This is a genomic window from Jeotgalibacillus soli, assembly GCF_000829435.1.
GTDB lineage: Bacteria > Bacillota > Bacilli > Bacillales > Jeotgalibacillaceae > Jeotgalibacillus > Jeotgalibacillus soli.
The window spans coordinates 288,357-346,027 of sequence record NZ_JXRP01000018.1; the positions used below are offsets into that span (position 1 = coordinate 288,357).

Annotated in this window: 61 protein-coding genes and 3 pseudogenes (1 of these 64 only partly in view); 52 read left to right on the forward strand and 12 right to left on the reverse strand. The window is 38.6% G+C overall.

Annotation, left to right across the window (positions count from 1 at the left end; genetic code table 11):
- The 9 genes from KP78_RS11840 to KP78_RS11880 form a co-directional block, all read left to right on the forward strand.
- Window positions 1-439 carry the 3' portion of a protein kinase family protein gene (locus KP78_RS11840; RefSeq protein ID WP_041089940.1) on the forward strand. The gene continues 188 nt to the left of window position 1, outside the view, so only the last 439 of its 627 coding nucleotides appear in the window; its start codon lies beyond the left edge, outside the window; the stop codon is at window positions 437-439.
- A 93-nt stretch (window positions 440-532) separates the two neighbouring features.
- Window positions 533-1,093, forward strand: coding sequence for a glycerol-3-phosphate responsive antiterminator (locus KP78_RS11845; RefSeq protein ID WP_200889225.1), 561 nt, complete (start codon window positions 533-535; stop codon window positions 1,091-1,093).
- A gap of 210 nt (window positions 1,094-1,303) precedes the next feature.
- Window positions 1,304-2,128 carry an MIP/aquaporin family protein gene (locus tag KP78_RS11850; protein ID WP_041089220.1) on the forward strand — a complete coding sequence of 275 codons (825 nt, stop codon included), beginning with the start codon at window positions 1,304-1,306 and terminating at the stop codon, window positions 2,126-2,128.
- A gap of 14 nt (window positions 2,129-2,142) precedes the next feature.
- Complete coding sequence (glpK, locus tag KP78_RS11855) at window positions 2,143-3,633, forward strand: glycerol kinase GlpK (protein ID WP_041089222.1); 1,491 nt, start codon at window positions 2,143-2,145, stop codon at window positions 3,631-3,633.
- 190 nt (window positions 3,634-3,823) lie between these two features.
- A complete protein-coding gene (locus KP78_RS11860) occupies window positions 3,824-5,503 on the forward strand; it encodes a glycerol-3-phosphate dehydrogenase/oxidase (RefSeq protein ID WP_041089224.1) in 1,680 nt (559 codons plus the stop codon).
- Between the two features lie 18 nt (window positions 5,504-5,521).
- A complete protein-coding gene (locus tag KP78_RS11865) occupies window positions 5,522-6,457 on the forward strand; it encodes an alpha/beta hydrolase (protein WP_041089226.1) in 936 nt (311 codons plus the stop codon).
- Between the two features lie 89 nt (window positions 6,458-6,546).
- On the forward strand, window positions 6,547-7,470 hold the full coding sequence (miaA, locus tag KP78_RS11870; RefSeq protein WP_041089228.1) for a tRNA (adenosine(37)-N6)-dimethylallyltransferase MiaA: 924 nt from the start codon (window positions 6,547-6,549) through the stop codon (window positions 7,468-7,470).
- 49 nt (window positions 7,471-7,519) lie between these two features.
- On the forward strand, window positions 7,520-7,756 hold the full coding sequence (gene hfq / locus KP78_RS11875) for an RNA chaperone Hfq (protein ID WP_041089230.1): 237 nt from the start codon (window positions 7,520-7,522) through the stop codon (window positions 7,754-7,756).
- 104 nt (window positions 7,757-7,860) lie between these two features.
- A complete protein-coding gene (locus tag KP78_RS11880) occupies window positions 7,861-8,823 on the forward strand; it encodes an AAA family ATPase (RefSeq protein ID WP_041089232.1) in 963 nt (320 codons plus the stop codon).
- 62 nt (window positions 8,824-8,885) lie between these two features.
- On the opposite strand, the pseudogene KP78_RS11885 reads toward KP78_RS11880, so the two are convergent.
- A pseudogene (locus KP78_RS11885) lies at window positions 8,886-9,466 on the reverse strand (trimeric intracellular cation channel family protein).
- A gap of 264 nt (window positions 9,467-9,730) precedes the next feature.
- On the opposite strand from KP78_RS11885, the gene hflX reads away from it, so the two are divergent.
- From hflX to glnA, 4 genes are all read left to right on the forward strand, one after another.
- Window positions 9,731-10,993, forward strand: coding sequence for a GTPase HflX (gene hflX / locus KP78_RS11890; RefSeq protein ID WP_041089234.1), 1,263 nt, complete (start codon window positions 9,731-9,733; stop codon window positions 10,991-10,993).
- 11 nt (window positions 10,994-11,004) lie between these two features.
- Window positions 11,005-12,273, forward strand: a complete 1,269-nt coding sequence (locus KP78_RS11895; RefSeq protein WP_041089236.1) for a methionine gamma-lyase family protein — start codon at window positions 11,005-11,007, stop codon at window positions 12,271-12,273.
- Between the two features lie 200 nt (window positions 12,274-12,473).
- Window positions 12,474-12,872, forward strand: coding sequence for a MerR family transcriptional regulator (locus KP78_RS11900; protein WP_041089238.1), 399 nt, complete (start codon window positions 12,474-12,476; stop codon window positions 12,870-12,872).
- A gap of 28 nt (window positions 12,873-12,900) precedes the next feature.
- Window positions 12,901-14,235: a type I glutamate--ammonia ligase gene (glnA, locus tag KP78_RS11905; protein WP_041089239.1), complete on the forward strand. Its 1,335-nt coding sequence runs from the start codon at window positions 12,901-12,903 to the stop codon at window positions 14,233-14,235.
- 156 nt (window positions 14,236-14,391) lie between these two features.
- Here the strand turns inward: glnA and KP78_RS11910 are convergent, their stop codons facing one another.
- Entirely contained in the window at window positions 14,392-15,543 is a 1,152-nt protein-coding gene (locus KP78_RS11910) for a tyrosine-type recombinase/integrase (protein ID WP_041089241.1), read from the reverse strand.
- Window positions 15,544-15,545: 2 nt separating this feature from the next.
- Window positions 15,546-16,037: a helix-turn-helix domain-containing protein gene (locus KP78_RS11915; RefSeq protein ID WP_041089243.1), complete on the reverse strand. Its 492-nt coding sequence runs from the start codon at window positions 16,035-16,037 to the stop codon at window positions 15,546-15,548.
- A 169-nt stretch (window positions 16,038-16,206) separates the two neighbouring features.
- On the opposite strand from KP78_RS11915, the gene KP78_RS11920 reads away from it, so the two are divergent.
- The 13 genes from KP78_RS11920 to KP78_RS21095 all read left to right on the forward strand — a co-directional run bounded on the left by KP78_RS11920 (window position 16,207) and on the right by KP78_RS21095 (window position 27,648).
- Window positions 16,207-16,416 carry a helix-turn-helix transcriptional regulator gene (locus KP78_RS11920; protein WP_041089246.1) on the forward strand — a complete coding sequence of 70 codons (210 nt, stop codon included), beginning with the start codon at window positions 16,207-16,209 and terminating at the stop codon, window positions 16,414-16,416.
- 31 nt (window positions 16,417-16,447) lie between these two features.
- Window positions 16,448-16,792: a helix-turn-helix transcriptional regulator gene (locus KP78_RS11925; RefSeq protein ID WP_052474775.1), complete on the forward strand. Its 345-nt coding sequence runs from the start codon at window positions 16,448-16,450 to the stop codon at window positions 16,790-16,792.
- 261 nt (window positions 16,793-17,053) lie between these two features.
- Window positions 17,054-17,419 (forward strand): hypothetical protein, encoded by a 366-nt coding sequence (locus KP78_RS11935; RefSeq protein ID WP_041089250.1) that lies wholly within the window; start codon window positions 17,054-17,056, stop codon window positions 17,417-17,419.
- A 138-nt stretch (window positions 17,420-17,557) separates the two neighbouring features.
- Window positions 17,558-19,984, forward strand: a complete 2,427-nt coding sequence (locus KP78_RS11940) for a DUF927 domain-containing protein (protein ID WP_041089253.1) — start codon at window positions 17,558-17,560, stop codon at window positions 19,982-19,984.
- 317 nt (window positions 19,985-20,301) lie between these two features.
- Window positions 20,302-20,535, forward strand: a complete 234-nt coding sequence (locus tag KP78_RS11945; RefSeq protein ID WP_041089255.1) for a hypothetical protein — start codon at window positions 20,302-20,304, stop codon at window positions 20,533-20,535.
- Between the two features lie 49 nt (window positions 20,536-20,584).
- On the forward strand, window positions 20,585-21,130 hold the full coding sequence (locus KP78_RS11950; RefSeq protein WP_131272623.1) for a hypothetical protein: 546 nt from the start codon (window positions 20,585-20,587) through the stop codon (window positions 21,128-21,130).
- The gene (locus KP78_RS11955; protein ID WP_041089259.1) at window positions 21,131-21,706 is read left to right on the forward strand and encodes a hypothetical protein; all 576 of its coding nucleotides are present in this window, start codon (window positions 21,131-21,133) and stop codon (window positions 21,704-21,706) included.
- Between the two features lie 164 nt (window positions 21,707-21,870).
- Window positions 21,871-22,434 carry a hypothetical protein gene (locus KP78_RS11960; RefSeq protein ID WP_041089261.1) on the forward strand — a complete coding sequence of 188 codons (564 nt, stop codon included), beginning with the start codon at window positions 21,871-21,873 and terminating at the stop codon, window positions 22,432-22,434.
- Window positions 22,434-23,009, forward strand: a complete 576-nt coding sequence (locus KP78_RS11965) for an HK97 family phage prohead protease (protein WP_041089263.1) — start codon at window positions 22,434-22,436, stop codon at window positions 23,007-23,009. Before KP78_RS11960 ends, KP78_RS11965 begins: the two co-directional genes overlap by 1 nt.
- Window positions 22,966-23,247, forward strand: coding sequence for a hypothetical protein (locus KP78_RS11970; protein ID WP_131272624.1), 282 nt, complete (start codon window positions 22,966-22,968; stop codon window positions 23,245-23,247). The genes KP78_RS11965 and KP78_RS11970 overlap by 44 nt, the downstream gene beginning before the upstream one ends.
- 170 nt (window positions 23,248-23,417) lie before the next feature.
- Window positions 23,418-23,786, forward strand: a complete 369-nt coding sequence (gene gpG, locus KP78_RS18665; protein WP_052474776.1) for a phage tail assembly chaperone G — start codon at window positions 23,418-23,420, stop codon at window positions 23,784-23,786.
- A 19-nt stretch (window positions 23,787-23,805) separates the two neighbouring features.
- Complete coding sequence (locus KP78_RS21220; protein WP_422723709.1) at window positions 23,806-23,880, forward strand: hypothetical protein; 75 nt, start codon at window positions 23,806-23,808, stop codon at window positions 23,878-23,880.
- Between the two features lie 132 nt (window positions 23,881-24,012).
- Complete coding sequence (locus KP78_RS21095) at window positions 24,013-27,648, forward strand: peptidoglycan DD-metalloendopeptidase family protein (protein ID WP_052474777.1); 3,636 nt, start codon at window positions 24,013-24,015, stop codon at window positions 27,646-27,648.
- On the opposite strand, the gene KP78_RS11985 is transcribed toward KP78_RS21095, so the two are convergent.
- Complete coding sequence (locus KP78_RS11985; RefSeq protein ID WP_052474778.1) at window positions 27,623-27,937, reverse strand: Rha family transcriptional regulator; 315 nt, start codon at window positions 27,935-27,937, stop codon at window positions 27,623-27,625. The genes KP78_RS21095 and KP78_RS11985 overlap by 26 nt on opposite strands.
- 14 nt (window positions 27,938-27,951) lie before the next feature.
- Window positions 27,952-28,221 carry a group-specific protein gene (locus KP78_RS11990; RefSeq protein WP_041089267.1) on the reverse strand — a complete coding sequence of 90 codons (270 nt, stop codon included), beginning with the start codon at window positions 28,219-28,221 and terminating at the stop codon, window positions 27,952-27,954.
- 667 nt (window positions 28,222-28,888) lie between these two features.
- Between KP78_RS11990 and KP78_RS19590 the strand changes: the two genes are divergently transcribed.
- The 4 genes from KP78_RS19590 (at window position 28,889) to KP78_RS12005 (ending at window position 31,386) form a co-directional block, all read left to right on the forward strand.
- Window positions 28,889-29,302 (forward strand): HTH domain-containing protein, encoded by a 414-nt coding sequence (locus KP78_RS19590; RefSeq protein ID WP_041089269.1) that lies wholly within the window; start codon window positions 28,889-28,891, stop codon window positions 29,300-29,302.
- A gap of 69 nt (window positions 29,303-29,371) precedes the next feature.
- Window positions 29,372-29,668 (forward strand): IS3 family transposase, encoded by a 297-nt coding sequence (locus KP78_RS21225; protein ID WP_052474779.1) that lies wholly within the window; start codon window positions 29,372-29,374, stop codon window positions 29,666-29,668.
- A 72-nt stretch (window positions 29,669-29,740) separates the two neighbouring features.
- Window positions 29,741-30,073 carry a DDE-type integrase/transposase/recombinase gene (locus KP78_RS18680; protein ID WP_235420943.1) on the forward strand — a complete coding sequence of 111 codons (333 nt, stop codon included), beginning with the start codon at window positions 29,741-29,743 and terminating at the stop codon, window positions 30,071-30,073.
- Window positions 30,074-30,351: 278 nt separating this feature from the next.
- Window positions 30,352-31,386 (forward strand): acyltransferase, encoded by a 1,035-nt coding sequence (locus KP78_RS12005; protein WP_041089271.1) that lies wholly within the window; start codon window positions 30,352-30,354, stop codon window positions 31,384-31,386.
- A 476-nt stretch (window positions 31,387-31,862) separates the two neighbouring features.
- On the opposite strand, the gene KP78_RS12010 is transcribed toward KP78_RS12005, so the two are convergent.
- Window positions 31,863-32,831, reverse strand: a complete 969-nt coding sequence (locus tag KP78_RS12010) for a cation diffusion facilitator family transporter (protein ID WP_041089273.1) — start codon at window positions 32,829-32,831, stop codon at window positions 31,863-31,865.
- Between the two features lie 410 nt (window positions 32,832-33,241).
- Between KP78_RS12010 and KP78_RS12015 the strand changes: the two genes are divergently transcribed.
- Window positions 33,242-33,532: a putative quinol monooxygenase gene (locus tag KP78_RS12015; protein ID WP_041089275.1), complete on the forward strand. Its 291-nt coding sequence runs from the start codon at window positions 33,242-33,244 to the stop codon at window positions 33,530-33,532.
- Between the two features lie 421 nt (window positions 33,533-33,953).
- Here KP78_RS12015 and lexA read toward each other — a convergent pair whose 3' ends face one another.
- Window positions 33,954-34,574: a transcriptional repressor LexA gene (gene lexA, locus KP78_RS12020; RefSeq protein WP_041089277.1), complete on the reverse strand. Its 621-nt coding sequence runs from the start codon at window positions 34,572-34,574 to the stop codon at window positions 33,954-33,956.
- A 165-nt stretch (window positions 34,575-34,739) separates the two neighbouring features.
- On the opposite strand from lexA, the gene yneA reads away from it, so the two are divergent.
- The 12 genes and pseudogenes from yneA to KP78_RS12075 all read left to right on the forward strand — a co-directional run bounded on the left by yneA (window position 34,740) and on the right by KP78_RS12075 (window position 43,662).
- The gene (yneA, locus tag KP78_RS12025; RefSeq protein WP_052474781.1) at window positions 34,740-35,078 is read left to right on the forward strand and encodes a cell division suppressor protein YneA; all 339 of its coding nucleotides are present in this window, start codon (window positions 34,740-34,742) and stop codon (window positions 35,076-35,078) included.
- Between the two features lie 26 nt (window positions 35,079-35,104).
- Entirely contained in the window at window positions 35,105-35,749 is a 645-nt protein-coding gene (locus KP78_RS12030) for a YneB family resolvase-like protein (RefSeq protein ID WP_041089947.1), read from the forward strand.
- Between the two features lie 89 nt (window positions 35,750-35,838).
- Entirely contained in the window at window positions 35,839-36,072 is a 234-nt protein-coding gene (locus KP78_RS12035; RefSeq protein ID WP_041089279.1) for a DUF896 domain-containing protein, read from the forward strand.
- A 334-nt stretch (window positions 36,073-36,406) separates the two neighbouring features.
- Window positions 36,407-38,404: a transketolase gene (gene tkt / locus KP78_RS12040; RefSeq protein WP_041089281.1), complete on the forward strand. Its 1,998-nt coding sequence runs from the start codon at window positions 36,407-36,409 to the stop codon at window positions 38,402-38,404.
- A gap of 153 nt (window positions 38,405-38,557) precedes the next feature.
- On the forward strand, window positions 38,558-39,028 hold the full coding sequence (locus KP78_RS12045; protein ID WP_052474782.1) for a GNAT family N-acetyltransferase: 471 nt from the start codon (window positions 38,558-38,560) through the stop codon (window positions 39,026-39,028).
- A gap of 91 nt (window positions 39,029-39,119) precedes the next feature.
- Window positions 39,120-39,338, forward strand: coding sequence for a YneF family protein (locus KP78_RS12050; protein ID WP_041089283.1), 219 nt, complete (start codon window positions 39,120-39,122; stop codon window positions 39,336-39,338).
- 182 nt (window positions 39,339-39,520) lie between these two features.
- Complete coding sequence (locus tag KP78_RS19595) at window positions 39,521-39,649, forward strand: hypothetical protein (RefSeq protein WP_235420944.1); 129 nt, start codon at window positions 39,521-39,523, stop codon at window positions 39,647-39,649.
- Window positions 39,637-40,008 (forward strand): AEC family transporter, encoded by a 372-nt coding sequence (locus tag KP78_RS12055; protein WP_041089285.1) that lies wholly within the window; start codon window positions 39,637-39,639, stop codon window positions 40,006-40,008. Before KP78_RS19595 ends, KP78_RS12055 begins: the two co-directional genes overlap by 13 nt.
- A gap of 114 nt (window positions 40,009-40,122) precedes the next feature.
- Window positions 40,123-40,526: pseudogene (locus KP78_RS20695) on the forward strand (GNAT family N-acetyltransferase).
- 181 nt (window positions 40,527-40,707) lie between these two features.
- Entirely contained in the window at window positions 40,708-41,043 is a 336-nt protein-coding gene (locus KP78_RS12065) for a hypothetical protein (protein WP_041089286.1), read from the forward strand.
- 347 nt (window positions 41,044-41,390) lie between these two features.
- Window positions 41,391-43,025: a glycoside hydrolase family 13 protein gene (locus KP78_RS12070; protein WP_041089949.1), complete on the forward strand. Its 1,635-nt coding sequence runs from the start codon at window positions 41,391-41,393 to the stop codon at window positions 43,023-43,025.
- 316 nt (window positions 43,026-43,341) lie between these two features.
- Window positions 43,342-43,662 carry a ribonuclease E inhibitor RraB gene (locus KP78_RS12075; protein ID WP_041089287.1) on the forward strand — a complete coding sequence of 107 codons (321 nt, stop codon included), beginning with the start codon at window positions 43,342-43,344 and terminating at the stop codon, window positions 43,660-43,662.
- Between the two features lie 72 nt (window positions 43,663-43,734).
- Here the strand turns inward: KP78_RS12075 and KP78_RS12080 are convergent, their stop codons facing one another.
- Complete coding sequence (locus KP78_RS12080) at window positions 43,735-44,058, reverse strand: hypothetical protein (RefSeq protein ID WP_041089289.1); 324 nt, start codon at window positions 44,056-44,058, stop codon at window positions 43,735-43,737.
- 341 nt (window positions 44,059-44,399) lie between these two features.
- On the opposite strand from KP78_RS12080, the gene KP78_RS12085 reads away from it, so the two are divergent.
- Window positions 44,400-46,157, forward strand: coding sequence for an ABC transporter transmembrane domain-containing protein (locus KP78_RS12085; RefSeq protein WP_041089291.1), 1,758 nt, complete (start codon window positions 44,400-44,402; stop codon window positions 46,155-46,157).
- Window positions 46,154-47,953: an ABC transporter ATP-binding protein gene (locus KP78_RS12090; protein ID WP_041089292.1), complete on the forward strand. Its 1,800-nt coding sequence runs from the start codon at window positions 46,154-46,156 to the stop codon at window positions 47,951-47,953. Before KP78_RS12085 ends, KP78_RS12090 begins: the two co-directional genes overlap by 4 nt.
- Before the next feature lie 181 nt (window positions 47,954-48,134).
- On the opposite strand, the gene KP78_RS12095 is transcribed toward KP78_RS12090, so the two are convergent.
- A complete protein-coding gene (locus KP78_RS12095) occupies window positions 48,135-48,323 on the reverse strand; it encodes an aspartyl-phosphate phosphatase Spo0E family protein (RefSeq protein ID WP_041089294.1) in 189 nt (62 codons plus the stop codon).
- A gap of 298 nt (window positions 48,324-48,621) precedes the next feature.
- On the opposite strand from KP78_RS12095, the gene KP78_RS12100 reads away from it, so the two are divergent.
- The 4 genes and pseudogenes from KP78_RS12100 to KP78_RS12110 all read left to right on the forward strand — a co-directional run bounded on the left by KP78_RS12100 (window position 48,622) and on the right by KP78_RS12110 (window position 50,705).
- Window positions 48,622-49,329: a cytochrome c biogenesis CcdA family protein gene (locus KP78_RS12100; RefSeq protein WP_041089296.1), complete on the forward strand. Its 708-nt coding sequence runs from the start codon at window positions 48,622-48,624 to the stop codon at window positions 49,327-49,329.
- 126 nt (window positions 49,330-49,455) lie between these two features.
- A pseudogene (locus KP78_RS19205) lies at window positions 49,456-49,771 on the forward strand (response regulator); the annotation flags it as partial.
- Entirely contained in the window at window positions 49,732-50,154 is a 423-nt protein-coding gene (locus tag KP78_RS19210) for a thioredoxin family protein (protein ID WP_340140105.1), read from the forward strand. The pseudogene KP78_RS19205 and the gene KP78_RS19210, both read left to right, overlap by 40 nt.
- A gap of 68 nt (window positions 50,155-50,222) precedes the next feature.
- Window positions 50,223-50,705, forward strand: a complete 483-nt coding sequence (locus KP78_RS12110) for a CcdC family protein (RefSeq protein ID WP_041089298.1) — start codon at window positions 50,223-50,225, stop codon at window positions 50,703-50,705.
- A gap of 531 nt (window positions 50,706-51,236) precedes the next feature.
- On the opposite strand, the gene KP78_RS20310 is transcribed toward KP78_RS12110, so the two are convergent.
- Entirely contained in the window at window positions 51,237-51,404 is a 168-nt protein-coding gene (locus tag KP78_RS20310) for a hypothetical protein (protein WP_162835594.1), read from the reverse strand.
- 331 nt (window positions 51,405-51,735) lie between these two features.
- On the opposite strand from KP78_RS20310, the gene KP78_RS12120 reads away from it, so the two are divergent.
- Entirely contained in the window at window positions 51,736-52,890 is a 1,155-nt protein-coding gene (locus tag KP78_RS12120; RefSeq protein WP_052474784.1) for a sensor domain-containing diguanylate cyclase, read from the forward strand.
- A 226-nt stretch (window positions 52,891-53,116) separates the two neighbouring features.
- Here KP78_RS12120 and KP78_RS12125 read toward each other — a convergent pair whose 3' ends face one another.
- Together KP78_RS12125 and KP78_RS12130 are read right to left on the reverse strand one after the other, a co-directional pair.
- Window positions 53,117-53,545 carry a DUF2621 domain-containing protein gene (locus KP78_RS12125; protein WP_041089302.1) on the reverse strand — a complete coding sequence of 143 codons (429 nt, stop codon included), beginning with the start codon at window positions 53,543-53,545 and terminating at the stop codon, window positions 53,117-53,119.
- 611 nt (window positions 53,546-54,156) lie between these two features.
- Window positions 54,157-54,369: an alpha/beta-type small acid-soluble spore protein gene (locus KP78_RS12130; RefSeq protein WP_041089304.1), complete on the reverse strand. Its 213-nt coding sequence runs from the start codon at window positions 54,367-54,369 to the stop codon at window positions 54,157-54,159.
- Window positions 54,370-54,630: 261 nt separating this feature from the next.
- On the opposite strand from KP78_RS12130, the gene KP78_RS12135 reads away from it, so the two are divergent.
- A complete protein-coding gene (locus tag KP78_RS12135) occupies window positions 54,631-56,364 on the forward strand; it encodes a methyl-accepting chemotaxis protein (RefSeq protein ID WP_268747523.1) in 1,734 nt (577 codons plus the stop codon).
- A gap of 264 nt (window positions 56,365-56,628) precedes the next feature.
- Window positions 56,629-57,420 (forward strand): SDR family NAD(P)-dependent oxidoreductase, encoded by a 792-nt coding sequence (locus KP78_RS12140; RefSeq protein ID WP_052474785.1) that lies wholly within the window; start codon window positions 56,629-56,631, stop codon window positions 57,418-57,420.
- Window positions 57,421-57,671 lie beyond the last annotated feature (251 nt).

Here is a 57,671-nt window from a genome sequence, read left to right on the forward strand (position 1 = left end):
GGAAGCAGAAATTTACCGGTTACTTGAAGGGATCTCTTATTATCCTCATCTTTATGAATCGGGAGCAAATTACCTGGTGATGAGCTATATAGACGGAATGACGCTGTTCGACTGTCTTGTAAACGGGGTGCACATTTCAAAAGCTTATTTAGATGAGGTAGATAAAGCTTTACAGCAGGCAAGTGATCGTGGCTTAACACCGTCAGATATTCATTTGCGTAATATTCTTATGACAAATCAGGGCAGCGTCAAGCTGATCGATGTTGCAAGATTTCGGCAAGTAAAAGAACAGGATACACAATGGGAAGATTTAAAGCGTGCCTATACAATATATGAAAAGCGGTATTTTCCTAAGAAGATATCGCCTTTTTGGTTGAATCAAATAGCAGCATTATACAAGCGCCAGCTACTTCCCAAATTTGAACGAAAAACATCATAATTAAGGGAACCGATAAATCCCATTACTAGGGGATTGCTGTCATGCAGCAAAATAGAGTAAAGTGGTGTTAAAAAATTTCTAGGAGTGAAAATAGTGCCATTTAACGGACAACAAATGCTGCCAGCCATAAGATCGATGAAGGATTTTGATAAAATGCTTAAATATCCTTTTCATTATGGGGTGTTTTTAGATTTACATGTAGGGATGTTAAAAAGTGTATTTGATTACGCTCGTAGTAAAAACAGGGAAATGTTTCTTCATCTTGATTTAATACATGGACTTTCAAGTGATGAACATGCGACAGAATATATCTGCCAAACAATCAGGCCATATGGAATTATTTCAACAAGAGGCAGCGTGATAAAAAAAGCGCGCCAGCTTGGTGTACGCGCGATTATGCGCACATTTGTCATTGACTCAAGTGCGCTTGAAAGAAGTATTCAGCTTATCCACAAAACAGATCCAGATTATATAGAAGTTTTGCCAGGCGTTGTACCAAAAGTAATTGAGCGGATTCGTATGGAAACGGGAAAACCTATTATAGCAGGTGGCCTTATTGATACGACGGAGGAAGTTGATTTAGCAATCAAAGCTGGAGCCTCTGCAATAACGTCATCATCCACCGCGCTATGGGAGATGTATACGCCAAAATAAAATTTTGCATTTCGGAATAAATTTGCAAGGAATTTGTTGACAGCGTTTTCATTCGCTGTTAAACTAGCATTAAGTTAATATTCCGTGCAGAGATGAAGAGACTCACTAGTACTTTTACACCTTACAACAGGGTAAAGTCCGTGAGTCTCTTTGTCATCCTCTAGCATGGTGCAATACATCTATTAAATAAGATATAGGGAGGTTTGAAGGATGAGTGGATTTCTTGGAGAATTGATAGGAACGGCGTTATTGATTGTATTCGGGGCAGGGGTTTGTGCGAACGTTAATTTGAAAAAATCCTTCGCGTTAAATGGCGGCTGGATTGTAATCGCTTTCGGCTGGGGATTAGGTGTTGCGATGGCGGTTTATGCTGTAGGACAATTTAGCGGAGCTCATTTAAACCCAGCAGTAACATTTGGACTAGCATTTAACGGGAACTTCCCGTGGGCGGATGTTCCTGTTTATATAGTGGCACAGATGCTTGGAGCGATGATTGGGGCAAGTTTGATATGGCTTCATTTCCTCCCTCACTGGAAGGTTACGGAAGACCCAGGAACAAAGCTTGGTGTATTTTCAACAAGTCCTGCGATTCCGCACTATTTTTCAAATTTATTGAGTGAAATCTTTGGAACGTTTATCCTTGTTGTAGGTATTTTATCAATTGGTGCAAACCAATTTACAGAAGGGTTAAATCCTTTTATCGTAGGAATGCTGATTGTAGCAATCGGTCTATCTCTTGGCGGTACGACGGGTTATGCGATTAACCCGGCACGTGATTTAGGACCCAGGATTGCTCACTTTCTATTACCGATAGCAGGGAAAGGCGGGTCAAACTGGGGCTATTCATGGGTACCGGTATTAGGACCGGTTTTAGGCGGTTCATTCGCAGGATTATTTTATCGCTCCATATTTGTTGGCGATACAACGGTTTGGCTATGGATCGTGTTAGCTGCGATTGTTGTATGCTTAGGTCTTACATTAATGCTTGATAAAAATGAATCTCAAACTGACAAAAACAGGAAATTAACTGCTTAAGGGGGATATTTATAATGGAAACGTACATTCTAGCACTAGATCAAGGGACTACAAGTTCAAGAGCGATTTTATTTGACAAAAAAGGTGAAATCGTCCAAGTTGCACAAAAGGAATTTCAGCAAATTTTTCCTAAGCCAGGCTGGGTTGAGCATAATGCAAACGAAATCTGGGGCTCTATTTTGTCTGTTATTGCTTCTGCTCTTTCAGAAGCAAATGTAAAGCCGGACCAAATTGAAGGAATCGGGATCACAAACCAGCGTGAAACAACGGTGGTGTGGGATAAAGAAACAGGCGTACCAATCTACAATGCGATCGTATGGCAATCACGCCAAACATCTGAGATTTGTGGAGAGTTAAGAGAGCAAGGACACGCTGATTTATTCCGAAACAAAACGGGACTTCTCATTGATGCGTATTTTTCCGGTACAAAAGTAAAATGGATTTTGGATAACGTAGAAGGTGCAAGACAAAAAGCGGATGAAGGCAAGCTATTATTTGGAACGATTGATACATGGCTAATTTGGAAGCTTTCTGGAGGAAAATCACATGTAACGGATTACTCAAATGCATCCAGAACACTCATGTATAACATATATGATCTGAAATGGGACGATGAGCTACTGGAGATCTTGGGGGTTCCAAAGTCCATGCTTCCTGAAGTTAAACCATCATCTGAAATCTACGGAAAAACCGTTGATTATCACTTCTTCGGACACGAGGTTCCCATTGCAGGAGCGGCGGGTGATCAGCAGGCTGCACTATTTGGTCAAGCTTGCTTTGAAGAGGGAATGGCGAAAAATACGTATGGTACAGGATGCTTTATGTTAATGAATACGGGTGAGAAGGCGGTTAAGTCTGATCATGGATTATTAACAACACTCGCTTGGGGCATTGACGGAAAAGTAGAATATGCGCTTGAAGGAAGTATTTTTGTAGCAGGCTCTGCTATTCAGTGGTTGCGTGATGGACTAAGAATGTTTAAAGATGCTCCTGCCAGTGAAAGTTATGCAGAACGTGTAGAGTCAACGGATGGTGTGTACGTAGTACCTGCATTCGTGGGTCTTGGCACACCATATTGGGACAGTGATGTACGCGGGGCGGTTTTTGGATTAACACGAGGCACTTCAAAAGAACATTTTATTCGTGCAACGCTTGAATCACTTGCTTACCAAACGAAGGATGTTCTTGATGCAATGGAAAAAGATTCGGGTATCGCATTAAATAAACTTCGTGTCGATGGCGGAGCGGTTAAAAACAATTTCCTTATGCAATTTCAAAGTGATATTTTAGACGTGCCAGTTGAACGACCAGTGATTAACGAAACTACAGCTCTTGGTGCAGCTTATCTTGCAGGTCTTGCAGTTGGTTACTGGGAAAGTAAAGAAGAGATTGCTGAACAGTGGAAAGTTGATAAGGATTATGATCCATCCATGACAGATGAAAAAAGAAATGAGCTATATGAAGGATGGCAAAAAGCAGTAAAAGCAGCTATGGCTTTTAAATAATTTATAAATATGCTATAGTGTAACTAAGTTAATAAACGGGTAGAGACTTAGAGAGGCCTGAATTCATTATGAATGTACGATCATAATGCAATTCTGCCTCTCTTTTTTCTGTTATGGAAAAACATGGATATTCATTGCGCGGTAATATGGCACGTATTTATAGGGAATGAATTCTAAGGAGGAGTATTAGATGAAAACTTTTTCAAGCATACAACGAAGTCAGCAATTAAAGGATATGAGTCAGGAAGTATACGACGTAATTGTGATCGGTGGAGGAATTACTGGAGCAGGAATTGCACTCGATGCTGTAACACGCGGAATGAAAGTAGCAGTAGTGGAAATGCAGGACTTTGCTGGAGGAACATCTAGCCGCTCAACAAAGCTTGTTCACGGTGGATTGCGTTATTTAAAGCAGTTTGAAGTCAAAATGGTTGCTGAAGTTGGAAAAGAGCGTGCGATTGTATATGAAAATGGTGCTCATGTTACCACGCCTGAATGGATGTTGCTGCCAATTCATAAAGGCGGTTCATTCGGTAAATACAGTACATCTGTTGGATTGCGAGTCTATGACTACTTGGCAGGCGTAAAACGAAAAGAACGCCGTAAAATGTTAAATGCAGATGAAACAATAAAACGTGAACCGTTAGTGAAAAAAGAAGGGCTGCGTGGAGCAGGATATTATGTTGAATATCGTACTGATGATGCAAGGCTAACCATTGAAGTGATTAAAAAAGCGGTTGAGTTCGGAGCGGACTTTATTAACTATGTAAAAGCAGAACGTTTTACGTACGACAAAAAGAAAGTTTCCGGTATTGAAGTAGTCGACCGTTTGACTGGTGAAGCACATACCCTTCTTGGACGTAAAGTAGTCAACGCTGCAGGTCCTTGGGTTGATGATGTTCGAAGCAGGGATTATTCAAAAAATACGAAGAATCTTCGATTAACGAAAGGCGTACACTTAGTTATTGATCAATCTGTTTTCCCATTGAAACAAGCCATATACTTTGACACGCAGGATAAGCGTATGATTTTTGCAATCCCTCGAAACGGAAAAGCATATGTTGGGACGACAGATACATTTTATGATAATACACAGGATCCAGCGAATCCAAAAATGACATTGGCAGACCGTGATTATATATTAGAAGCGATTCACTATATGTTTCCTGATGTAAAAGTGACGGCAGACGATGTTGAATCAAGCTGGGCTGGTGTTCGTCCGTTGATCTATGAAGAAGGAAAAGACCCTTCTGAAATCTCACGTAAAGATGAAGTGTGGGAGCACGAAAGCGGGCTCATTACCATCGCGGGAGGAAAACTTACAGGATATCGTAAAATGGCAGAGCATGTAGTTGATCTTGTTTCAAAGCGCTTAAAAACAGAGACAAAACAATCATTTGCTGAAAGCCGCACCATCAACCTGCCAATTTCAGGAGCAGATTTTGGCGGATCACGACACTTTAAATCTTTTGTGGATAAAAAGGCTGCAGAGGCTACTCAATTTGGACTCACAGAGGAAGAAGGGCGAAAGCTTGCTTCATTCTACGGTACTAATGTTGACCAGCTCTTTAAACTTGCCCATGCTGCTAAAGGAATTGAGCTTGAAGCACCGATGACGCCAGTCGTTCATGCAGAAGTTGTCTATGCTGTGCAAGAGGAAATGACGGTAAAACCTGTTGACTTCTTTATTAGACGAACAGGAAGACTCTTCTTTGATATCGAATGGGTACAGCGTCATAAAGAGCCTGTCATGAAGTTGATGAAAAATCTTCTTCAATGGGATGATGAAACTTACCAAACATACCAAGCTGAGCTTGAAAAAGAAATTGAAGATGCTGTAGTTCCTATTGACTTACCTGTTCACAACTAATTGTTGAGGGGATAATTTATGAAAATAACATCCTTCTTTCCTGTTTCTGACGGGCTGGAAATCTTTCACTGTGAATGGCGTTCAGAACAGCATGTAATTAAAGGGATAGTACAGCTTACGCATGGCATGGTCGAACATATTAGTCGCTATGAAGAGCTTGCAAGCTCTTTAATTCAACAGGGCTATCATGTAGTCGGGCATGATCATCGCGGTCATGGCCATACGGCTGAGCGAAACGGCAAGCAGGGCCACTTTGCAGATCAAAATGGTTTTTCCAGAGTGGTAGAGGATTTGAAGGAAATTAATGATGATATAAGATCCAGATTTCCTTCTTTACCCGTCTATCTGATTGGTCACAGCATGGGTTCTTATGTGTCGAGGCGTTTTATCCAGCTTTATTCAAATCAAATAGACGGGATCATTATTTCAGGAACAGGCGGACCATTAGGAATGGCTGGCGGATTTGGCAAAACAGTTGCCAGTGGAATAACGTTCATTCAAAGTCCTCTTGCCTCGGCCTATATGATAAGTGAATTAATTTTTATTCCTTATAATAAAGCATTTCGACCTAGCCGGACAAAAGTGGATTGGCTATCCCGTGATGATCACGAGGTTGATGGGTATGTGCAGGATCCACTCTGCGGATTTCTTTGCACCAATCAGTTTTATAAGGACTTGTTTGGAGGAATTAAATTAATTAACGAAAAGCGTGAAATCGAGAGAATTCGTAAAGATTTGCCGATCCTGTTTATAAGTGGCACCAGGGACCCTGTTGGACGAAATGGCAAAGGAGTCATGGCTGCCGCTAAGCAATATGCAGTTGCAGAACTTGAAGAGGTTGAAGTTCGTCTTTATGAAGAAGCGAGACATGAATTGTTTAAGGAAATAAATCGACAAGCTGTTTTTCAAGATGTCGTTCATAAATTGGACAGTTGGACTAGCTCTAAATCTTAACAAATAATTGCTTTTTCTATAGGATTCTTTTCGATAGGAATAAAAAATGATATGATCATACACATCTTATCTTGAAAGCAGTGAATAGAATGGTTAAAAAGCAAGTAATTGCGATTATAGGCCCGACAGCTGTTGGAAAAACAGCAGCAAGTATTGCTATTGCTAAACAATTAAATGGTGAAATAATCAACGGGGATGCTATGCAGGTGTACAGAGAATTAGATATCGGTACAGCAAAAATTCGCCCAGAAGAAATGGAAGGGATCCCCCATCACTTGTTTGATATAAAAGAGCCTGATGAATCCTTTTCAGTTGCCGAATTTCAGCAGCTGGTACGTGAGAAGATTGAAGAGATATCAGCACGCGGTCATGTTCCAATTATTGTAGGAGGAACGGGATTATATGTGCAGTCCGTTTTATTCGATTATCAATTTTCTGATGAAGGGAAAAACGAGAGTCTCCGTTTGTCACTAGAACATCAGGTCGAAAAACAGGGAATTATGCCATTATACGAGGAGCTGCATTTGATTGATCCAGCGGCAGCTCAATCAATTCACCCAAACAATGAACGACGCGTGATTCGAGCGCTAGAGGTCTATCACACGACGGGAAAGACCCCTACCGAATGGCAGTCCACTCAGTCTCCTGAACCGTTATATCATCATCACATTATTGGACTGACAATGGAGCGGGAAAAGCTTTATTCAAGAATTAACCAACGAGTGGATAAGATGCTGGACCAGGGCTTGCTTGAAGAAGTACAGCGCTTAAACCGATCAGGACTTAGAGATGTGCAGTCCATACAGGCCATTGGATATAAAGAGCTTTATCTTTATTTCGATCATCAATGCACACTGGAAACCGCGATTGAACGGTTAAAGCAAAATTCAAGACGTTACGCAAAGCGTCAATTAACATGGTTTCGAAATAAAATGAACGTAACATGGTTTGATATGACAGAGCATCCTGATAAAAAAATCAAAGATATGTTACAATTTTTAGCAGGAAAATAGACTTATAAGGAGAATACTTGTTAGTAGAGAGCGAAGAGGAGGCGTATAGATGAAACAAGCCATCAATATTCAAGATCAAATATTAAATCAGCTTCGTAAGGACGGTACCCTTGTAACAGTATTTCTTTTAAACGGATATCAAATCCGGGGTCAGGTAAAAGCGTTTGATAACTTTACTGTCCTGCTTGAATCAGAAGGAAAACAGCAATTGGTTTACAAACATGGAATCTCAACCTTTGTCCCTGCAAAGGCAGTAAAGATACAAGCAGTTGAAGCAGAAAGGTAATACTGAAAAAATGTCCCTGAAGGGGCATTTTTTTATGTGCTCTTTTTTTCTTTTAATCAGCATAGAATTAAGAATAGTGTGAACGGGAAGGTGAGGTGTTAGATATGACCCGGCATGTGAGTACAACCAAAAAGGGTCAAATCAATATCGTCATTCAGTCTGATCCTGATCGTATCATCGACCGTCATAATGAAGTCCACCAACAAGAGCATGACCTGCATCCCACTTGGACTGGAATCGAACGTGAATTTCGCTCACTCGTTGGAATGGGCGAAGTAAAGGAAATGCTTAAGCACATCGTAGCATGGAATATTATTAATCAAAAAAGGAAAGAGATTGGACTTATTGCTGACCATCATGCTCTTCATATGCTGTTTAAAGGAAACCCTGGAACGGGCAAAACGACTGTAGCTCGAATTATGGCGAAGCAGCTTTGTGATTTAAATATTCTATCTAAAGGTCACCTGGTTGAAGTAGAGCGAGCTGATCTTGTTGGTGAATATATCGGGCATACTGCAAATAAAACACGTGACCTTATTAAAAAGTCGATGGGAGGGATTCTCTTTATTGACGAAGCGTATGCACTGGCGCGTGGAGGAGAAAAAGATTTCGGGCGAGAAGCAATCGATACGCTAGTCAAGCATATGGAGGATAAAAAAGATGATTTTATTCTTATTCTAGCAGGCTACAGCAGTGAAATGGATGCCTTTCTTCGTTTAAATCCAGGGCTGCGAAGCAGGTTTCCACATGTCATAACATTTCCAGACTATACGGCTGAGGAATTAATGGAAATTGCTCGTAAGCTTTGCAAAGAAAAACAATATACACTTACGTCCGGTGCAGCAGACCGCGTTTCAAGTTATATACGCAGAGCAATAGGAAACACCCCGTCGTCTGCTAAGGATAATGGACGATTTATACGCAACACGATCGAAACGATAATACGAACTCAGTCGGTGAGACTATTAAAACAACAGTTATTTACTAGGCAGGAATTAATGATGGTGACGGAACGGGATGTAGTGGAGGCGCTTAGTGAAGAAAATTCACAAAAAGCTTCAAGCTAATGAGAGACGTAACTGCACTCATATGAGTGTGGTTTTTTGAGGTCTAATCTCGTATTCTTTTTTTATTCTGCCATTGGCTGAAGCCTTCGAAAAGGGAGGCGCCATTTATACAGATAGGAGGTCGTGACGGCAAAAAGCAGATAAAGCTCCCATGAGCTGGATGTAATTCCAAGACCAACCGCGAAACCAGCAACGATCGCTCATGCAGCATAAATCTCATCGCGCAATACAAGCGGTTTACGGCCGGCAAGCAAATCTCGAATGATCCCAGCCTTCACTTCTAGTTAGAACGGCAGCAACGAAGACAGCGCTCATTGGGAGACTCATTTCAACAGCATAAAGAGCACCTTGGATCGCAAAAGCGGACAATCCCATTGGATCAAAGAAATTTCCCCGTTTTCTCCAGTGCTTCAATAGGTTATTAGGGAAGAGAAATACAGAAATAATAGGGATTAATAATTTGAAAGAACATTCCCTGCTCCCACAAAGCGGAAACAGGAAGGCGGATTAGGAGCTTGCGAATGGCACCTCCTCCAAAAGCAGTCACGTTCCCTAATATATCATATCCTTCTTCCATGGCAATAATAGCACCAGATACCGCAAAGGCAACTGTGCCAATAATACTCAATACTTGCCAGGTAATGATAGCGTCACCGGGCCTTTCGCAAAACAATTGAAAACCATACATGATTGTATCATTTCTTAATTGGAAATCAGTGTAATATAGCAGGAATTTACAGATTGTTAAATGACAAATAACGGCAATGATTGTTGCCTTAAACAATAAGTTGGGAATCCTTAGTGTAAGGATAAGTTTTCTTCTATCTATTTGTCCAAAAACGTGCTAGCTGACAGTACTTTTGATAAGATAAAGACATATGTCATTCGACAGAAAGAAGGGTATTTATTGAATAAGCACGATTTTCCGAGGGAGCGTGCGATTTTAGTCGGTGTTCAAGTTGGACAGACCGAGGATGAACGATTCGCTCAATCATTGGAAGAATTAAAAGCATTAACTGAAACGGCACAGGGAGAAGTTGTGTCTGTCATGACCCAAAATCGTGATCGAATCCATTCGAGCACTTATATGGGGAAAGGAAAGCTTGAAGAGCTTCAAGTGCTTGAAGAAGAGCTTGAGCCGGATGTAATCATCTTTAATAGCGAGCTTTCGCCAAGTCAAAATCGAAATATATCCAAGGTCCTGAATGCGAGAATTATTGATCGAACTCAGCTTATTTTAGATATTTTTGCGCAGCGTGCCCGTTCTCGCGAGGGGAAGCTTCAAGTGCAGCTTGCACAGCTCGAGTATTTACTCCCTAGACTGAGTGGACAGGGGATTGAACTATCCAGACTAGGCGGAGGGATCGGAACGAGAGGTCCTGGTGAAACAAAGCTTGAAACAGATCGCCGTCACATACGAGGTGAGATTTCGGAGATAAAACGACAGCTCAAGAATGTCGTTAAACACCGGGAGCAATACCGTGAGCGGAGAAGGAAAAATCATGTGTTTCAAATCTCGCTGGTGGGCTACACAAATGCAGGGAAATCTACACTGTTTAATCGATTGGCAGATGCAGATTCTTATGAAGAAAACCAACTCTTTGCGACTCTTGATCCGATGACGAGAAAGCTTACGCTGCCGAGTCAGCATTCGATTTTAATGACAGATACAGTAGGGTTTATTCAGGATCTACCAACGACGCTTATTGCTTCTTTTCGATCCACGCTTGAAGAAGTGAATGAAGCGGATCTTCTTCTGCATGTCGTCGATTCAGCACATCCTGACCATGTTAATCATGAACAAACGGTTCAAAGGCTATTAGTGGATTTACATATGGACCATATCCCTCAGCTAACCGTTTATAATAAAAGAGACTTGTCCTCAGCGGATTTTGTTCCATCGCCTAATCACGATTATTTGTGGATGTCAGCCCTTAACGAACAGGATTTACAGCAGCTTCTGCTTGAGGTGGAAAAGCAGATGCTTGATAGAATGAAGCTGTATGAGGTGGTTGTTCCTTCTACTGAAGGGAAGCTGATTTCCCGTTTAAAAAGAGAAACAATCGTTCGTGATGTAACCTTTAATGAGACAGATGATCAATATATTATTCAAGGCCATGTAATGGAGGATCACCCTGTCCTTGGCCAAATTTATGAGCATGGAAGGTAAAGGTGTAAATGATGTTAGCGTATTTGAAGAATGAAAAAACATTGGCACCAATTGTACGGCAAGTCGAAGAAAAGATTGCATCGCGTCATCGTGAAATTGAGGCGCAGTCTGAATCCAATCAATTTCGTGTGCTAAAAGGATTTCGTGACCATAAAGTCAGTGACAGTCATTTCATCCCGACTACTGGTTATGGGTATGATGACCATGGAAGAGACACGCTTGCTGCTATTTATGCAGATGTGTTTGGAGGAGAAGCGGGTCTTGTGAGACCTCAAATTATTTCTGGAACTCATGCAATTTCGATTGCCCTTTTTGGTGTCCTTCGACCTGGGGATGAACTGCTGTATATTACAGGGCGACCTTACGATACACTTGAGGAAATCGTCGGTATAAGAGGAAATGGCCATGGTTCCTTAAAGGATTTTAATATTGGATATGATCATGTTGAACTGAAAGAGGATGGACATGTAGATCTTGAGGAAGTATTAAAACGCATAAAACCTGAAACAAAAATGATCGGAATTCAAAGGTCGAAAGGATATGCGATGAGACCATCCTATCGAATAGAAGAAATAAAGATCATGATTGATACAATCAAACAGCATCATCCTTCCGTCATTATCTTCGTTGATAATTGCTATGGTGAGTTTGTGGAAGAGCTTGAGCCTTGTCATGTAGGTGCAGATTTAATGGCAGGTTCACTCATCAAAAATCCCGGTGGCGGCATTGCAAAAACAGGGGGCTATATTGTCGGTAAAAAACAATGGGTTGAACAGTGTTCCTACCGTATGACATCACCTGGAATTGGAGCTGAAGCGGGTGCCAGTCTTTATTCCTTACAGGAAATGTATCAAGGATTCTTTTTAGCGCCGCACGTTGTATCACAATCTTTAAAGGGTGCCGTATTTACAGCGGCACTGCTTGAGAAATTAGGGATGAAAACAATTCCATCCTGGTCTGAGCCAAGAACGGATCTTATTCAGGCAGTAGAGCTTGGCGACCGTGAGAAAATGATTGCTTTTTGTCAGGCTATTCAATATGCTTCACCAATCAATGCCCATTTTACTCCATATCCAGCATACATGCCGGGCTATAAGGATGATGTCATCATGGCAGCAGGGACATTTATACAGGGTGCAAGTATTGAATTATCCGCCGATGGCCCGCTTCGTGCTCCTTATGCTGCGTATGTACAAGGAGGATTAACATATGAACACGTGAAAATTGCAATCTGTACCGCGTTGGATGAATTAATTACACGTGATTTCATAACGCTGTAACGTTGAAAATCCGGTCACTAAAGACCGGATCTTTTAAGAGCTATTTATTAAAAATGAATATTAATGCGGAAGCAGGGTAAATAAAAGATGGAGTTAAAAAAAATAAAAAAACATGTAATAAAATCTAACATAATGTTGACACCTTACCTCACATCTATTACAATAAACTTGTCGATAGAAAAAGAGAAAGGGGATACGATATGAGTGGCAGTGAGATTCGACGAACGATGCCATTGTTTCCAATTGGCATTGTGATGCAGTTGACGGACTTAACAGCTCGTCAAATACGTTATTATGAAGAACACGACCTCATTACACCTGCAAGAACGCAGGGAAATCGCCGACTTTTTTCATTAAACGACATAGATAGATTGTTAGAAATTAAAGATTTATTGGAGCAAGGGATCAACATGGCAGGAATTAAAAAGATTTTTGCTGTGAACCATACGGAAGAAGCAAAGAATGAACCGACACTGGCGAAAAAGCCTGAACTTTCCAATGACCAATTAAGAAAGCTGTTAAAGCAGGAAATGCTTAGTCAGGGGAAATTCAATCGCTCAAGCCTTCGTGCAGGAGACTTATCACGCTTTTTTCACTAATATTACATATAACAGGAGGAATCAACCAATGGGTAAATATTCACGTGAAGACATTCTTCGATTAGCAAAGGAACAGAACGTTAATTTCATTCGACTTCAGTTTACAGACATTTTAGGAACAATTAAAAATGTGGAAATTCCAGTAAGTCAGCTTCAAAAAGCAGTAGACAATAAAATGATGTTTGATGGATCTTCCATTGAAGGATTTGTACGTATTGAAGAATCAGATATGTATCTATTCCCAGATCTTGATACGTGGGTAGTATTCCCTTGGACGGCTGGGGATGGAAAGGTTGCTCGTTTAATCTGTGATATCTACAATCCAGACGGTACGCCATTCGCTGGTGACCCTCGTAATAACTTGAAGCGTGTACTAGCAGAGATGGAAGAGCTAGGATTTACAGACTTCAACCTTGGACCTGAGCCGGAATTCTTCCTATTCAAATTAGATGCAAATGGTGAACCAACACTTGAACTAAACGATAAAGGTGGCTACTTTGACCTTGCACCAACAGACCTTGGTGAAAACTGTCGTCGCGATATCGTTATTGAGCTTGAAGCAATGGGTTATGAAATCGAAGCGTCTCACCACGAGGTAGCTCCTGGCCAGCACGAAATTGATTTCAAATACGCAGATGCAATCAGCGCATGCGATGACATCCAAACTTTTAAACTAGTAGTTAAAACAATTGCACGTAAACATGGCTTGCATGCTACATTTATGCCTAAACCATTGTTCGGGGTAAATGGATCAGGTATGCACTGCAACATGTCCCTATTTAAAAATGGAGTAAACTCATTCTTTGATGAGAATGGTGATCTTCAACTTAGCGATACAGCTCGTCAATTTATGGCGGGTATCATCAAGCACGCATCAGCGTTTACAGCTGTAACAAACCCAACTGTTAACTCTTACAAGCGTCTTGTTCCTGGATACGAAGCACCTTGCTACATTGCTTGGTCTGCACAAAACCGCAGCCCATTGATTCGTATCCCAGCATCACGCGGACTAAGCACTCGTGTTGAAGTTCGTTCTGTTGATCCTGCTGCAAATCCATACCTAGCACTTGCAGTACTTCTTCGTGCAGGTCTTGACGGAATCAAAAACAACTTGACTCCACCACCAGCAATCGACCGCAACATCTATGTAATGGACAAAGCAGAGCGTGAAGAAGCTGGAATTAAAGATCTACCTGCAACGCTAGCTCAGGCATTAGATGAACTGAAAAAAGATGAAATTATCATCGACGCACTTGGCGAACACATCTTCGAACACTTCGTGGAAGCGAAGGAAATCGAATGGGATATGTTCCGCACGCAAGTACACCCATGGGAGCGCGAGCAGTACATGGAACAGTTTTAATAATAGAAACCGTTGGGGCTGTAAGGCTCTGGCGGTTTTTTATTTGGACAAAAATATTATATTATTAGTTAAAATGGATTTTCGTCCAAGTTTTGTCCAAGTCAACCTTTAATAATTCCACAAAAAAAGAAGCCAGACATTTTGTCCAACTTCAATTTAAATCTGCTGTGATCTTTTCCTCTTTTGTTCCTCGTACTTATCCATTGTCTGCTGATTCATTATTTTACTTACATGAGCGTAAACATCGGCTGTAATCTGCATGGAACCATGTCCTAATCGTTCCTGGACACCTTTCATATCCACACCAGCTTCAAGCAATTGGACAGCGTGAGTGTGCCGCAGGGAGTGAATAGGATAGTCCGGCATATCAGCTCTTTTTAAAATCCGTCTGAATGAGTTGAAAAGGGTGCTCTTTGCCATAGGAGATCCATCATTCCTACATAAAACTAAATTGAGATCATGACGGTATAGATCTTTTAATGCAAGCTTATTTTGATTCTGCCACTTCATGTGGAAGTGAAGCTCCTGGGCCAATTTATTATCAATGGATATAATTCTTTTTGAATTATAGTTCTTTGTATCCCCGAATAACTCATCATCATTTTTAGCCTGAAAATCCAATGATTTGTGTACATTAATCGTTTTCTCTTTCAAATCAATATCATTCCATTGGAGTGCTGCAGCTTCCCCTTTTCTTAAGCCTGTTTCAATTAAAACATTGTAGAAAATCCAATGCTCATATCCGTATTGGTAAGCGTGTCTTAGAAACGACTCAATTTGATCAGTTTCAATGAACTTAATCTTCTTTTCGGTAGCTTTTGCTCTGATCTTTGCATACTTACATGGGTTATCAGTTATCCTCTTTTGTTGGACCGCTTTTTCCATAGCATTCTTCATTGTAGTGTGGATGATTTCAATTGATCTTTTACTTGATCCATCTTCCACAAGTTTATTTAAAAATGCCTGGTACTGATCAGAAGTAATTTTCTGCAAAGAGATTTCTTTGAAGTAGGGGAGTATGTGATTATTGATGCTGTTCTCATATGTTTGAAAAGTGTTCTTCCTAACATGGCCACGCTTATCATTTTCTAACCAGTCCAAGATGAATGTTTTAAGTTTTATTACCTTAAGATCATACCCTTGCTTCAATAACTTCTCTTTTGCTTCAGCTACCTCTTTAGCAGCTCCTTTTGAATCAAATCCACCTTCAGAAATAGGTTCAAGTTCTCCAGTGACCGGGTTCTTATAATGGATCCGGTATTCCCATTTTGGCTTTGATTTAGTGCCGCGGTTGCGGTAAGAAGCCATATTTATTTCTCCTCCCTATTAATTCTAATACCTTTCAGCAATAACCTTAAAGCTTCTAATTCATTTTTTGTCAAATGTTGATTATCGAGAATAATTTTAGATTCTTCATTAAAAACCTTATTTAACTCAACAAACGAACTCAATTCTTTTATATCTTCTTCTAAAAACCTAATAATTCTTTCATAATTTTGCATCTGTTCATATACTTCTTGATCCTTAAGGTAAACATCATAGCCAGGTTCTCCTTCCTCAGGAATTAACTTATATCCGGCCATTTCAATTAATCTGGGGCCATTCCACATTTTTTGAAATTCATCCTTCCACATTCCTTCAGCCATCTTTTCAAGAGTCTTTTTAGTTGGCGTTTTCCCGTTTTCAATTTGTGATAGATAAGGTCTGGAAACACCAGTTAGTTCGCTTAAAGCACTAATAGTTAAATCGTTTTCCTCTCTATATTCTTTAATGAATTTAGCTAATTCAGTCTGTTGATTCATATTATCCCTCCTATATCTTCTTAGTGTTCATTATCCATATGAACGTTGAAAAAATCAACACTACTTAAAATTTTATTTTGTTTAGTGTTGATTTTAGTTTCACTATAGATTACAATGAACTCATGAAGCGTTGAAAAAAGTTTCATTTATAAAAGAGAGGTGAATAAATGTGTTGAAAATCTATCCTAATAGAACAAGCATTCAGGTTGCTATGGTGTATAAAGGGCTAAATCAAAAATCCTTAAGTGAAAAATCTGATATTAGCCCATCCACTTTTTCAAACTTCATGAATGGTCGATATAGTATATCAGCAAAAAAAGCTAAAAAAATTGCTGATTCTTTAGAAAAGCCTATTGAAGAACTATTTGAGTTTAAATGATTAGTAGACAACTTTTAAGGAGGTGATATAAATGCTGGAAATCAAGTTGGATGAAGCGGTAATCAGGGAGCTTTACCTGGAAGAGTTAAGAAAAAGGCTTGATAAGGTGGAAAAGGAAGCTCTCTTGATGGGGATTAAGGAATTGCTTGTATATCTGGGTGTAAGTAGAAGTACTTTTTACGAAGTGTTTCAAAATCATCCTGAACTTCCGAGGATTCACATTGGAAGAAAATCTTTCTTCTACCGTCCGCAAATCGATGAGTTTATTAAAAATTATATCGAAGAAGTTCAAGCAAATGGCGGCCAAGCTTATAATTGCTCAACTATTAGAAAAGTAAAAGCTAAAAAGGAAGAAAGAGAGGGAGGAGGGCATTAAAATTCTCTTAAGGAGGTGAGACAGTATGAAATTAATGAAGCGAATTTCTTGGTACACCGGAAAGGTCGCTTGGCAAAGTAAGGTACCTGTTCAAGATCAGGGAGAAAAATTTACCTTGAGGAATAAACGGCTGCAACAGTATAAAGCTGTATTAAATGAACAATGCAGAAGTCATCAGTGTAATCGTACTTTTAAGGAGGGACATTAATTTTCACCAAGTGTAATTTCTTTAGAAAACAAAAACAAATGGAGGAATTAAAAATGAAAACAAAACTGAATGTATCAACTGAAGTTGAAAATGTTGCTGAAGTAAAACTAACGGAGAAAATGCAGAGGGATTTGCACGAGGTACACACTGCCCTAGAAAACTTATCAGCAGGAGTTGAAATGGCTGGGAATGTGTTGACCCGTCTTGAGTGGACTAAAGATGATATTTACGCAGCTATTAACCCAAAAGATAATAATTTTAATGAATTTGGATTAAATCAGCTATATACAACGCTTGAGTTATTACTCGATCATATCGGCTTTTTACAAAAGGAGATTGTCCAACATAAACAGGAAGCATTCAATCATCTTGATGGTTTACTGCATAGAAATAACCCTTCCACTGCAATGGAAGAGTAATATCGCTCAATTAATAATTAATCGGATTTGTTAATCAAGTCCGATTTCTTATCAATAATATTAACCAATGATAAGGAAAAAATCAATATAAATTTTATTAACAGCTTAATGGCTTGGGGAAGGAGGGGAATGACTTTTATGACGTTAACTGCATCAAGAGAATACACAGATCAAATAAATTTAGTGCTCCCAGGGGCAAAGATCATTAAGTGTAGGGGTTACATCAATAATGATGAATACAGCAAAGCTAAAGCTCCTTTAGGCTCTTACAAAGGTAAGCCGTCTTTAACTGAAGATCAAATACAAAAGCATCTTGATAAAGGTGGGTGGATCGGAACTTTAATACCCGAGAAGCACATTGTGATCGATGTAGATAATAAAGAGGTAGCACGTTACCTTTACAAATTACTGTCAGGTGAAGGGTACAAATTCCATTTGATTTCTACACCGAATGGCTGTCAGATGATCTTCAAAAATGAATCAGAAGAGAATAAAAAAATCAAAATGATAAGTAAATGGTTTACTTCAATAGGAGTAATCATTGATACCAGGGTCGGGTCTACTAATTCATTGATCGTTTTTCCCACTGCTAATACGGAAAATAGGGAGATCGTTTCAAGTGTTGAAAAAGTAGATGAACTACCAACTTTTCTAAAACCTTTATGGAACACTGCAACAACAAAAGATTATCGGTTTCCAATTCCCCTCTTAGCTGGTGATCGTAATCAATCAATTTTCGAATTAGGAAGTAAAATCAAGCGTTATGGAAAAGACTCACATGACCTAATTGAGCCGAGTTTAAAGCTTGTTCATAAATACTTCATGATCGACAAAAAAGGTTACTCGGATTATGAACTACAAGCGACTATTAACTCGATTACAGGGTTTGAAACTCCTGAACAATCAAATCAGGTAACTGCTCCGAAAAAATTAGAAAAAGTTGAATCTTTTATGATGCCAAAGCCTTTCTTTAGTCAAAATAACCGACTTTTTAAAAAAGAAATAAAGAAGGTTGATGGTGAATTTAAAGAAATAAATGCCTTGGTCAGTAGATATGTTCCTTTAATAACGATGATATATGAACATATCGAGCGAGGAGAAGTGTTCTATCAAATTTCGTGGAAAGCTGAATGTAAATGGTACCAGGAAACTGTTACCGCAAAAACATTAGCTTCGAAGCCGGATTTATTATGTCTAGCTGATAAAGGATTTAGTGTCACTGATCTGAATGGCCGTACCCTTATCGAGTATTTCGATTCTTTCTTAGCTGAAAATGATATTCCCAGGATGAAGATGGTTGATCGGTTAGGGAAGGTTAATGAGGAGTTTATCCATCCTGAAATTACTGAAAACATTTCAATAATACCGTCTGATTTCGGTTACAAAAGGATAGTTAAATCTTTATCTAAAAAAGGAAATTTAGAGGGATGGCAATCCTCTGTACTGGACTTGATAAAAGATAATCCAAAAGCTTTGTTCGTTGTGATGGCTTCATTTACCTCAATTGTTTTAGAAGACTTGAATCTGGATCCAATCATATGCGATCTGACAGGAACAACTAGTCGTGGTAAAAGTCGAGTATTGGCAGCTGCTGCATCTGTCTGGGGTGAGAGCAGAGGATTAATTAACGAGTTCAACGCTACCTTGAATTCCCTTGAAAGGAAAGCATCTTTTCTAAGGAACTATCCTTTGCTAATTGATGATCACAATAAGGCTCCCAGGCAAATGCTTGAAAAGTTAATATATACCCACAGTGGCGGGATGAGCAAGGGGCGCGCCACTATAGGGGGAATACACGAAGATTTTACTTGGAATAACATGCTAATTTGCAACGGTGAGAATTCCATCTTGAACTATGTTGAAAGGGCAGCTGGGGCAAGTGCTAGGGTAATTAGCATAGAGGATTTCAGTTTTGAGGATGATGAAGATAACTTTTTTGCAATGTTATCGGAAGGTATTGAAAACAATTTTGGGGAACCTGGCATTGCATTTCTTAAAGCCTGGCAAGATCGGAAAAATCACTTAATGCCTATGTATGAAAATTTTCGTGACTTGTTTATTAAAAAATCAAATAATAACGACGTTTTGAGAAGGTTGTCCAAACATTATGCAGCAATTGTATTCGTAGCTGATTGTTTAAATACACTATTTGATTACGAAATCGATTGTAACTCATTAGTCCACTTGTTTGATGAAATGGTTACGAGTAACAAAACGCTGGATAAATCAAAAGAACTGCTCAACGAAATTTTAGAGGATTTAGATAGTGACAGACGGTCAATTTTTTATGAGTATGAACCTTCTCACGAATCAAAGGCAGTGTTCAAAGAGGATCGGTTATATCTACTCCCTAAATACGTAAAGAATTTTTTAGGTGTTGAAACAAAACAGGTAAGAAATGATTGGTTAAAAAAAGGATTCACCTATTATTTAAATCAAAAAAACGTAGCACCTGACGTTAAAACTATCAAGCACAAAGGAAAAACGATGCAAGCTATCCCAATAAACCCTGATATTTTAACGGAACTTGGCTATGACTTTAAAGAAGAGGTTGTTATCCGGTAATGAAAATAATGATTCTTGTATTAAGGTTAGGAGAAAACATAACTCCTTAAAAACCAGTAATAGCAAGGGGTTAGGTAGCAATAATATATAAAGGTTATGAAAGTAATGATAATTATTATATATATGTGTGAATGTTCTTCTGTCTCCCCTGTATTAAACACACACAATATATATCTTATGTTGATTCTAAAAATCATTACTTTCATAACCGAAATGCTATATCTCAACTGGGAGTAATGTTCATCAGGGTTATGTTGTAGTTATGTAATTTATGATTCTCTCAAAAAAGTTATGAAAATAAAGGAGGTTTAAACACTATGAAAAAAAATATCTTGACACTCAAAGAGACAAGGTTACAAAAGCCAATGGAACTTTATGGAGTAGTAAAGAAGTGTGTGGTTTGTGGATGTAAACATGTTCACGCAGCAGAAGAGGGAAATGTTGTGGCTCATTGTATCGATCTATCTTACTTGGAATCCTATGATATAGTGATTGACCGAAATAATGAAGAAAATTTGCGATTAGCTGAAAAATACAATATCAGCCTATAAATGATTATTTTCTTTCATCTAATTAAAGAGGTGGTGCAATGTTTTGACCTTGAACCTAGAAAATAATGAACCGGCTACATTTATAGCGCAAATGAGAATTAATGAAATTCTGTATTTTATAAGTTCGGATGCAGAAGGACTTATTAAAGCAAAGGAATTAGAAGAGCATCGAGAAGATTACTTCCAGGATCTTTATGACTTTTCATTCGGTGTTGGTAAATATGATAAGGAATATGGTTTCTCATCAGATACAGCATTTTTTGCAATAGAAATTGTAAGTGCAAAATCGAACTATGAAAAACAGGTTAAGAAACAAAAAGATAAGTACAATCGCTTCTGGAGAGTTGTGAACATGATGCCACCGATTGATGCTGCAGTATTCAAGAAAGCTTTCATTCAACAAGTGACTGTTAACACTAATAGATTAAGAGAAATTATCTCTGAACATATTTCTGACTTGGAAAAGATTTATCCAGACGATGAGGAAGAGTTGTCTTTTGAAGGTGAAGAAGGTGCCAGGCTATTAGGAATAACTGAAGAGAAGCGACTCAAACGGATGAAGCGTAATAAATCTCTATTAAAGGAGTTGTGTTAATTGGTGAATAAGGAGTTTGAAACAATAAGATTGTGGATGGAAGAAGCAAATTCAATAAATGAAAAAATTGACCTCTATGAAAAAATCATTGAAGAAGAGAGTCAGCCAACCAAAGTATTAGATTTTCTAAAGAAAGAGATTGGTTACCTGAAACAAGGCTTAGATGACCTTTTCACGTTAGTAAAATCAAGGGATGATCCTTTTTCAAACTTTTTAATACTCAAATACTTCGAAGGATACACGATAGAAGAAGCTGCATTATCTTTAAATTTGGTAGTTTCATCTATGAGGTATAAACACGCAGACTTCACCCGGTATATGAAAGATAATAAAAAACCACCTGTACAAAGTAATAGTGAGGTACTAGACAAGATAGCGAAAAGTCTTAATGAGCTTTTAAATCCTAGATATGTAACATGCTGTGAGAAGGGTGGTCAAGATACAGGGATATCCCGGGAAGTTGCAAGAAAGATATTCCTTAAGGAAAGAAGAAAAGAATTAGCAGCACTAACCCCAAAAAGAAGGGCATTGTACGAAAAGTATGACCTGCAAAATCATAATGAGGTGACTGTATGAACTAATCAATGCACATAACCAGGAGAGAACAGCAAGGAGTGAGAACGTTGGGGAAATACTTAGAGCTACATGGCAAAGCTAAAGTAATCCTTCATAAAGATGAAGCGAAGAGAAGTAAAAAGCAATCACCAGTTTATTAAATTGACATACTAGGAGGAGTAGAAATGAATTTAGATCAACGTATTGCAGTGGAACGAGATCGAGTTGCTGGGGATATTCAGAAATTAAACGAGGAAAATAAAACAGATAGTGATCTTTTGAACGACTTAAAGCAAGAGTACAATGCAGCTATTTTTTCTTTAGAAGCAGAAAAAATTGATTCTGTTAATGAGCGTATCAAAACCGTAAATGATCGGATCAAGATACGGAAAGATAAGATTGAAGCTTTAGAAAATGACAATCCGCTTATTCAATCAATTGTCGTCAAGGAAGTTGAACAATGGATGAATGAAGCAGAAATTCTGGAAGAACAGGCGGAATCATTATTCAAAGAATTACAACCAAAACGTAAGAAATTGTTAGATGGTTTATCGGAGTTGGATAATATTAAAAATAGGATTAACAGTTTATCATATTCCATCAATTATTTTAATGAGCAATATATGAACGATCAAACCCGGAATAAATTGGGGTTAACGAAAGTTAGGATAAGCCCGTTAGACAACCCGGCAACCAAGATTATGAATTCTCTTTTAATCGAAAATAAGGATGTTTTTAAGAGGTCCTAATGGAGATGGCGATATACGGTTTAGCTATGCCGTTCAATCAGTTCTACTGGAACTATAATAGCCAGACTAACACTTATGAATTAGAGTTAACGAACTATGAAGTTACTGAACTATGGAAAGAGATCCCGTTAACACTGGAACATAATAAGTACTGGACAATAGGACGCACAGGAAAGAATCTGTCTGTATTGTTAAATCCTGCGGGTGTCTTCTTTAAATTGGTACCTGATACACCTGAATCATTTAAAGCATATAAGGACGTTAAAGAAGGGTTTCTAAGACATTGCAGCGTTACTTTTTTACGACATAAGAGCAGGGAATTTGTTGAGGAATGTAAGATACAATCCCTTGCTAGGATAATGAACTTGAACCATAACTTTATTGTTGAAGAACATAACGAGGTATTAGTCCATGAGATATGTTTAACTAATAGCCCAGGTAACAAAGCAACTTTCTGCACAACAGATAGAAATGATATGAGACTTAAAGGGGTGAAGTGGGATGTATATGAGTCAGAGGGAGCAGAGGGAGATGCAACAAGCCATGATGGCAGAAATGATGGGAAGAGCTCCTGAAGCTGCAGTTAAAGCTTTAGAGTTTGGGAATAAACTTCGAGATGCCTATAAACAAGCAAAGAAGGAAGGGAGCGACTTTAGCCAAGTAAGAAGAAGTCTATATAATAGCTATCACATGAAAGCAACAGTGAATAAATTAAGCGACTGGGATTCAATTAAAAACCAGATTGAAAAGTTGGAGTTGAGTATAACTTTATTAGAAGCAGACCTATTTATTTACAGAATACAAAATGAATAGCCCCCCTACCTAAATTGTGTGAAGATTAAACACAATTGGACCGAGGAGGCGCTTCGTTCGCACCGCGGATGAATTTTTCACATGAGGGGGGGTAACCCAAAAAAATGGCCGTACCTTGCCTGTGTTGCTGAATTAACGAGGGTCCGTAATCGTTTAAAGGAGTGAAAAATGTGGAAAAACTGGCTATTAATCTTAATATAAATGGCAAAAAAAAGAGATTCAAAGCCCCGAAATGCATTAGTAGCGATGTTTTTAGAAGGACACTAGAACTAGAAAAGGATATGCAGAGGTTGAAGGATCCTAATATTATTTTTAATAAATTCTATCCACTTATTACTGAAATATTCGGCAACCAATTCACTGCAGATGATCTTGCTAAAGGTATAGACGTGAGAGAAGTAATGCCGATCGTTTCAAAAGCAATTGATCATGTAATTGAGAATATGAAGTTATCAAATCAAAAAGCAGGAATTCAGAGGGAAAAGGTTGTGGTTCCGTTTGATTTTAAAAGTAGCGGCAAAAGAATTAAAAGAAATTAGATGCAAGAGCTGCAACAAAATGCTTGGAAAATTGAAGGGTATATCTGAAATCAAATGCCCTCGTTGTAAAGATTTAAATCATTTTTCAAATTGAATAATAGAGGATCAAGAATCCCTTCTTAATAAAGAGACTCTAGAAGTCCTGCCACTTTTCTGTGGTTGGGGCTTCTTTTTTTATTGGTCCTAATCGCTGGAAAGTGAGTAATAAGGCGAGAAGGTGAAATAAATGGCAGAAAGAATAGAAGGTTTATCCATAAGTCTTGGGCTTGATACCATTGGTATTGATAGCGGTCTAAAAGATTTAAAACGCAAAATGTCTTTGGTAAGTAGTGAAATGAAGGCTGGCATGTCTGTTTTTGATCGCAGTGAAAAGTCGGTTAGTAAATATGAGACTCAACTTGGATTATTAAATAAAAAGCTTGATGTCAACAAGGCTGCAGTAGCAAATGCTAAAGACGAATATGAGCGCATGAATAAACAGCATGGAGAAGGATCAAAACAAGCTGATCTTGCTGCTAAAAAATACAATGATGAAGTTGCAGCACTGAATAACTTAGAGCGCCATATCGAAGGCGTCAGCAAGGAAATGAAGGAATTTCAAGAACAACAACGAATTGCCTCCAGTGGATTCACTAAACTTGCTGATACCTTCGAAAAAACAGGCGGAAGGATTTCAAAGATTGGCGATAGCTTTAAAAACATTGGTCAAAACATGTCTTTGGCAATTACTGCTCCTCTTCTTGGCGCTTTTGCATCACTCACGAAAGGAACTGAAGAATTCAGGGGGAATATGGCCAACCTTGAAACGAATGCTCTCAATGCTGGGTTTGGTATTGATTTTGTGGGTGAAACATTAGAAAGAATTAACGGGATCGCTCCTGATGTCAATGCCAATGTGGAAGGTCTATCAAATTTAATGGCTACCAATCTAAGTGAATCAGGCATGGCAAAAGCTGTGGACTACTTAGCTGGTGCAGTCATTCGATTCCCGGACACATTGAAATTTGAAGGGTTAGCTGATGGATTACAAGAGACATTAGCCACAGGTGCTGCCATTGGTCCATTCGCTGAATTATTAGAACGGTCAGGAGTTAATCTTGATACCTTCAATGACGGCTTAACAACAGCAATTGCAAACGGTGAAGAGGAAAATTATATACTGAAGCAGTTAGCAAACACAGGCTTGGCATCTGTGAACGAAGAATTCAGAAAGAATAATGATGAGTTGGTCAAGTCGAGGGAAGCATCTTTAGCTTTTCAGGATGCAACCTCAAAGTTAGGAACCATACTCACTCCAATCGCAACAAAACTCACAACCGCATTTAATGGATTGCTGACAAAGTTTTTAGAACTAAGTCCAAGCTCTCAAAAAACGGGGTTAATATTCGCAGGAATTGCAGCTGCTATCGGTCCGGTCATCGTGGGGATCGGTACGCTTATCTCCTCAATTGGCGGCATCACGACAGCTCTTGCACCAGTGATGTCTAACATTGCAAAAGCTGGTGGCTTACTCAAATGGTTGAGACTTGGCTTTGTGGCTCTAACGGGTCCGGTAGGATTAACCATAGGAATATTAACCGGATTAGGTATTGGATTTGTCGCTCTCTATAAAAACTCGGAGACATTTAGAGAGGGAGTTGCGAATTTACTTACCAGGCTTAAAGAGTTAGGCAAGAATATGCTATCAGCTATAAAACCAGCTATTGCCGCAGTAGTCCAATTCTTCAAGGATCAACTGGCTGTGATCAAGCAATTTTGGTCTGAAAACAGCGAAACAATACTAGGTGCATTAAAAAATATCGGTAAAGTTGTAGCTGCTATATTCAAAGGGATATGGGAAACGATACAGTTTTTCATGCCATTGGTGCTTGCAATCATTAAGAGTGTATGGGGCAACATTAAAGGGGTTATAACTGGCGCACTAGATATCATCATGGGCGTGGTCAAAGTCTTTTCTGGATTGTTTACAGGTGACTTCAAAAAAATGTGGGAAGGATTAAAACAGATATTCAAAGGTGCTATCACATTCATTTGGAACTTTATTCAATTAACTTTCTATGGAAAAGTTTTAGGTGGAGCAAAAGCGTTTATCTTATCATTCCGGACATTCTTCACATCGATGTGGACGACATTGAGAAATTTGTTTTCTACATCTATAACAGCCGTATTCAACTTCCTGAAAAACGGATGGACGAAAGCAAATACGATTACGGTCACAATTTTCAGGACAATTTTTAATTTCCTTCGATCAATTTGGTCATCTATTTGGACAACCATACGTACCACAATTTCAAGTATGAGTTCGGGTATTTCTGGAACTTTTTCGGCTATACGTTCAAGTATAACGAATTTGGCTACCAGGGCGAAGGAGGGTGTACTCACTCAATGGCGAAATTTACGAGATGGTGTGACAACTCTTGCTGGTAATCTAAAATCAAAAGTGGATGACGTCTTTAAGAATATGGTAGATGGAGCAAAAGCATTGCCTGGAAAGATAAGAGATGGCATTATCAATGCTAAAGATAAGGCTGTTAAAGGTATTAAAGACTTGGGAAATGCAATGGTTGGAAAATTTGGCTCTGTGGTCAACGGAATGATCGGTGGGATTAATAATATCACCGGGAAGCTCGGAATCGATACAAAGATTAAAGAGTGGGAAGTGGAAACCTTTGCTAAAGGAACCGATGCTCATAAAGGAGGACCAATGATCGTTGGTGATAAGTATGGTAGAGAGATTGTAAGATTTCCAAACGGAAAAACCATCTTATCGCCCGATACAGATACCTTGATTCCAAACGCTCCAAAAGGGACTCAAGTTATTCCCAACTATTTGACTGAGAAGATTCTTAAAGGTGAAGTGCCGATGTATAACATGGGTGCAGGTTTAAAGGACTGGCTTGGCGATATATGGAGTTATGCTTCAAACCCAGGTAAGTTAATCAGCAAGATGATTGAATCTTTAGGGCTATCCATTAAAGGGTTAACTGGCGGTGCTGCTTCAATGGCAAAGGGTGCATTTAGTTTTGTGAAGGACAAAGCCGTTGACTTTATCAAAGGTATGTTTGATTCAGGTGGCAGCGGTAATGTTCCAATGAGCTTTGGGAATTTAATTAAAACTAGCGGTTTTGGTTATCGTGTTCATCCAATTACTGGTCGATCTCACCTTCATGGTGGCGTCGATTTTGCAGGGCCAATTGGAACAGCAATTAAAGCTCAGGTTGGCGGTATGGTCACTTCATCCGGATGGAACAATGGAGGCTACGGTAATCTAGTAACCATTAAAAATGGAATCTATGATTATTACTATGCCCACTTACAAAGAGCTATTGCGCGTGTAGGTGCATCCGTTAAAAAGGGTGACATTATCGGTACACTTGGAAACACAGGCCAATCCACAGGACCTCATTTGCATTATGAAGTACGTAAGAATGGTCAACGTATCAATCCTGGTATCGGTGGTTTTGCTGAAGGTGGATTGATCAAGAAAGAACAACTTGCTTGGGTTGGTGAAGGTAATAAAGAAGAAGTTATGATTCCGACAGGTGATCGAAGTAAACGCCCAGCTGCCATGAAATTACTTGCCTTAGCTGCTAAGAAATTAGGTGCGGATGGAGGAAGCTTTGGTAGTACGAGTCCTACTCGTTTACCAAATTCAACAGGAGGTAGCTCACGTACAGAACAACTTCTTGAACAATTAATTTTGTTGTTACAAAACAGTGCCAAAACACCGTTTACTATCCAACCGGCTGCAGTGAATATCGATAGTCAACAGGTTGGAGAAATCACGTTTGATGTCAATCAACAATTATTCGCTTCAGCAAGCAACAATAATCTATTTATGAAAGGTCTGAAGCTGAAGTAAAAACAGAAGGCACCTGAGTGATTAGGTGCTTTTTTATTTTATCTGTTTTACTTCCAGTGAACCCCATTGCTAGTAATGTGAAACCGTCACGGTTCATTAAGTACACTTTGCGACTTCGATTGTAGCTATCGGGTTCTGTAGTTTCGAAAAACATCTGCTCAAAATTGAGCACATCTTTTTTTAGGTTTTCAATATCTCGCATAACATTTCTATGTTCTTTGTTAAATGAAAGAGCGAGAGTTGTTGTTGAAGTAACTGCCTGTTGGTCTTGCATGATTACTAAATTCATTTTTATCCCTCCTTCTAAATTCTTGGTTGTTTTCTTAACCAGTTGAGTAAAAATGCCTTCGTCTCAACAACCGGGAATAACCATTCTCGACCTGGTCGGTATTTTGGAAAATCAGGATCATAAAAAAACTTGTCCAGGATATTTGATTTACTCATTCCTGTATTGCGGATTAAATCTGACATGTTCCAAAAGACGCGTTCTGAATCAATTTCTTTCAAATTCTTTTCGATTTGTTCTAAAACAAGTTTTTTAAATTCTTCTTGATTAATATTTATTTCTATCATTATTTCACCTCGTGTACTCTATTTTATTGATTTTAATATTATTTCTTCAAATGCAGTAAATTCCCTTTATTTAAAATAATTATTTTTTTGTATATATCATTGTCTATGTGAGCATGGTTGTATTCGTCCAACTACTGTCCAAGTTTCGTCCAAGTGAGGTTGGACAAAAGGAATTTATGATAGAAATAAAAAGTTTAAAACCCTTATATATCAAGCTTTTCAGACAATTAAAATCATATAAAATACCACAAGATATAATCCGCACGCAAGTACACCCATGGGAGCGCGAGCAGTACATGGAACAGTTTTAATAATAGAAACCGCTGGGGCTGTAAGGCTCTGGCGGTTTTATTTTTGTGTAAAATTGCAATGGTTATGTTGATCAGAATGAGTCATGCTCGGTTTTATCTATAACGGTGTGAGTGTTTCCATTAAAGATGTTTTTTTTACCTTTCGTGGTGATTAATTTGTGAGAACTGCCAAAAATAGCACCCGACTGAAAAAGTGCTGGCGTATTTTAACAATTAATTAAAAGCCCTTGGCCGGTTGAACTATACCCCGAATAATGGACACTTTAAAAAAGGTCCCTTATTACGGGGTTTTTCTATCTCCTTATAGTAGAAACCCGTTTATAATCAATTCAGATATATAAGCGGAGGAAGTCAAAGTGAGTAAGATTATTTTTAATGAATTTCAAATAAAAATACTAGAGAATCATCCACATGTGAAGCAAGTATCAGATCGTTCGATTACTTATCATTCGGACTTCAAGGTGAAGGCGGTTAAAGAAAATCAGTCTGGAAAAGGGCCTACACAAATCTTTATCGATCATGGGTTTGATGTTGACATGATTGGTTCTGATAAACCGAAGGGATGTTTAAAACGTTGGAGAAAAATCTTTGATATGTATGGTGAAGAAGGATTCTACACGGAACGACGTGGAAAAGGAAGTATAGGAAGACCAACATCTAAACAGGATACACAGGAAGATCGCTTAAAGAAGGCAGAAGCTCGGATTAAGTACTTAGAGGCAGAACTTGACTTCTTAAAAAAGCTAGACGAACTCGAAAGGCAGGCATAGAAGAAGAAAAAGTAACAACTAGAGGGAAATTCAGATTAATAGAACAAGTGATTCGTCAACTCTAATCTGGTGAGCTATTTTTGTGAATGGGCAGGAGTAAGTCGCAGTGGATATTATGCTTGGTTACACGCCGAAAACACTCGATCCCATCAGGACGAGAAAGATTGGAAAGATTACGAACTCATAAAAAATATATTTGATAAAAAACAGAAAAAAGCCGGAACTCTAACGATAAAAATGATTTTGGAGAACGAGTATTTTGTCACGATGAATCACAAAAAAATTCGTCGTCTTATGCATAAGTTTCATCTAGAAACGAAAGTTCGTCGGGCAAAACCATATAAGAATAGCCAAAGCAACTCATGAGAACAAGGTCGTACCTAACCTCTTAAATTGGAAATTTAACCAAAAATAGCCTAGAAAAGTACTATTACAGACATTACTTACGTTTATTACGGTTCTGGTCAACCAGCGTATTTTTCTTGTGTTAAAGACGCAGCTACCCGAGAAATCATTGCTTATCATGTGACCAGAAGTCTCAAGATGGAGATTGTCTATCGAACACTTGAGAAGCTATCTGATTCATTAAATGGATTGATTCATCCTGAAGCGATAATTCATTCGGATCAAGGAGTCCATTATACGCATCCAGAGTTTCAACGGCGAGTGAAAGAATTAGGGCTTGTACGGTCGATGTCCCGAAGCGGTAACTGTTGGGACAACGCCCCCATGGAATCATTTTTTGGTCACTTTAAAGATGAAGTAGACTAGTGCGTATAGGGTTTTTATGATTTAGTTAAGGGTAAAGTTCCGGAATAAAAATAATTCCATCTTCGTGGAGAAACATTATAAATAACGTATAAAACAGCAGACCAGATCTCCTGTGCAGCCGGGGCTAGAAGAAAACTGAAACCGAGAGTAAACTCCCAATTTGATAAAACCTTAATTGGGGGGTCTCACTAAGAATGAGAGGGTTGAAAATAAATAGTAATGGGCATATAAATATTGATATAATGTAATCTTAAACCTAGTTTTCGGAGAGTGAAGAAATGAAAAGATATTATTACCTAGATTATTTGCGTATTTATGCACTGCTCGCTGTTGTTACAATCCATGTATCAGCGTCTATAGTTTCAGCAAATCCCCTTGAAACGGGAGAGCTTAGGTGGTTATCAGGTAATTTTTATGAAACACTAGCTCGAGCATCAGTACCGATTTTTGTCATGATCAGCGGTGCTCTTCTTTTAAATGACAGTCGGCCTCTTCCCACAAGTCAATTTTTAAAAAAACGTGTTAGTAAAATAGCGATACCCTTGCTGTTATGGAGTATATTATATTATTCAGCCGGTGCTTTTAGTAGTCGTTACATTTTTTCAATAGAAGATTTTATTGTTAAATTTTTAAATGGTTACATTATTTATCATTTATGGTTTATGTATATGATTTTAGGTTTATATTTGATTACACCTTTAGTTAAGATTCTAGTGCAAAATGCAATAAAGAGAGATGTAGAATATTTTTTAGGACTATGGATATTAGCTTCGGTTGTTTTGAACTTCATGGAGTATCTTGTCGGCTATAGTTTGAACATTGAGCTATTTTTTGTGACAAATTATGTGGGCTATTTTGTCTTGGGGTATTATTTGTTTAAATATCAATTGTCTAAGAAAAATATAATCTATTCCCAATTTTTTCTTGCGCTAGGTTTGCTGGGAACATTCTGTTTAACTTATTATGGTACAATTTCAAATAATGGGGTATTTGACGATTATTGGTATGAGTATCATTCTATTACAGTCTTATTTTCTTCAGTGGGGATTTTCATATTATTTAAAGATATCTTGTTTAAATCGAAGCAAGATATGGATGACAAGCTTAAATGGTTTAGTCAAGCTAGCTTTGGTATTTATTTAGTACATGTTCTAGTTCTCAACTATCTTTATTCTTTTATATTCGGTAAGGTTTGGAATAACCTTCATCCCATTATTGCAATTCCCGTAAATGTTGTAATAGCGATTATTATCAGTGCAATAATTACGATAATCATTCAGAAAATACCAATCATAAAAAAGATGATTCCTTAAAAGAGAGTAGAAGGTTTCGGGTCAGTTTTTTCTAAAGCTTAGGAGCTCAGTTTTGAAGGAAAATGACACATAATCGCTTGAGCAAAAAAGTTTAGCAAATGGTCGCAACAGATTTTCCGATGATAAGAAAAACTGGTGGGTTTGTTGTCAATGATGATAGAAATGTTTCTATCATCGTTTTTACCTCATACTGATGAGCATTCAAAAATGATGTTTAAGCCTACTAGAAACCTTCAGAAGCCTTAAGCACAGTACATAAGCCCGTCTATTTGAGCTAAAAGAGTTTGAAAATCACATTGATGATGTACCGATGTTAATTATGCAAAAAGGGCGAGTAACGTTTCGGATATTGCTTCAATCGATTGTTTTGAGTAAGAAAGGCACTATTTTAATAGCAAATATGATTTGATAAGTTTCGAGTGGTTTTTTTGTTTATATCAGCGAACAGTGCAATAAAAGAGCAACCACGCCCGGTATTACTCTACCGGGCGCTGTTTTATCCAATGGGTAATTTGATCGATCTCATCAAATTCAATGACAACATTGGATACTCCTTTTTGGGCAAAGATTAGGAGAGAGAGCCGATCTTTTAAATCATCTGCTTCTGCTATGGTCATCTTATGATCTACTTCTATTTCTGCCTCAACATGAAGAAGCTCTCCTTCTTTTATAACATTTAATCGCTGAATATCTGTGACAGCAGGGTTAGCTAAAAGAATGTCAGCAATATGCTGCCGCATTTCCTCATCCGTTTCCCCAATTGCCCCGCGCGCATTTTCAAGAAAAACTTTTCCGACTACGTAAAACATCATTAGACCAATGATGATAGAAACTATGCCTTCGATTTGAACAAAACCTGAAAAGTGGGCAATTACAACAGCCAGCATAGCAAGAATCCCACCAATCGTTGCTACTAAATCCTCCATAAAGACAAGTTTTGTTGCTGGTTTCGCACGCTTTAAGCTTCCAAAGCTTTTAGCCATCACTTGAATACCTTTTGCATCCTGCCCCGTTTCGTGCAGAACTTCCTTACCTGCCTTAAAGAGCACAAATAACTCCAATACAACGGCGATTCCAAGTACGCTTAAGCTAATTAAAAAACCGCTGCTTGCCTTCGGATGCAGGATATGATGGAGACCTTCCTTAATGGTTTCATAAGCTAAGATCCCGACTATAATAACAGCACCAAGACATACTAGATTGACTAGTCGGCCAAAGCCATTTGGAAAGCGATCTGTTGGAGATTTTTTTGATAATGCAGAACCAATAAAGACAAAAAACTGATTTGCTGCATCACCAAAGGAGTGCATCATTTCAGCGAACATTGCTACATTTCCAGTCAATAAAAAAGCACCAGCTTTCAAAACTCCAATAATTGTATTTACAACTGCGGCCAATAATGACGGTTTGTTTCCTTCTTTTAATAATGTGAAAAATTCACCCATAATACTCTTCCTCCTCCCGTATCATAATTTTTAATACCCAATTTTTCTTCCGGTTAGACAAAATTGAATAGAGAGTCAAAAATATTCCTACCCTATTTTACAAGTGGAATTGATAACAATAGTCACCGGGTGTAACGAGGAAAAATGGAGAGGATAAACTATGTATTTATAATGATATAGTGGAGCAACTCAATAGAAAAAAAGAATTGAGATAACTGAAAGTAAAACTAGACTATGTATAATGCCGGGAGAGAAATAGCTGAATTTTTTGAAGTAGGTTCGAAGATATTCTATTAAACCTACATCTCATCTTAGGGATTTTATTTTAGGAAATGTCAAACATATGACGTGCAAAATCAAACATACAAGAGATAAAATAGAGTTATTAACTATGTAAGGAGGAAATGCAGATGATCGTATTGGTTGCAAAGTATCAGTGTAAGCTGGGAAAAGGGGATGAAGTACAGTCCTACTTAAACGAAATAAAACCATATGTAGAAGAACACGAAAAGGGTTGTACTGTTTATTTGGCGAATCGTTCAGTAGATGATCAGGACGCATTTTTACTTTATGAACAATATATTGACGAAGCAGCACTCGAGGCTCATCGTGAAACCCCACATTTCAAAGAAATTATTGAAGGTAAAGTTATTCCTTTATTAGAAAAACGTGAAAGAGAAGTGTTTACGCTGGTTGAGTAAAGAAATAACAGAACGAGCCTTTATAAAGAAAAGTAAAACCCTTAGCAAATAATGGCTAAGGGTTTTTTAGGTTTTAAAAAAATAATGCTAAAACAATCAAAATTCTCTTTTAGGTAGACCTGTTATAATGCCTGTTAATCCTTCTTATTCTCCTTAAAGGCAAAAAAGGAAGCGCACCATATGGAAAAAGAAAAATATTATTCGTGATTCTCAATGTATGAACAATGATTATAAACGATGATTTATAACAAAATGGAGTGGGACGAAATAAAGAGTAATCTGTCGTGAAGAGAAATTAAGTGGCTGCAGAGAAAGAGGAAAAAAGACATCGCTGTTTTTCTGTAAGTAGGAATAGAAAGTGGACAAACTGCGTAGAGTTAGACAGAGTGAAAAACCGGCAATATGCCGGCTTTTCGATTCGTTAGTGAACCTGGCGATAAACGCCGATGACTTTCCCTAGTATACTAACATTCTTCAATATGATTGGTGCCATAGAAGAGTTCTCAGGCTGCAATCGGAAATAGTTTTGTTCTTTAAAGAACCGTTTAACAGTTGCTTCTTCATCCTCCGTCATGGCTACAACAATATCTCCGTTATTTGCAGACTGCTGCTGTCGCACGATAACAAAGTCACCATCAAGAATCCCAGCTTCAATCATGGAATCTCCCATAATTTCAAGCATAAACACATTATCATCAGATGAAGCAAGACGCTCAGGTAGAGGAAAATACTCTTCAACATTTTCAATCGCTGTAATCGGCGAGCCTGCTGTAACTTTACCAACTAAAGGAACATTCACAACATTTTGTGTTGGGATATGGTCTGCGTCAAGGTTTAGCACTTCGATGGCACGTGGCTTCGTAGGATCACGGCGAATAAGGCCTTTACTTTCCAAACGAGCAAGGTGACCGTGTACGGTTGAGCTGGAAGCTAATCCAACAGCCATTCCGATTTCTCGTACGGAAGGAGGGTATCCTTTTTCACGAACTTCCTGCTTGATAAAATCGAGTATATCAAGCTGTCTTTTTGATAATTTCTTCATGGGAGCACCTCTCTCTTTTCTAGTCTCCAAATCTTACCGTTAGTATAGCATGTGATTTTTAAAAATACAAACATAAGTTCGAATTTTTCACTTGACCCGAAACAAATGTTCGGTTTATACTTAAAACAGAAAACACGAACACACATTCGATGGGGGGATTGTAACATGCCAACTTTGTGGAGAAAATATTCATTTGTTATTTTATTTATTGCTATTACCTTTGTTTTTGGGGTATATTTAGTCGTTTCCTTGTCAGAAGACGCTGAAAGTACATATATACAAGTAGAGATTAAAGACGGTGACTCTTTATGGAGCCTATCAAGACAATACGCTGACGATCTATCTATGACAGAAATTCAATTTATTGAGTGGGTAACAGAAAATAACAATCTGTCATCCTACAAAATTTTATCAGGAGAACAGCTGATGCTTCCCATCTCAATTACAGATTCAAACGAATTCCGTTATATTAATGATGGGATCGAGCTGGCGTCAGATAACTAATGCGTTTGGATGGAAGGGTGAAGGAAATGAACGTGATTATTTATTGTCGCGTTAGTACAGAAAAAGAAGCACAGGAGTCTTCGTTGCAGAGACAGGAAGAAGAGCTTCTCGCCCTTGCAGAGCGGAATCAATTTTCGGTCGTGGACATTATTCGCGAGCAGGCAAGCGGATATGATTTAGAGCGAGAAGGAATATTTACGATGCTAGATACAGTGCGAGAACAAGAAATAGAAGGAATATTAATTCAAGATGAAACCAGAATAGGCAGAGGAAATACCAAAATTGCACTTATTCATACGTTTATGAAAGAACATGTTCGTATTTTTACAGTCAGTCACGATGGGGAGCTTGAGCTTTCAGAATCGGACTCTATGATACTTCAAATCGTAAGTATGGTTGAGGAGCACCAGCGTAAGCTTCATAACTTAAAAATAAAGCGAGGAATGAAGAGAGCGGTTGAAAGAGGCTATCGACCAGAAAGAAATTTGAAAAACCGCGGAAACAAAGATGGACGGGATAAAATTGAAGTACCTGTCCAGGAGATTTTGCGCCTGCGAAAAAGCGGGTTGACCTTTCATGATATTGCAGCCACATTGCGAGGCTTAGGGCATGATGTGTCAAAAGCAACCGTTCACCGTCGTTATCGAGAGTATATTAAGTTAAACGAATAAATAGGCAGTTTCCTTGTCATGCTTGAATATTTTTAGTACGATGTCGGTACGTATAGTCGATTAATCATCGGCAGAAAGGACGTAATTTTATGTTACCGAAAGAAAAAATGGATCGTATTAATGTATTATCAGCTAAATCAAAGACAGAGGGTTTGTCTAATGAAGAAATAATAGAACAGCAATCGTTACGACAGGAGTATCTAGCTGCTTTTAGAGGATCAATGAAGCAAACGATAGAAGGTGTAAGAGTGTTTGATCCAAATGGTGAAGAGGTTACCCCGAAAAAATTGCGTGAAGTGCAAAAAAGTAATCGACTTCATTAAGTTCTTAAAGGCTCACCAAAGCCTAGCCTCTATAGCTTTAAAAAAGAAGTCTTATTCTGAAGGCTTCTTTTTTTATACCTAAAGCATAGAGGACGACAATTTGCACGGTTGGTAATTAAGGGTTTTTCAAGCCGTTCGAATGAAGATTGAGCTTTCATGATGATTATGTGAATGAATATTTGTTAAATCAATATAAATTTTGATTATTTCCTTAATTTACTCTGGATTTTTACGCAGTGCATTGGGTATAGTGAAAAGATAAGATGTTTGTACATCTTGTCTATTTTACGTACAATAGAAAAAGTATTTATGATGTTTAGAGAGGATGTTTTTAATGTTCAACGCAAAAGACCAGCTAGCGATCAATACAATTCGTACGTTATCAATTGATGCAATTGATAAAGCGAACTCCGGCCACCCGGGACTTCCAATGGGTGCAGCTCCATTTGCTTATACACTATGGACTCGTTTTATGAATCATAATCCTAAAAATCCTGAGTGGTTTAACCGTGATCGTTTTGTTCTTTCTGCTGGACACGGCTCAATGCTTTTATACAGTCTGCTTCACTTATCAGGTTACGATTTACCCATGGAGGAAATTAAAAACTTCCGTCAATGGGGATCTAAAACACCTGGACACCCTGAGTATAAACATACAGCTGGTGTAGAAGCAACAACAGGTCCACTAGGACAAGGAGTTGGAATGGCTGTTGGTATGGCGATGGCGGAACGCCATTTAGCTGCTAAATTCAACCGTGAAGGGCATGATATTGTTGATCATTATACATATACATTGTGTGGTGATGGGGACTTAATGGAAGGAGTTTCTGCTGAAGCTGCTTCACTAGCAGGTCACTTAAAGCTGGACAAGCTTGTTGTATTGTATGATTCCAACGATATTTCACTTGATGGAGATTTAGATCGTTCTTTCTCTGAAAGTGTTCAAAAGCGTTTTGAATCTTATAACTGGCAATACATCCGTGTCAATGATGGAAATGATGTTGGTGAGGTTGCAGATGCAATTAAAGCAGCAAAAGAGGACAAAACTCGTCCGACGATGATTGAAATTAAAACAGTGATCGGATTCGGCTCAAGTAATGCAGGCACTTCGAAAGTACACGGGGCACCGCTTGGATCTGCTGAAACCGTCCTTACTAAAGAAGCCTATAAGTGGGCATATGAAGAAGCGTTCCACGTTCCAAGCGAAGTGTATGAGCGTTTTGCTGAATTTGCACAAGAAAATGGTTCAAAAGAAGAGAAGGCGTGGAATGATCGCTTCGAAGCCTACCGTTCTGCATATCCAGAGCTTGCTTCTGACCTTTTAGCTGCAATTAACGGCACTCTCCCTGAAGGATGGGAACAAACTCTTCCTGTCTATGAAGAAGGAAAGAGCCTGGCAAGCCGAGCATCATCCGGTGAAGCAGTGAATGCATTGGCAAAATCTGTTCCTACATTATTTGGAGGCTCTGCTGACCTTGCAGGCTCGAATAACACGATGATGAAGGAAGAAGGAGACTTCACAGCAGAAACACCAGCAGGTCGCAATATCTGGTTTGGTGTGCGTGAATTCGCTATGGGTGCTGCCCTAAATGGTATGGCGCTTCACGGAGGCGTAAATGTATACGGAGGAACATTCTTCGTATTTAGTGATTATGTTCGTCCTGCAGTCCGTTTATCTGCTCTAATGGGACTTCCTGTAACTTATGTGTTCACACATGACAGCATTGCGGTTGGTGAAGACGGCCCGACACATGAACCAGTTGAACAACTTCCAGCACTTCGCGCAATGCCTAACCTGTCTGTTGTGCGTCCTGCAGATGGAAATGAAACAGCAGCAGCTTGGAGATTGTCTCTTGAAGCGACTGATCATCCAACTGTGCTGGTATTAACTCGTCAAAACCTAAAAACACTGCCTGACACAGACAAAAATGCATATGAAGGCGTGAAAAAAGGAGCATATGTAGTATCTCCTGCGCAAAAAGAAACTCCGGATGCGCTACTTTTAGCTACAGGCTCTGAGGTTGGTCTTGCTTATGAAGCACAGCAGGCGCTAAAAGAAGAAAATATTGACGTAGCGGTTGTATCGATGCCTTCATGGGATCGTTTTGAAAAACAGTCGAAGGAATACAAAGACTCGGTCCTTCCTCCAGCTGTAAAAAAACGCCTTGGTATCGAAATGGCTACTCCACTTGGCTGGGAGCGTTACACGGGGGATGAAGGAGATGTGCTTGGTATTACGACATTTGGCGCATCTGCACCAGGAGCAACCGTTCTTGAAGAGTACGGATTCAGCGTAAGCAATGTCGTTTCAAGACTAAAAGCAATTCTCTAAAAAAGAAATTTACAATACAATTAATTGAATGAAGCTGTCAACAGCGTTTATTGTTTACATACTGGAAAAGCGGACAGTCCGCATAATTGGACCAGATGTATAAGATTTAAACGCTTGTTGTCAGCTTTATTTTCTGTGAGGTGATCCATAGATTTGCTTACGTTCCGGGAAATTACAGAGGATAAAGCATACTGGCATCCATATTTGTATTTAGCTGATGATGCTCATGAAGATGTCCGGCAATATGCCGAGCAAGGCTTTCTTTTTGTATTTGAGGATTCAGGAGAGCCGGTCGGTGTGATGCTGCTTATCCCACAAAATGCAGCAGTGCTGGAAATAAAAAATATAGGGCTGCTAGATAAAGCGCGAGGTAAAGGTTTTGGCCGACAGATGATTGAAGTGGCCATAGAAACAGCTAAGGATCGCGGTTATCGAACACTTGAAGTAGGCACGGCGAACAGCAGCATCGACAATCTTATTTTTTATCAAAAAGTGGGATTTCGAATGGCTGCCGTTAAACAGAACTATTTTGTTAAGTATGATCCTCCCGTATATGAAAACGGCATTTATGGAAAAGATATGATTGTTTTTCGGATGGAACTCGTTTCTAGTGAAAAAGAATGATTAGAAGTGTCGCAAAAGGAAAGAAAAGATTGTATAATCTTTCATGTTCTTGTACACTTTTATATAGAAAGATTAAGGAGGAAAGAAACACATGACTTGGCTTGCTTACGTACTAATTGCCGTTGCATTGCTAGCAGGGATTGCAATTGGATTTTTCATCGCAAGAAAATACATGATGAACTATCTAAAGAAAAACCCGCCAATTAATGAGCAGATGCTTCGTATGATGATGATGCAAATGGGAATGAAACCATCCCAAAAGAAGATCAATCAGATGATGAGCGCAATGAGTAAACAACAACAAAAATAAATCGTTCCCATAGGGTTTATTTTTCCTCATATCGACAATAAATGCTTCTTTCTATTGAGTAATACAGTAGAGAGGAGTATTTTTTTGGGTTTGAAGTTGTGATAGAGGAGTTTTGGATCGCTCTATAGACAAGTACCAGGAAAAGAAAGAGAGTAAGCCCGATTATAAACGTTTCTTTAGTCATTTTAGCTGCTAGTGTACTATACGTTCTTCTTCTTGAACCGCTTGGTTATGTGATCACAACCTTTTTATTTTTATTAGTTGGTTTCCAAGTGATCGATCGGGGAGGATGGCTAAAGTGTCCTATTTGAAAATTACTCGTATATCCAAGCCTGTTTTTTGGATCGTTATGGGTCGCTTGATTATTTCTCCGATAATCGCCTTACTTATCATCTTTCTGTTTGGATTATCAGGGATCACTGCACAGGCGCTATTTATAGCGAGTTCATTTCCGACGTCCCGAAACAGTGCTCTTCTTGCACTGGAATATAATAATTATCCAGAATACGCTTCCCAGGCGGTTCTGTTGACGACAATTCTTAGTAGTTTAACAGTTGCAGTCGTTGTTTATTTTTCAACAGTTCTTTTTTTAGAATATAAACTCACTTCTCAAAAATTGACCGATGGCATTAAATTGATATTCATTTCAATAAAGGGATTTGAGAGTTAGTGTTGAATAACGATTGATAAACCAAAGTAAGCACAGAGGTTATATAATTGTTACTTTATTTTTGATCTATATCATCTTTTTAATGAAAGTAAAAAAATTAGGAGATGATTGATGATGATGTATAAGCTTTCGCTTGATGGTATTTCACCTGAAATGCTAGAGGGTTTTTTGTAGATTGGTTGAATCCACCAAATTCAGAAATACATTTAAGGATGTTAAAAGATAGTGATAAAGTAGTTCTTGCATTTGATGAAAAACCTAATCAAGTGGTTGGCTTTAGTACATCAGTAAGTGACGGCGCTCTATCGGCTTACATTCCTTTTCTGGAAGTTTTACCAGCCTATTAAAATAAAGGGATTGGCAAAGAGTTGGTGAATTGAATGCTAAAAAAACTTGGTAAAATCTATATGATTGATTTAATATGTAATGTGATCCTGCAGCCTTATTATGAAAAGCTAGGAATGTTAAAGGCAACTGGGATGATGAGTAGAAATTATAAAATGAAATCGGGCAGCTGATTTTAAAGATTTATAACGGCAGTTCCTTGCTAAATGACGAAGAAGTTGGATTGTTTCCAAAAGGGTGGTCAACTGAAGATCGTTGATATAAGATGATACATGACTTTGAATCAATACGTTCACCTACATTGATTTTTTGACATCTCTACATATAGCATGCTGCAGGGAAGGGGGAATTCGGATGAGTTTATCAAATAAAGAGATGGCCATTATGACCACACCAGAATATCAAATCGCCAAAAGGGAGCTTAATACATTTTCTCATCATTTTGATTTTGAATTTTTTATTTATTATCAGCGAGAAGATGAAGAGAAGAGTTCGTATCAATTTCATCACGTTGAAATAATCCAAAATCCTAAAGGGAGAAAAATTTATATTTTTAAACGCTATAAGCTTGAGGATGGCGGGGGGAAATTCAAAAAGAGTGCAAGCGGCAATTATGTTCTTGATGGAAGGCAATTAATGATCATGGATACAGAAATAAGAAGGTATGAAGTAATGGATACGAGTTTATAGGTTATTGATCATAAATGATTCATTGATTTCATCACCATTTTGTCTGCTTTATAGGATTCTCCGTACGCACAAAAACCAGCTTTTTCTGATGGCAAATAACAGAGAAGGTGGTTTTTCTATTAAATCGTTATTTTGCGAAAAAAGATTGCTGACTTAAACGGATGGATCATTGTAATATAGAAGGTGAATGATTTATCTTGTAAATACAAGTTGAATCATGGTAACGGTGTGCGGAGAAAAGAAAGCGTTTTAATTCTTGCCCTACACGACTTTGAATACATAGCGGTTATTGTTAAAAAAAGAAATCGATGCGGAAAAAATAACCTGCAGAAAGAATGGTGATTATTTTGACGAAGAAATGGTGGAAGGAAGCAGTTGTGTACCAGGTGTACTGGCGCAGCTTTTATGATACGAATGGAGATGGCTATGGTGATCTTGAGGGTGTCATCGAGAAGCTTGATTATATTAAAGAGTTGGGCGTTGATGTCATTTGGTTAAATCCATGCTATGAATCTCCTGATTTTGATAATGGCTATGATATTTCAAATTATACTAGCATAATGGAAAAGGCCGGGAACATGGAGACGTGGGAGCGCTTGTTACAGGCTGTTCACGAGCGTGGCATGAAGCTGATTATGGACCTTGTAGTGAATCATACATCCAATCAGCATCCTTGGTTTATTGAATCGAGCTCTTCGAAGAATAATCCGAAACGTGATTGGTACATTTGGAAGGATTCAGTAGATGGAAAAGAACCAAACAATTGGCGGTCTTATTTTACGCCCTCTGTTTGGGAGTATGATGAAAAAACTGAACAATATTATATGCATTCTTTTGCTGTTGAGCAGCCTGACTTGAATTGGGAAAACGAAGAAGTCCGTCATGAAATTTATAAAATGATGCGTTTTTGGCTTAATAAAGGAATTGACGGATTCCGCTTAGATGTCATCAATTTGCTTGCAAAGCTAAAGGGTTTTCCGAATGTGGAGAATCCAACGAATATAAATTATCTTGGAAATAACCCTGGCATTCATGAATACCTGCAGGAAATGAATCGTGAAGTGCTGCAGCATTATGACATTATGACAGTTGGAGAAATTCCGTTTGTCACACCTGAGGATGGTTTGCTCTATGTAGGTGAGGATCGTAATGAGCTCCATACCCTATTCCATTTTGAAGTGGCGGATGATATGCCGACCTGGGACATGGTGCGATACAAGGAAATACAAACCCGCTGGTATGAAGGGTTAAAAGGTCGAGGAACAAATTCACAGTTTATGAATAACCATGACCATACAAGACAGGTAACTCGCTACGGGAATGATCAGGAGTATCGGGTTGAATCAGCGAAATTATTGGGCGCAATGCTCCATACACTGCCTGGCATCCCGTACGTGTTTCAAGGTGAGGAAATTGGGATGACCGGTGTTCGCTTTGCTTCCATAGATGATTACAATGACATTGCGATGAAAAATAAGTATAAAGAAGAAATCGAAAAAGGACGTGATCCACAGGAGGTTTTTGAAAGCCTTTTACTATTAAGCCGTGACAATTCACGTACCCCCATTCAGTGGGATGATTCGGAGCAAGCGGGCTTCACGGCAGGAACTCCATGGATTAAAGTAAATCCAAACTACAAAAAAATCAATGTAAAAGAAACATTGGCAGATCCGAACTCTGTATTTTATTTCTATCAAAAACTGATCGCATTACGTAAAACAAATCCTGTCATGATCTATGGCGACTACAACGATTTATCTCCTGATGATGAAAGTCTTTATGTGTACACGCGCAGCTTTGAGGGAACGCGATGGCTCATCATGCTTAATCATTCTGATTCTAAGAGTGAATTTGTATTGCCGGAGGGCTTTAATGAGGAGAAGAAGCAGCTGATCCTTGCCAACTATAAAGATGTAACCAGTGAAAAATCTATACAGAAAACGATTTTGCTTCCGCATGAGGCAAGGATTTATCAGATTTAAGAATGATTGGGAGAAATCACTTTTTCTGTTAAGTAATTAACAGGAGAAGTGTTTTTTTGTAGAGGGTGCCTTAAGGAGGACATTTTTTAACAGCAGTGGAGAAAAGAGACAACATCTTGATCAAGCATCTATCGTCATCTCAGATATTGTATTTTCTTTAAGGACAATATAGTAGAATGAAAACAAATAGTGCACAAATAAATAATGGATAAAAATAGTCTTTCACCATCGTGAATTTCCAAGGTAGTATGGATTTGAGTATGGAAAGAAAGATAGAAATGCAAGAATAAATGAAAAGACTAGGAGAGATTAAACAATGAAATTCCCTAACGATGCCGATGGACAGGTTTTAAAAACACTTTATAATGAAGGGATTAATTTCAAAAAGCCTCATAATGTAGACTTTTTTATCGCGGTACCTAATAAGAAAAAAGGCGAAATGGTTTTAGAGGTGTTAAAAAATAATGGATACAATGCGCAGTTAGAGCAAGACGATGAAACAGATGAATGGACCTGCTATTGTTCGAAAAAAATGCAGCTAAAACATGGAGAACTTGTCGCGATGCAGAAAAAGCTTGATGATTTATGCAGACCATATGAAGGACAGGCAGATGGATGGGGGATTATGGTTGATTAAGAAAGCAAACGGCCGAGTGATAGCGGCCGTTTTTTCTTATTCTATCATTTGCCTGCGCCTAAATAGACGCTGTTAATTAGATGGTCGCTTTAAGGTTCTGTATTCAGGGACATACTCAAAATCTACTGTTTGCGTGCTAAGAACAACAGGAAGCTTGCTTCTCATAAATGGAAATACAAAACCTGCATAATCCTCTAGTGATTTACAATATGGTTTTCTCTCAAGTAAAATGATGAAATTTGCTTTTACCTCAATACATGGTTTCTCTTGATAGATAAATGGTTCTGAACATGAAATGACCTCTATTTTGACATTGCTGTCATGAAGATAAATTTCATTTTGTGCAGTAGAAATGTCCCTTGAATAAAATCTAACAATGCCAGTTGCTTTAATCATCTGGATCCCTCTTTTCAACGCAATGCTAAAAATTGATTATAGTAGATATTGAATAAAAATACCAAGGAGAAAAGAGGCTTATGTTCAGATGATATTCATTCATTTATAGAGGGATTGGCCTGACTTATCCAGGCTGGTTGAGTATTCTTATTTAATTTATTTTGTTTGCCTTTTTTATATTCCTTCCGAAAAAATAACGCTTTCCTCTACTGAGAATATTTGGTACGATATGATCGATATTATCCGTTTTTTTCTAATTAAATGTTATAAATTCTCTGGTGGATTACGGCAAAGAGATATTTTCAACAAAGGGAATGCTTGGGTTATGAAAGGGTGAAAGCATGAGGGTTTTTGGCTATTTGATGTGGTTTTTTAAGCAGGAGAAAAAGGCGTATTTGATTGGAATCGCCGTTTTGCTTGTTGTTGCTGCACTGCAGCTTGTGCCGCCGTGGCTTATCGGGGGTGTAGTGGATGCGATTGATACGGATACACTAACGGGTTCGAGTCTTGCACAATTTATGGGGGTTTTGCTAGCGTCTGGTGTAGCAATGTATGTGCTTAGATACATATGGAGGATTATGATTTTTGGCTCATCAGTCAAGCTTGCAAGGCAGATGAGAGCCAGACTGTACGAACATTTTACAAGGATGTCACCTCAGTTTTATCAAAAGCGCCGTGTGGGTGATTTGATGGCGCATGCGACAAATGATTTATCTGCTATTCAGCAAACGGCAGGTGTTGGTGTACTGACGCTTGTAGATTCGCTTGCAACCGGTTTGTTTGTGGTGATTACCATGGCTGTTCTAATTGATTGGCAGCTAACATTAATTGCCCTAATTCCCATGCCGATTATGGCTTTATCGTCGAACTATTATGGGACACTTTTACATAAAAGATTTGGTGCGGCACAGGAGGCGTTTTCAGATTTAAATGATAAATCACAGGAAAGCATTTCAGGCATAAAGGTTATTAAAACCTTTGGCCAGGAAAAAGAAGATATTGCTTCCTTCCGTGATTTATCCGCCGATGTAGTAAAAAAGAATGTTGCGGTAGCAAGAATTGATTCTCTTTTTGACCCAACCATCTCGCTGATCGTCGGAGCATCCTTTTTCCTATCCATCTTTTTCGGGGCAAGAATGGTGATTGCGGATGATTTAACCATTGGACAGATGATCTCCTTTACCACGTATTTAGGACTACTTGTGTGGCCAATGCTTGCGGTTGGCTGGCTGTTTAATATCGTGGAACGAGGCCGTGCATCTTATGAGCGTGTAGAGCAGCTCCTTAGTCATTCGGTGGATATCCGCGAGAAAACAGGTGCACTGGAAACACCGCCTTCAGGTGATATTATATTTGCCATAAAGCGCTTTTCTTTTCCAGGCGATGAAGCAGTGTCTTTAGAAAATGTCTCGTTCACCATTAAGCGAGGGGATACACTTGGGGTTATCGGGCGAACAGGAGCTGGGAAAACAACGATCCTAAAACTGTTAATGCGTGAATTTGACGGCTACGATGGCCGCGTTGAATTTGGAGGGCATTCCATTGATGATTATTCACTAAAAGCATTGCGCAAATCGATTGGCTATGTGCCGCAGGATCATTTCTTGTTTTCTGCATCCATCCGTGAAAATATTGCGTTTACAGATCCGACAATCTCCCAGGAAAAGGTAGAGGAAGCAGCGCGAATTGCTCAAGTTCATGAGGATATTCTTGGATTTACAGAAGGCTATAAGACCATCGTTGGTGAGCGCGGTGTTTCGCTGTCAGGCGGGCAAAAGCAGCGGATTTCGATTGCACGGGCCATCCTGATGGATCCTGAAGTACTCCTTTTGGATGATTCGTTATCGGCCGTTGATGCAAAAACAGAAGAAGCCATTCTTTCGACCCTAAAGGAAACGAGAGAGGGAAAAACAACGATTATCACCTCCCACAGACTTAGTGCAATTCAGCATGCACAGCAGATTATTGTGCTGGATAATGGGGAGTTAGTCGAGCTTGGAACGCATGAGGAGTTAATGGAAAAGCAAGGCTGGTATTATGAGATGTACGTTAGGCAGCAGCTAGAGGAGCTTGTGGAGCAAGGAGGGCAAACGAAATGAGTGAAGAAAAGCAGACGGTTTTATCCGGAAAAGATCAGTGGCTTGTATTGACTCGTTTGTTAACCTATACGGCCCCGTTTAAAAAACAAATTGGATTTGCCTTTTTCTTGTTAATTTTAATGACGATCGGTGATGTTGTTGGCCCGATTTTGATAAAAGTGTTTATTGATGATTTTTTGACGCTGAGGTCCTTCCCTTATGAGCCGCTTATGGGACTTGCAGCTGCCTATATTGTGATTCAGGTGGGAAATGTCTTTATTACCTATTTTCAGCTGATGAAATTTCAGGAAATAGCCTTGAAAATTATTCAACAGCTACGCGTAGATGTCTTTTCACGCGTACAGTCTCTGGGCATGCGCTATTTTGATAAAACGCCTGCAGGATCCATTGTGTCCCGTGTGACAAATGATACAGAAGCGATTAAAGAGATGTTTGTCAGCGTTTTGGCCGGATTTATTCAGAGTGCTTTTCTACTTGTGGGGATTTTTAGTGCCATGTTTATTTTAAATGTACGATTGGCGCTCATTTGTTTATTGATTCTGCCAATTATTTTTTTCATTATGAAAGCCTATCGTACATACAGTGCGGTATTTTATCAGGATTTGCGTGAACGGCTAAGCGAGCTGAACGCGAAGCTTGCGGAATCATTGTCCGGTATGGGGATGGTCCAGGCATTCCGTCAGGAGCAGCGCATGCAGAGTGAGTTCGGAGAAACGAACGAAAAGCACTACAATGCCGGTATGCGAAATATCAAAATTGATGGGCTGCTGTTAAGACCTGCGATTGACATGGTCTATATTTTGGCGCTGATGATGGTTCTCAGCTTTTTTGGTATTACGTCCTTTGATGCAGCTGGTGGAGTAGAGATCGGCGTTTTATACGCTTTTATTAACTATTTGGATCGCTTTTTTGAGCCGATTAACCAAGTGATGCAGCGGTTATCAATCTTCCAGCAGGCAATTGTGGCAGCTTCACGTGTCTTTAAACTGCTGGATGAAAAAGAGCTGGCGCCGAGTCAATCGGAGTCCTGCAGCCATACAATCGAAAAAGGGGAAATCGAATTCCGAAATGTGACGTTTTCCTATGATGGAAAGCAGAATGTTTTGAAAAATATTTCCTTCCGTGCCCGCCCAGGTGAAACCGTAGCGCTTGTTGGTCATACGGGCAGCGGGAAAAGCTCAATTATCAATTTGCTCATGCGATTTTATGAGTTCGAGCAAGGTGAAATATTGATTGATGGAAAGTCTATTAAGTATTACCAAAAGAATGTTTTGAGAGAAAAAATGGGGCTGGTGCTTCAGGATCCGTTTTTGTTCTATGGTACGATTTCAAGTAATATCCGACTCTATGATGATAAGCTTACGGATCAGGAATTAAGAGAAGCAGCTGAATTCGTGCAGGCGCATACCTTTATAGAAAAGCTGCCGGATCAATATGAGCAGCGAGTGGTGGAACGGGGTTCTACATTTTCCAGCGGACAGCGGCAGCTGATTGCTTTTGCACGGACGATTGCTGCGAACCCCAAGATTTTGATTTTAGATGAAGCAACAGCAAACATTGATACGGAAACCGAAGAGGCGATTCAAGTGGCTTTGGAGCGCATGAGAAAAGGAAGAACAACGATTGCCATCGCCCATAGACTATCAACCATTCAGGATGCCGAGCAAATTTTGGTGCTGCACCATGGTGAAGTGGTAGAAAGCGGGACACATCAGGAACTACTTGCTAAAAGAGGCCTCTATCATAAAATGTATTTGCTTCAAAATGGATTGTCGCATGATCAGGAATTAGTATAATAGGAAGGCCAATTCACTATGAATTGGTCTTTTTTGCAGTGAATAATCAAGATGGCTGGCAGAAAGAGGGGGAAGAATAAATAAGAGCAGCAATTAGCCGTAGAGAAGTGGCTGTGCTGCTGCTAAAATCAATTTTATAAAGCTAAGATGGGATCAGTATAGGAGTCGCCGAAGAATGTAGTTAAGCCTCGAGGTACGTTGAGCGCTCGGAATGATAGGGGTACAGGCGATCGTAGCGATTCAGCAACTCGTCAAGCTCCTGTGAATATTGAACCGCTTTCGGCGAATTGAGTCCTTCCCTGGCAACAACATAGATCAGTACTTGTCTCTTTTTTTCAATTTCACGCAGTAGTACGTACTGGTCGGCCATTTGGTTGGTCCTTTCGATGGGAAAAGAAACATAGAATATTCGTATCCCATACAGTTTTTGTCATTACTGTAACTTGTAGTCTAGTATACAAAAAATTCTTATAGATTTCAAAGAAAAAATTCCATTTTGTTAAAAAAACTATCTTCCCTTTTATCCTGTTAGGGTCGCGTCACAAAAAGTTTGGTTTCCATACATTCAGTCAGTGAAGAATATTTGTTAGAATGGGGAAAGGAATGATCCGCTATTAACTTCTTATAGTGTACATAAACTAATTATGAAATAAAAGGAGGTATATTAGATGGGTGATTTTAATATCTTTTTTGCCTTTGGGGCGGGATTTTTAAGCTTCATCTCTCCATGTGTTTTGCCATTGTATCCTGCTTTTCTATCCTACATAACAGGAATGTCGGTTAAGGAATTGGCCAATGAAAACGGAATGCTTCAGCGCAGAAGCTTGTTGCATACACTGTTTTTTTTACTAGGATTTTCTCTTGTGTTTTTGGCGCTTGGCTATTCGACGAACTGGCTTGGTGAGTTCTTTCTTTTATATCAGGACATCATACGCCAGCTTGGAGCCATTTTAATTGTGGTATTTGGTTTAATGATCGTAGGGATTTTTAATCCGCAGTTTTTGATGAAAGAGCGTCGCTATGAATTTAAAAACAGACCCGCTGGATATTTTGGCTCCGTACTGATTGGGCTTGCTTTTGCTGCTGGCTGGACGCCATGTATTGGACCAATCTTAAGTGCAGTTTTACTTATGATTGCCAACAACCCTGGTTCCGGTCTTCCGTATATGATGGCCTATATTCTTGGGTTCGCCATTCCGTTCTTCTTGCTTTCCTTCTACGTTGGCAAAATTGGATGGATTAAACGTCATAATGTTAAAATTGTTAAATTTGGCGGTTGGATCATGATCGCAATGGGTGTCCTGCTCTTCTTTGATGGGATGACATGGATTATTCGAATTTTGACGCCAATATTTGGTGGATTTCAAGGGTTTTAGTCAATTTTTAATAAAAGATGCTATTCCTATTAAGAGACTCTATGATCATGTGTATAATCAAAATATACAGCCTAATGGAGTATGAAAGGTTTGTGAAAAATTTTAATTGTGAATGATGCGAAATTTATGAGAATGACGCTTGGAAATATGCTGAATGAATCAAGCTTTAAAGTAGTTGGATAAGCTGAAAATGGAGAAGAGGCCATCGAACAGTACCGTGCACTGCAACCAGACATATTGACAATGGATATAACCATGTCTGTAATGGATGGAATTCGTGCAACAAAAGCGAGCATGATTGAATTTTCCGAAGCAAAAATCATTATTTGCTCCGTAATGGGCCAGCAAAAAATAGTCATTGAAGCAAGCAGGCGCTTAGTATTTTATCGTAAAATCTTTCAATTGCGAGCGTGTAGTAGAGTCAATCAATCGAGTGATCAACGCCTATCAACAGGCCGGTTCCGTATGCTGGAATCGGCTTTTAAAAAAGGAGGAACCTTCATGAGCACATCAGTATCCTTAGAAGATTGGAAAACCTGGATTTCAGCTAAAGCATTATCGGTGGGGTATTTTATGCAGCCAAATTGCTCGGTGTGCCATGCGCTATTGCCGAAAGTAAAAGAGCTTGTAAAAGAACTTGATGTAGAAATGAAGGTTGTGAACCTTAAAGGATCAGAAGAAGTATTTGGCCAATATCAAATTTTTACTACACCTGTTGTGATCATTTCTGTAGAGGGAAAAGAAGTGGAAAGGCATGCGAGATTTGTTCAAATGGAAAAGCTGCGCTACGATATAATACGGTATCAAGAAATTTTTGAGGAATGAAAACGGGGTTTCAAAACAGATGTAACTTCTCTATAATAAACGTATTAACGTAAAAAGGTGGAGACTGCATGAGCGTATGGCTTACGACGATCGCAGCGATTTTCATGGGAACTGCTGTATTAATTGTTCGCATGAAAGCAGCGAAGCGGCCAGTAACAGCTAAAAAAATCATTTTGCCGCCTATTTTTATGAGCACAGGGGCACTAATGTTTATCTTTCCATACTTTCATGTCACTTATCTGGAAGTGATCGAAGCGCTTGCGGTGGGAATGCTTTTTTCACTTATCTTGATAAAAACTTCGAAGTTTGAAGTGCGTGGAGACGACATTTTCATGAAACCGTCCAAGGCTTTTCCCTTTATTTTAATTGGACTGCTCGTTATCCGTGTTATTATGAAGCTAATGCTTAGCTCCACAATCGAAGTCGGTCAGCTAAGTGGAATGTTCTGGATTTTAGCGTTTGGTATGATTGTACCGTGGAGAGTGGCGATGTATATGCAATATCGCCGTTTAGTTGAGAATCGAACAAGCGAACGATCGCAATTTGCATAAAAAAAGGGCAGTCTCAATATGAGATGCCTTTTTTTTATGAAGAAAATGAAAGCGTCAAAGGTAAATAGCTATTTTGGATTTCCGAATCGTTAACGCTTCTTTTTGCCTATTTAAATGATTCAATCAGATTCACACCAAGGCTTCCGTATGCTTTCTTATTGCAAGAACCGGTTTAAAAATAGAGATACTGAGCCATTTTGGTGATAAAGAGGTCCTAATTGTTACATGGCTTTATTGTTACTCTAAAATATTTTGGAGCAAAAAACACCGTTTGTATGGGTAGAGCGGTGTTTTTGCTGTTTAGTCATGAAATTAACCACCTTTTCCTGTGTAAAATTACAGCAGTAATAAGTAAAAAAAGAATATTGGAAATAGTTGTGATTATACTGCTTATATCGTAATCGTCATTTATGTATTTATGATGATTGGTTGTTTTTTTGCTTTTGGTGAAAACATATAATGCACCCCATTTTCATTCAGATAAGCAATTTAATTAGCGCTAAAGAAAATTGAACGAATAAACTTAATTTTCTACTTTTCATTTTTTGTCATTGTATAAAAAGCTAATACCGTAACGAAGAGCGCGGTATGTAAGAATAAAACAATACCATTCCATTCCCCTTGAAAAATGGTGACGTTAATGAGTGTGATAAGCTGCATGATAAGGATAATTAACAATAAAATTCGTGATATCTGCAAGTATTAAATCTCCAAGAGGAGCAATTTTTATAAAATAATACTAACATATAAATTCCAGAATTCCGTTTAATTAATCTAATGTAAATAGACTGGTATTCTACTTTTGAAAAGTAAAACAATATTAAAATTCACATAACCTATAGTTTAAAACATTGATATTTGTATAGAATTGAAAGGAGATGATAAAATTAATTTAACTTATTTGTGTAAATAGAACTATTATTTTGAGGGGGGTTTTTGTTCTTTTAAATCAGCGTATTTTAATACTTTTTTAGTTCTTTTTATTATTTTTTTATTAAAGCTTACATAACAACAGAAATGGTGGGAACCCATGAAAACTCCAAAGTTAACTTTTATGCAAATCTATTTGTTTATTGTCCTGCTTTTACTGGCTTTAACGAGTATCTGGAGTTATAACGCTTTTTTAAATTTGGAACAAGAAAGCAATAAAATTGTATTAGACGTTATTCCAATCTCTAAGGCAGCGAGTGATCTAATGACTCAGCTGCTAAATCAAGAAACAGGAATTCGTGGATACCTAGTGACCGGAGATGAGGCTTTTTTAGAGCCTTATTACGCGGGAAAAGAAAAATTATACTGGAACCTTGATCAAATAAAAAAACATGAGGATCAATACCCCATCATGAAGCAATTGATCGAAGAAAAGGTATATCCTCAAATAAATAAAATAGAGTCGTATTATGATAGTCAAATTCTTTTAATTCAAAATGGGCAAATAGAGGAAGCGAGAAGCCGTATTGATGACGGTAAGTCTCAGCTAGATCAATTTCGAAGTATTCATATGGAAATAGAAAATGATATCGAAAAAATCATTAATGACGCATGGGAAAAAAGCCGGGTGGCAAGCGAAAGGGCTAAAAATTTGATTGTGTACGGCGGCTTGACAGTGCTTTTAGTCGGCGTTATGTTTATCTATTCTTTCCGTTTACAAAGAATTCAAACAAAACTAGTCAGACTTTCTTCTTTTGACGCGTTAACAAAACTATATAATCGAAGAATGTTTGATGAGTATTTAGAGAAAGAATGGAACAAGGCGGGGGAGGAACAACAAGTCATCTCTCTTCTCTTTTTAGATGTCGACAACTTTAAATTGTATAATGATACCTATGGCCATCGACAAGGAGACCATTGTTTGCGTTTAGTTGCCAGCGTACTAAGAGAGAATACGATGAATCCGCAAATACCTGCACGTTATGGTGGGGAAGAATTTGTGGTCATTTTACCTAACACCAGTATTCTGGAGGCTGTTCAAATGGCTGAGAGCCTTCGTATTCGCATTAAAGAGATGCACATTGATCATGAGTTATCAAATGGGGGTTATGTAACCGTTAGTATAGGGGTTGCTTCTATGCTGCCACAAGCGGATCAAACACCATCCATCTTAATCAATTTAGCAGATGAAGCAATGTATCAAGCGAAGAGTGAAGGGAGAAATAAAGTGATTGTGAAAGAAGGAGCGGCATAAGAGATCGATGTTCCTAAGGATTAATCGGATACAGACCGTTTGGCTGACTGCAAATGGATCAATCTAAATAATTTTATCGAAATTTAAGGAACTTTAGGTTTTTTATTATCCATTTATTTGCAGATTGTATGCTTGCGTGGAAATGAATGATTTTCTATCAAGAAATAAATCTATAGGAATGATAAAAGCACAGGTCCATTTCTATGGTCCTGTGCTTTTGTTTTCCTTATGCAAATAAATCCTCATACGGATCCAAATCAATTTTCATTTCTGTTGCTTTCTTTCTTAAAAATTTATGGTCTCTTTTTGGTGTCGCAAGGATGTATCCTCTAACAACTAAGTCTAAATCAATAGTACGAGACTTTTCCTTTATAGCAAGTTCCCCAATTTTACCGGCTATTTTTTGTCTGGCTACATCACGAAATAATTCAGGCACAGGGCTGACGAGCTCATTAAGCAGTTCAAGCTCCCTTTTCTGCCAAAGATGGCGCGTTTCATTTACGTAGTGCTCTTCCCAGTCCAGATCTGACCTTCCATCCTGCTTCGGCATTCTTTTAAGAAATTTACGAAACATAAAAAATCCGCCAATAAAAAACAAAGTAATCAGAACAACAACCCAAAATAATATAAACCATAAAAACCAGCCGTCAAGCATTGCATTTCACCTCTATCATCGTCCATCGTCTTGTTAATTTTATTATAGTCTACCACCTATTCATCGGCAAGGAGAGAGAGGGACGTGACATAATTGTGATGGTTTTGCGGAGATAGATTATAATTTTATTATGTATAGCAACAGGATGAATCGTTTAAACAAAGACTTTGACAAAGCACGTAATGCTCCTGCTTTCCAAAAGGTTTCTATCATTTATATGAATGGATGACTTTAGATGTATCATGGCATTAACTTAAGAAAAAATTTTCAGAATATATAGAATGGCGAGAAAAGAAAGGTAATAATTCCTCTGCTTATAGAAAAAATGAACGCTGAGTTAATGGTAAAAACGCTCATTTTAAAGATAAATTATGTTAAAGTCCATTGTTGATTTTTGCACAGGGTTGATTGGAGAGAAAGACGTGAGACTCCAGCGGGGTGAAGCGGGACAGGTGAGACCCAAGCAGGTGCGTCTGCTACCTGTGAGGCTCACCGCCCGCCCCGCGGAAAGCGAGCGCCTGCAGTGAAAATCAACAGGCACGTTTAACAAAGCCTAACGATAAAAAAGACCAAAAAGAAAGTAAATTTTTTACATTTATCGAGACACTGGATTATTTGTTATTATCTGATTTTCCTGCTAATTGAGATTGCGCGGTAGCAATTAGACGCTTGGTAATTTCACCACCCACGGATCCATTGGAACGCGCAACGGAGTCGGCTCCCATTTGTACACCGAATTCATTCGCGATTTCATATTTCATTTGCTCAAGTGATTGTTCTACACCTGGTACTAATAACTGATTACGACTGCCACGATTAGTCATCATCTCACCTCTCTTTATAACCTTAATATCATTTTTATTTTAATAATAATACATAGTAAATTTATCTAGCCTACTGTCGCCAGTTTGATATGGGGCGTAAACGAACAAGTTTGGGAAGACCAATCAGTGACAGTATAAAGATCCGCAGGGAGAAAAAATTTTCTTTTAAAAAAGATGAAATTTTTATCTAAATTGCCGAAATTAAGTGTAAGGACAGAGAATATTCTAACGCTAAGGTAATTTGATCTGTCCAACTAAAAAATGAGGTGTACATACTTGAAATGGTTTTATAATTTGAAAACGTCTGTGAAATTGATTTCGGCGTTTGTAGTCATGGCAATAATTGTAGGGTCAGTGGGCATTTTTGGTCTAATAAACTTATGGAAAATGAATGAACAACTTGATTTCATGTATCATGAACGTGTCATACCGATAAGTGACTTAGGAACTGCTGAAACGGATTATCAGCGCATACGTGTCAATATCCGTGATATGGTATTTGTCGCAGAAACACCGGAAGAAAAAAGAGAATTAGAGGACAGACTTACAGAAATTCAAGCAGAGATTAATGCCATTATTGAGAAATTCGAAAGCAGTACATTGGTAATCGAATCAGAGCAGCAGCTGCTTGATCAATTAAAACCAGCATTAGAAGAATATTACGGTTATTTAGAAGAAGCGAAAGGGTATGCCAATGAGAATGATATCGAGGGCTACCTAGAATTAGCACCTACGTTTAAAGCATCTGGCGATGAAGTACAGACTGCTATTAAAGAGTTAATCGATTTAAATAGTCAGCTTGGGGAACAATCGAATGCAGAAGCAAAGGCATTAGCCAACTCTACGAGCGTAACAACCATCATAATCATTACTATAGCGATATTATTTAGTATTGGATTCGGCTATTTCATTGCTCGTCTTATTTCTAAGCCATTAAATAATGTTGTGGCACTAGTAGATAAGGTATCCAAAGGTGATTTAACAGAAACTACAGATATCGAAACAAAAGATGAAGTGGGCGTATTGGCGAAGTCAGTCAATGATATGATAGTGAGCTTGAGGCAAACAGTAGGAAATATTTTATTATCCGCTGAAAATGTATCGGCATCATCACAAGAAATATCAGCAACAACAGAAGAGGTTGCAAGCAGTGCTTCAAACCAAGCAAACGACGCACAAACGATCACTGAATTGTTCCGCGTCATTGTCACAAATTCAGAAAGCCAAGCCAGTGAAGCGCAAGTAATGAAAGAACAGTTTAAGGAATTAAATGTGGCGATTGATTCCATTGCAAAAAGTGCAGAGGAGACATCCGGTCTTTCTGAAAGCATGTTATTGGTTTCAAAAGAAGCGGGGCAGGTAGTCCAAACTTCTATTGACGGCATGACAAAGGTAAGTGAACAGATGACGATCTTAGAAGCGGATGCAAATAAAATCGGCAGTATTATTAATGTCATTAACGATATTGCCGCTCAAACCAACCTCCTAGCATTAAATGCAGCAATTGAGGCAGCACGAGCCGGAGAGCAGGGGAAAGGTTTTGCTGTAGTTGCAGACGAAGTCCGGAAGCTGGCTGAACAAAGCAGCAACGCAACCAAAGAGATCACAGTTATCATAAATGGCATACAAAGCAATACGAAACAAAGTGTTCAATATGTAAATGACGGGGTAAGCGCTACAAATGAGACAGAGAAGGCATTTGCTTATATCGCTGAAATGGTTGGTGAAGCGGTAGGAAAAGTTAATGAGATTGCGGCCGCTAGTGAACAGCAATCTGCACAATCCAATGAAGTCATGAGATCGATAGACAGTATAGCATTGGCGAGTGAACAACAATCCGCTCAATCGGGTGAAGTCATGAGATCCATTGAAAGTATTGCAGGAGCAAGTGAAGAAGCAGCTGCGGCAAGTGAAGAAACAGCAGCAACCTCACAATCCCTAGCAAATCTGGCAGAGGATCTGAATAACTCTGTATCGATCTTTAAAATAAAATAATTAAATCCTATAGTTAAACGCTTGATTAATAAGGGAATTTACCTAATAAAGTGGAAGAAAACACTGTGTTTTGAGAAACATCATTAGATAAATTTAATCGAAGAAGCCATTTGAAGAAGCAGGAGTCATGAAAATGACTCCTGCTTCTTCCGTGCTGTATGTGCTTGTAAAAAACAGGTCATTCCTATTATATTTAAAAATAGATGGCGAAAGAGTTTAAAGCCATTATTCACAATACACCTATTCAAAAAGGAGAATATACATATGGAACTTGGTTTGCAAAACAAAGTGGCTGTTGTAACGGGAGCAAGCGCAGGAATTGGACGTGCCATTACTCAGCGTTTATTAGATGAAGGAGCGAATGTGGTCACAGGCAGCCGAACAACCGATTCATTAAAGGAACTCGGGTATGAAAAACAGCTTCTGCCTGTGGCTGTAGACTTAAGCGAACCTCAAGGACCGGACACGCTGATACAGCAAGCAATTAAGACATTCGGGAAAATTGATATTTTGGTCAACAATGTAGGTATTGCTCCTGCAAGAGAAGGATTCCTGCAAGTAAGCGATGAGCATTGGACGAAAATGTTTGAAACAAATTTGATGAGTATGATCCGTACCAGCCGTGCTGCAATTCCCTATATGGCGATGCGAAAGAGCGGTTCCATTATTAATATTGCGTCTGAAAGCGGAAGACAGCCAGACACGATGCTGATCGACTACAGTGCATTAAAGGCGGCGATGCTAAGCGTATCAAAAGCACTCGCAAACGAATTTGGTCCACAGGGAATTAGAGTTAATTCTGTTTCGCCTGGACCAACGCGTACGCCTCTTTGGGACAATCCAGGAGGATTTGCGGACGGCTTGGCGGAACAATTTGGAATGGAAAAAGAAGAAGCCATTGTTCATTTTGCAAAAAATGTCCGTCAGCTTCCGCTTGGCCGAATGGGTCATCCAGCAGAGGTTGCAGCTGTCGTGCTTTTCCTGGCATCCGATCAGGCATCTTTTGTGACGGGGGCAGAATACACAGTTAACGGAGGTTCTTTGCGCGCTTTTTAACATACAGAACTTTGCGATGCCAACTTGTATCCTCATCCAGATATTTTATTATAAATAATATAAAACCATCAATAAATCCAACAAAAAGCTATCCTTAATAGGTAGCTTTTTTGATTCATCTTATTTCCTATAAAAATGTCATATGTGAGAATTCTAATCTGATCTATAGCGTCTGAAAAAGAATGTTGCCGAAATGCAAAAATCGGGTTCGTACTACTGAAAGCTAAAATAATTGATGGTGAAAGGAGCTT

Excerpts from the sequence above, each read along its gene's own strand:
- KP78_RS11850 (WP_041089220.1), top strand. The coding sequence starts at position 1,304 with ATGAGTGGATTTCTTGGAGAATTGATAGGAACGGCGTTATTGATTGTA.
- glpK (WP_041089222.1), top strand. The coding sequence starts at position 2,143 with ATGGAAACGTACATTCTAGCACTAGATCAAGGGACTACAAGTTCAAGA.
- KP78_RS11860 (WP_041089224.1), top strand. The coding sequence starts at position 3,824 with ATGAAAACTTTTTCAAGCATACAACGAAGTCAGCAATTAAAGGATATG.
- KP78_RS11865 (WP_041089226.1), top strand. The coding sequence starts at position 5,522 with ATGAAAATAACATCCTTCTTTCCTGTTTCTGACGGGCTGGAAATCTTT.
- miaA (WP_041089228.1), top strand. The coding sequence starts at position 6,547 with ATGGTTAAAAAGCAAGTAATTGCGATTATAGGCCCGACAGCTGTTGGA.
- hfq (WP_041089230.1), top strand. The coding sequence starts at position 7,520 with ATGAAACAAGCCATCAATATTCAAGATCAAATATTAAATCAGCTTCGT.
- KP78_RS11880 (WP_041089232.1), top strand. The coding sequence starts at position 7,861 with ATGACCCGGCATGTGAGTACAACCAAAAAGGGTCAAATCAATATCGTC.
- KP78_RS11895 (WP_041089236.1), top strand. The coding sequence starts at position 11,005 with ATGTTAGCGTATTTGAAGAATGAAAAAACATTGGCACCAATTGTACGG.
- KP78_RS11900 (WP_041089238.1), top strand. The coding sequence starts at position 12,474 with ATGAGTGGCAGTGAGATTCGACGAACGATGCCATTGTTTCCAATTGGC.
- glnA (WP_041089239.1), top strand. The coding sequence starts at position 12,901 with ATGGGTAAATATTCACGTGAAGACATTCTTCGATTAGCAAAGGAACAG.
- KP78_RS11910 (WP_041089241.1), bottom strand. The coding sequence starts at position 15,543 with ATGGCTTCTTACCGCAACCGCGGCACTAAATCAAAGCCAAAATGGGAA.
- KP78_RS11915 (WP_041089243.1), bottom strand. The coding sequence starts at position 16,037 with ATGAATCAACAGACTGAATTAGCTAAATTCATTAAAGAATATAGAGAG.
- KP78_RS11925 (WP_052474775.1), top strand. The coding sequence starts at position 16,448 with ATGCTGGAAATCAAGTTGGATGAAGCGGTAATCAGGGAGCTTTACCTG.
- KP78_RS11935 (WP_041089250.1), top strand. The coding sequence starts at position 17,054 with ATGAAAACAAAACTGAATGTATCAACTGAAGTTGAAAATGTTGCTGAA.
- KP78_RS11940 (WP_041089253.1), top strand. The coding sequence starts at position 17,558 with ATGACGTTAACTGCATCAAGAGAATACACAGATCAAATAAATTTAGTG.
- KP78_RS11945 (WP_041089255.1), top strand. The coding sequence starts at position 20,302 with ATGAAAAAAAATATCTTGACACTCAAAGAGACAAGGTTACAAAAGCCA.
- KP78_RS11960 (WP_041089261.1), top strand. The coding sequence starts at position 21,871 with ATGAATTTAGATCAACGTATTGCAGTGGAACGAGATCGAGTTGCTGGG.
- KP78_RS11965 (WP_041089263.1), top strand. The coding sequence starts at position 22,434 with ATGGAGATGGCGATATACGGTTTAGCTATGCCGTTCAATCAGTTCTAC.
- KP78_RS11970 (WP_131272624.1), top strand. The coding sequence starts at position 22,966 with ATGCAACAAGCCATGATGGCAGAAATGATGGGAAGAGCTCCTGAAGCT.
- KP78_RS21095 (WP_052474777.1), top strand. The coding sequence starts at position 24,013 with ATGGCAGAAAGAATAGAAGGTTTATCCATAAGTCTTGGGCTTGATACC.
- KP78_RS11985 (WP_052474778.1), bottom strand. The coding sequence starts at position 27,937 with ATGAATTTAGTAATCATGCAAGACCAACAGGCAGTTACTTCAACAACA.
- KP78_RS11990 (WP_041089267.1), bottom strand. The coding sequence starts at position 28,221 with ATGATAGAAATAAATATTAATCAAGAAGAATTTAAAAAACTTGTTTTA.
- KP78_RS12005 (WP_041089271.1), top strand. The coding sequence starts at position 30,352 with ATGAAAAGATATTATTACCTAGATTATTTGCGTATTTATGCACTGCTC.
- KP78_RS12010 (WP_041089273.1), bottom strand. The coding sequence starts at position 32,831 with ATGGGTGAATTTTTCACATTATTAAAAGAAGGAAACAAACCGTCATTA.
- KP78_RS12015 (WP_041089275.1), top strand. The coding sequence starts at position 33,242 with ATGATCGTATTGGTTGCAAAGTATCAGTGTAAGCTGGGAAAAGGGGAT.
- lexA (WP_041089277.1), bottom strand. The coding sequence starts at position 34,574 with ATGAAGAAATTATCAAAAAGACAGCTTGATATACTCGATTTTATCAAG.
- yneA (WP_052474781.1), top strand. The coding sequence starts at position 34,740 with ATGCCAACTTTGTGGAGAAAATATTCATTTGTTATTTTATTTATTGCT.
- KP78_RS12030 (WP_041089947.1), top strand. The coding sequence starts at position 35,105 with ATGAACGTGATTATTTATTGTCGCGTTAGTACAGAAAAAGAAGCACAG.
- KP78_RS12035 (WP_041089279.1), top strand. The coding sequence starts at position 35,839 with ATGTTACCGAAAGAAAAAATGGATCGTATTAATGTATTATCAGCTAAA.
- tkt (WP_041089281.1), top strand. The coding sequence starts at position 36,407 with ATGTTCAACGCAAAAGACCAGCTAGCGATCAATACAATTCGTACGTTA.
- KP78_RS12050 (WP_041089283.1), top strand. The coding sequence starts at position 39,120 with ATGACTTGGCTTGCTTACGTACTAATTGCCGTTGCATTGCTAGCAGGG.
- KP78_RS12065 (WP_041089286.1), top strand. The coding sequence starts at position 40,708 with ATGAGTTTATCAAATAAAGAGATGGCCATTATGACCACACCAGAATAT.
- KP78_RS12075 (WP_041089287.1), top strand. The coding sequence starts at position 43,342 with ATGAAATTCCCTAACGATGCCGATGGACAGGTTTTAAAAACACTTTAT.
- KP78_RS12080 (WP_041089289.1), bottom strand. The coding sequence starts at position 44,058 with ATGATTAAAGCAACTGGCATTGTTAGATTTTATTCAAGGGACATTTCT.
- KP78_RS12085 (WP_041089291.1), top strand. The coding sequence starts at position 44,400 with ATGAGGGTTTTTGGCTATTTGATGTGGTTTTTTAAGCAGGAGAAAAAG.
- KP78_RS12090 (WP_041089292.1), top strand. The coding sequence starts at position 46,154 with ATGAGTGAAGAAAAGCAGACGGTTTTATCCGGAAAAGATCAGTGGCTT.
- KP78_RS12095 (WP_041089294.1), bottom strand. The coding sequence starts at position 48,323 with ATGGCCGACCAGTACGTACTACTGCGTGAAATTGAAAAAAAGAGACAA.
- KP78_RS12100 (WP_041089296.1), top strand. The coding sequence starts at position 48,622 with ATGGGTGATTTTAATATCTTTTTTGCCTTTGGGGCGGGATTTTTAAGC.
- KP78_RS12110 (WP_041089298.1), top strand. The coding sequence starts at position 50,223 with ATGAGCGTATGGCTTACGACGATCGCAGCGATTTTCATGGGAACTGCT.
- KP78_RS12120 (WP_052474784.1), top strand. The coding sequence starts at position 51,736 with ATGAAAACTCCAAAGTTAACTTTTATGCAAATCTATTTGTTTATTGTC.
- KP78_RS12125 (WP_041089302.1), bottom strand. The coding sequence starts at position 53,545 with ATGCTTGACGGCTGGTTTTTATGGTTTATATTATTTTGGGTTGTTGTT.
- KP78_RS12130 (WP_041089304.1), bottom strand. The coding sequence starts at position 54,369 with ATGACTAATCGTGGCAGTCGTAATCAGTTATTAGTACCAGGTGTAGAA.
- KP78_RS12135 (WP_268747523.1), top strand. The coding sequence starts at position 54,631 with ATGAGGTGTACATACTTGAAATGGTTTTATAATTTGAAAACGTCTGTG.
- KP78_RS12140 (WP_052474785.1), top strand. The coding sequence starts at position 56,629 with ATGGAACTTGGTTTGCAAAACAAAGTGGCTGTTGTAACGGGAGCAAGC.